The sequence below is a fragment of the Hydrogenophaga sp. genome, assembly GCF_030373225.1.
Taxonomy (GTDB): Bacteria; Pseudomonadota; Gammaproteobacteria; order Burkholderiales; family Burkholderiaceae_C; genus Hydrogenophaga.
The window spans coordinates 112,485-165,555 of the sequence record NZ_JAUCZG010000005.1; the positions used below are offsets into that span (position 1 = coordinate 112,485).

60 protein-coding genes (2 of these 60 only partly in view) are annotated in these 53,071 nt (G+C 67.9%); 38 read left to right on the forward strand and 22 right to left on the reverse strand.

Annotated features, from left to right (window positions below):
- Together QUV35_RS04680 and QUV35_RS04685 are read left to right on the forward strand one after the other, a co-directional pair.
- Positions 1 to 299 carry the end of an alpha/beta hydrolase gene (locus QUV35_RS04680; protein WP_300871223.1) on the forward strand. 556 nt of this gene lie to the left of the window's left edge, so 299 of the gene's 855 nt are visible here — the last part of the coding sequence; its start codon lies beyond the left edge, outside the window; the stop codon is at positions 297 to 299.
- A gap of 152 nt (positions 300 to 451) precedes the next feature.
- Positions 452 to 2,323, forward strand: coding sequence for a PAS domain S-box protein (locus tag QUV35_RS04685; RefSeq protein WP_300871225.1), 1,872 nt, complete (start codon positions 452 to 454; stop codon positions 2,321 to 2,323).
- A gap of 36 nt (positions 2,324 to 2,359) precedes the next feature.
- On the opposite strand, the gene QUV35_RS04690 is transcribed toward QUV35_RS04685, so the two are convergent.
- From QUV35_RS04690 to QUV35_RS04705, 4 genes are all read right to left on the reverse strand, one after another.
- Positions 2,360 to 3,190 carry an undecaprenyl-diphosphate phosphatase gene (locus QUV35_RS04690; protein WP_300871226.1) on the reverse strand — a complete coding sequence of 277 codons (831 nt, stop codon included), beginning with the start codon at positions 3,188 to 3,190 and terminating at the stop codon, positions 2,360 to 2,362.
- A 107-nt stretch (positions 3,191 to 3,297) separates the two neighbouring features.
- Positions 3,298 to 4,530 (reverse strand): ABC transporter permease, encoded by a 1,233-nt coding sequence (locus QUV35_RS04695; protein WP_300871227.1) that lies wholly within the window; start codon positions 4,528 to 4,530, stop codon positions 3,298 to 3,300.
- Positions 4,527 to 5,267, reverse strand: coding sequence for an ABC transporter ATP-binding protein (locus QUV35_RS04700; protein WP_300871229.1), 741 nt, complete (start codon positions 5,265 to 5,267; stop codon positions 4,527 to 4,529). Before QUV35_RS04700 ends, QUV35_RS04695 begins: the two co-directional genes overlap by 4 nt.
- Positions 5,268 to 5,269: 2 nt before the next feature.
- Complete coding sequence (locus tag QUV35_RS04705) at positions 5,270 to 6,616, reverse strand: efflux RND transporter periplasmic adaptor subunit (protein WP_300871230.1); 1,347 nt, start codon at positions 6,614 to 6,616, stop codon at positions 5,270 to 5,272.
- A gap of 201 nt (positions 6,617 to 6,817) precedes the next feature.
- On the opposite strand from QUV35_RS04705, the gene QUV35_RS04710 reads away from it, so the two are divergent.
- The 4 genes from QUV35_RS04710 to QUV35_RS04725 are packed head-to-tail and all read left to right on the forward strand — an operon-like array spanning position 6,818 to position 9,463.
- The gene (locus QUV35_RS04710) at positions 6,818 to 7,249 is read left to right on the forward strand and encodes a DUF2306 domain-containing protein (RefSeq protein WP_300871231.1); all 432 of its coding nucleotides are present in this window, start codon (positions 6,818 to 6,820) and stop codon (positions 7,247 to 7,249) included.
- A gap of 53 nt (positions 7,250 to 7,302) precedes the next feature.
- Positions 7,303 to 7,605 carry a 2TM domain-containing protein gene (locus QUV35_RS04715; protein WP_300871232.1) on the forward strand — a complete coding sequence of 101 codons (303 nt, stop codon included), beginning with the start codon at positions 7,303 to 7,305 and terminating at the stop codon, positions 7,603 to 7,605.
- Positions 7,606 to 7,637: 32 nt separating this feature from the next.
- Positions 7,638 to 8,672: a histidine kinase gene (locus tag QUV35_RS04720; RefSeq protein ID WP_300871233.1), complete on the forward strand. Its 1,035-nt coding sequence runs from the start codon at positions 7,638 to 7,640 to the stop codon at positions 8,670 to 8,672.
- Positions 8,669 to 9,463, forward strand: a complete 795-nt coding sequence (locus QUV35_RS04725) for a LytTR family DNA-binding domain-containing protein (protein ID WP_300871234.1) — start codon at positions 8,669 to 8,671, stop codon at positions 9,461 to 9,463. Before QUV35_RS04720 ends, QUV35_RS04725 begins: the two co-directional genes overlap by 4 nt.
- Before the next feature lie 6 nt (positions 9,464 to 9,469).
- Here QUV35_RS04725 and QUV35_RS04730 read toward each other — a convergent pair whose 3' ends face one another.
- Positions 9,470 to 9,931 carry a hypothetical protein gene (locus tag QUV35_RS04730; RefSeq protein WP_300871235.1) on the reverse strand — a complete coding sequence of 154 codons (462 nt, stop codon included), beginning with the start codon at positions 9,929 to 9,931 and terminating at the stop codon, positions 9,470 to 9,472.
- A gap of 128 nt (positions 9,932 to 10,059) precedes the next feature.
- Here QUV35_RS04730 and QUV35_RS04735 point away from each other — a divergent pair, with 128 nt between their 5' ends.
- Complete coding sequence (locus tag QUV35_RS04735) at positions 10,060 to 10,677, forward strand: DUF924 family protein (RefSeq protein WP_300871237.1); 618 nt, start codon at positions 10,060 to 10,062, stop codon at positions 10,675 to 10,677.
- Between the two features lie 113 nt (positions 10,678 to 10,790).
- Complete coding sequence (locus QUV35_RS04740) at positions 10,791 to 12,662, forward strand: choice-of-anchor I family protein (RefSeq protein WP_300871240.1); 1,872 nt, start codon at positions 10,791 to 10,793, stop codon at positions 12,660 to 12,662.
- A gap of 3 nt (positions 12,663 to 12,665) precedes the next feature.
- Here QUV35_RS04740 and QUV35_RS04745 read toward each other — a convergent pair whose 3' ends face one another.
- On the reverse strand, positions 12,666 to 13,898 hold the full coding sequence (locus tag QUV35_RS04745) for a DUF2157 domain-containing protein (RefSeq protein ID WP_300871243.1): 1,233 nt from the start codon (positions 13,896 to 13,898) through the stop codon (positions 12,666 to 12,668).
- 309 nt (positions 13,899 to 14,207) lie between these two features.
- On the opposite strand from QUV35_RS04745, the gene QUV35_RS04750 reads away from it, so the two are divergent.
- Together QUV35_RS04750 and QUV35_RS04755 are read left to right on the forward strand one after the other, a co-directional pair.
- Complete coding sequence (locus tag QUV35_RS04750) at positions 14,208 to 16,052, forward strand: glutamine--tRNA ligase/YqeY domain fusion protein (RefSeq protein WP_300871244.1); 1,845 nt, start codon at positions 14,208 to 14,210, stop codon at positions 16,050 to 16,052.
- Between the two features lie 170 nt (positions 16,053 to 16,222).
- Positions 16,223 to 16,630, forward strand: coding sequence for a phage holin family protein (locus tag QUV35_RS04755; protein ID WP_300871245.1), 408 nt, complete (start codon positions 16,223 to 16,225; stop codon positions 16,628 to 16,630).
- 216 nt (positions 16,631 to 16,846) lie between these two features.
- Here QUV35_RS04755 and QUV35_RS04760 read toward each other — a convergent pair whose 3' ends face one another.
- Complete coding sequence (locus tag QUV35_RS04760; protein ID WP_300871246.1) at positions 16,847 to 17,275, reverse strand: hypothetical protein; 429 nt, start codon at positions 17,273 to 17,275, stop codon at positions 16,847 to 16,849.
- A gap of 150 nt (positions 17,276 to 17,425) precedes the next feature.
- Between QUV35_RS04760 and QUV35_RS04765 the strand changes: the two genes are divergently transcribed.
- Genes QUV35_RS04765 through QUV35_RS04775 form a run of 3 tightly spaced genes read left to right on the forward strand, consistent with a single transcriptional unit; the run spans position 17,426 to position 18,568 of the window.
- Positions 17,426 to 17,905 (forward strand): HugZ family protein, encoded by a 480-nt coding sequence (locus QUV35_RS04765; RefSeq protein WP_300871247.1) that lies wholly within the window; start codon positions 17,426 to 17,428, stop codon positions 17,903 to 17,905.
- A gap of 27 nt (positions 17,906 to 17,932) precedes the next feature.
- Positions 17,933 to 18,241, forward strand: coding sequence for a hypothetical protein (locus QUV35_RS04770; protein ID WP_300871248.1), 309 nt, complete (start codon positions 17,933 to 17,935; stop codon positions 18,239 to 18,241).
- Positions 18,242 to 18,568: a hypothetical protein gene (locus QUV35_RS04775; protein WP_300871249.1), complete on the forward strand. Its 327-nt coding sequence runs from the start codon at positions 18,242 to 18,244 to the stop codon at positions 18,566 to 18,568.
- On the opposite strand, the gene pcp is transcribed toward QUV35_RS04775, so the two are convergent.
- From pcp to QUV35_RS04795, 4 genes are all read right to left on the reverse strand, one after another.
- Positions 18,569 to 19,210: a pyroglutamyl-peptidase I gene (gene pcp / locus QUV35_RS04780; RefSeq protein ID WP_300871250.1), complete on the reverse strand. Its 642-nt coding sequence runs from the start codon at positions 19,208 to 19,210 to the stop codon at positions 18,569 to 18,571.
- A gap of 18 nt (positions 19,211 to 19,228) precedes the next feature.
- The gene (locus tag QUV35_RS04785) at positions 19,229 to 19,777 is read right to left on the reverse strand and encodes a pseudouridine synthase (RefSeq protein WP_300871251.1); all 549 of its coding nucleotides are present in this window, start codon (positions 19,775 to 19,777) and stop codon (positions 19,229 to 19,231) included.
- Between the two features lie 10 nt (positions 19,778 to 19,787).
- Positions 19,788 to 20,702: a DUF3014 domain-containing protein gene (locus tag QUV35_RS04790; RefSeq protein ID WP_300871252.1), complete on the reverse strand. Its 915-nt coding sequence runs from the start codon at positions 20,700 to 20,702 to the stop codon at positions 19,788 to 19,790.
- Between the two features lie 63 nt (positions 20,703 to 20,765).
- On the reverse strand, positions 20,766 to 21,539 hold the full coding sequence (locus tag QUV35_RS04795; RefSeq protein WP_300871253.1) for a tRNA-uridine aminocarboxypropyltransferase: 774 nt from the start codon (positions 21,537 to 21,539) through the stop codon (positions 20,766 to 20,768).
- A 94-nt stretch (positions 21,540 to 21,633) separates the two neighbouring features.
- Between QUV35_RS04795 and QUV35_RS04800 the strand changes: the two genes are divergently transcribed.
- Together QUV35_RS04800 and QUV35_RS04805 are read left to right on the forward strand one after the other, a co-directional pair.
- Complete coding sequence (locus QUV35_RS04800) at positions 21,634 to 22,854, forward strand: hypothetical protein (RefSeq protein ID WP_300871254.1); 1,221 nt, start codon at positions 21,634 to 21,636, stop codon at positions 22,852 to 22,854.
- A gap of 164 nt (positions 22,855 to 23,018) precedes the next feature.
- Entirely contained in the window at positions 23,019 to 23,411 is a 393-nt protein-coding gene (locus tag QUV35_RS04805) for a hypothetical protein (protein ID WP_300871255.1), read from the forward strand.
- Positions 23,412 to 23,444: 33 nt separating this feature from the next.
- On the opposite strand, the gene QUV35_RS04810 is transcribed toward QUV35_RS04805, so the two are convergent.
- Positions 23,445 to 24,122, reverse strand: coding sequence for an SOS response-associated peptidase family protein (locus tag QUV35_RS04810; RefSeq protein WP_300871257.1), 678 nt, complete (start codon positions 24,120 to 24,122; stop codon positions 23,445 to 23,447).
- Positions 24,123 to 24,126: 4 nt separating this feature from the next.
- The gene (locus QUV35_RS04815; protein ID WP_300871259.1) at positions 24,127 to 25,185 is read right to left on the reverse strand and encodes a Stealth CR1 domain-containing protein; all 1,059 of its coding nucleotides are present in this window, start codon (positions 25,183 to 25,185) and stop codon (positions 24,127 to 24,129) included.
- Positions 25,186 to 25,326: 141 nt separating this feature from the next.
- On the opposite strand from QUV35_RS04815, the gene QUV35_RS04820 reads away from it, so the two are divergent.
- From QUV35_RS04820 to QUV35_RS04855, 8 genes are all read left to right on the forward strand, one after another.
- Positions 25,327 to 25,971 carry a DUF938 domain-containing protein gene (locus QUV35_RS04820; protein WP_300871261.1) on the forward strand — a complete coding sequence of 215 codons (645 nt, stop codon included), beginning with the start codon at positions 25,327 to 25,329 and terminating at the stop codon, positions 25,969 to 25,971.
- Positions 25,972 to 26,011: 40 nt separating this feature from the next.
- The gene (locus QUV35_RS04825) at positions 26,012 to 26,488 is read left to right on the forward strand and encodes a TerB family tellurite resistance protein (RefSeq protein WP_300871262.1); all 477 of its coding nucleotides are present in this window, start codon (positions 26,012 to 26,014) and stop codon (positions 26,486 to 26,488) included.
- A gap of 119 nt (positions 26,489 to 26,607) precedes the next feature.
- A complete protein-coding gene (locus QUV35_RS04830) occupies positions 26,608 to 27,090 on the forward strand; it encodes an RcnB family protein (RefSeq protein WP_300871263.1) in 483 nt (160 codons plus the stop codon).
- Positions 27,091 to 27,212: 122 nt separating this feature from the next.
- A complete protein-coding gene (locus tag QUV35_RS04835; protein ID WP_300871265.1) occupies positions 27,213 to 27,815 on the forward strand; it encodes a thioredoxin fold domain-containing protein in 603 nt (200 codons plus the stop codon).
- A 66-nt stretch (positions 27,816 to 27,881) separates the two neighbouring features.
- The gene (locus QUV35_RS04840; protein WP_300871267.1) at positions 27,882 to 28,022 is read left to right on the forward strand and encodes a hypothetical protein; all 141 of its coding nucleotides are present in this window, start codon (positions 27,882 to 27,884) and stop codon (positions 28,020 to 28,022) included.
- Between the two features lie 7 nt (positions 28,023 to 28,029).
- Positions 28,030 to 28,311, forward strand: coding sequence for a DUF427 domain-containing protein (locus QUV35_RS04845; RefSeq protein ID WP_300871269.1), 282 nt, complete (start codon positions 28,030 to 28,032; stop codon positions 28,309 to 28,311).
- Positions 28,312 to 28,423: 112 nt separating this feature from the next.
- Positions 28,424 to 28,981: a DUF4399 domain-containing protein gene (locus QUV35_RS04850; RefSeq protein ID WP_300871270.1), complete on the forward strand. Its 558-nt coding sequence runs from the start codon at positions 28,424 to 28,426 to the stop codon at positions 28,979 to 28,981.
- A 12-nt stretch (positions 28,982 to 28,993) separates the two neighbouring features.
- Positions 28,994 to 29,899 (forward strand): VCBS repeat-containing protein, encoded by a 906-nt coding sequence (locus QUV35_RS04855; protein WP_300871271.1) that lies wholly within the window; start codon positions 28,994 to 28,996, stop codon positions 29,897 to 29,899.
- 17 nt (positions 29,900 to 29,916) lie between these two features.
- On the opposite strand, the gene QUV35_RS04860 is transcribed toward QUV35_RS04855, so the two are convergent.
- Positions 29,917 to 30,510: an NAD(P)H-dependent oxidoreductase gene (locus QUV35_RS04860; RefSeq protein WP_300871272.1), complete on the reverse strand. Its 594-nt coding sequence runs from the start codon at positions 30,508 to 30,510 to the stop codon at positions 29,917 to 29,919.
- An 88-nt stretch (positions 30,511 to 30,598) separates the two neighbouring features.
- Positions 30,599 to 31,540: a ribosome biogenesis GTPase YlqF gene (ylqF, locus tag QUV35_RS04865; RefSeq protein ID WP_300871273.1), complete on the reverse strand. Its 942-nt coding sequence runs from the start codon at positions 31,538 to 31,540 to the stop codon at positions 30,599 to 30,601.
- A 134-nt stretch (positions 31,541 to 31,674) separates the two neighbouring features.
- On the opposite strand from ylqF, the gene QUV35_RS04870 reads away from it, so the two are divergent.
- Positions 31,675 to 32,145, forward strand: a complete 471-nt coding sequence (locus tag QUV35_RS04870; protein ID WP_300871274.1) for an SRPBCC family protein — start codon at positions 31,675 to 31,677, stop codon at positions 32,143 to 32,145.
- A 19-nt stretch (positions 32,146 to 32,164) separates the two neighbouring features.
- Here the strand turns inward: QUV35_RS04870 and gshA are convergent, their stop codons facing one another.
- On the reverse strand, positions 32,165 to 33,724 hold the full coding sequence (gene gshA / locus QUV35_RS04875; protein ID WP_300871275.1) for a glutamate--cysteine ligase: 1,560 nt from the start codon (positions 33,722 to 33,724) through the stop codon (positions 32,165 to 32,167).
- Between the two features lie 33 nt (positions 33,725 to 33,757).
- Entirely contained in the window at positions 33,758 to 34,759 is a 1,002-nt protein-coding gene (locus QUV35_RS04880; RefSeq protein WP_300871276.1) for a tRNA-dihydrouridine synthase, read from the reverse strand.
- Between the two features lie 204 nt (positions 34,760 to 34,963).
- On the opposite strand from QUV35_RS04880, the gene QUV35_RS04885 reads away from it, so the two are divergent.
- The 6 genes from QUV35_RS04885 (at position 34,964) to QUV35_RS04910 (ending at position 41,255) form a co-directional block, all read left to right on the forward strand.
- Positions 34,964 to 35,611: an RluA family pseudouridine synthase gene (locus QUV35_RS04885; protein WP_300871277.1), complete on the forward strand. Its 648-nt coding sequence runs from the start codon at positions 34,964 to 34,966 to the stop codon at positions 35,609 to 35,611.
- Positions 35,612 to 35,618: 7 nt separating this feature from the next.
- On the forward strand, positions 35,619 to 36,392 hold the full coding sequence (locus QUV35_RS04890) for an SDR family NAD(P)-dependent oxidoreductase (protein WP_300871278.1): 774 nt from the start codon (positions 35,619 to 35,621) through the stop codon (positions 36,390 to 36,392).
- Positions 36,393 to 36,407: 15 nt separating this feature from the next.
- Entirely contained in the window at positions 36,408 to 37,004 is a 597-nt protein-coding gene (locus QUV35_RS04895; protein WP_300871280.1) for a histidine phosphatase family protein, read from the forward strand.
- Positions 37,005 to 37,071: 67 nt separating this feature from the next.
- The gene (gene bktB, locus QUV35_RS04900; RefSeq protein ID WP_300871282.1) at positions 37,072 to 38,256 is read left to right on the forward strand and encodes a beta-ketothiolase BktB; all 1,185 of its coding nucleotides are present in this window, start codon (positions 37,072 to 37,074) and stop codon (positions 38,254 to 38,256) included.
- A 24-nt stretch (positions 38,257 to 38,280) separates the two neighbouring features.
- A complete protein-coding gene (locus QUV35_RS04905; RefSeq protein ID WP_300871284.1) occupies positions 38,281 to 39,669 on the forward strand; it encodes an AAA family ATPase in 1,389 nt (462 codons plus the stop codon).
- A gap of 203 nt (positions 39,670 to 39,872) precedes the next feature.
- Positions 39,873 to 41,255, forward strand: a complete 1,383-nt coding sequence (locus QUV35_RS04910) for a VWA domain-containing protein (protein WP_300871286.1) — start codon at positions 39,873 to 39,875, stop codon at positions 41,253 to 41,255.
- 16 nt (positions 41,256 to 41,271) lie between these two features.
- Here the strand turns inward: QUV35_RS04910 and QUV35_RS04915 are convergent, their stop codons facing one another.
- Positions 41,272 to 42,012, reverse strand: coding sequence for a 2OG-Fe dioxygenase family protein (locus QUV35_RS04915; protein ID WP_300871287.1), 741 nt, complete (start codon positions 42,010 to 42,012; stop codon positions 41,272 to 41,274).
- Between the two features lie 123 nt (positions 42,013 to 42,135).
- Between QUV35_RS04915 and QUV35_RS04920 the strand changes: the two genes are divergently transcribed.
- Positions 42,136 to 42,543 (forward strand): bacteriohemerythrin, encoded by a 408-nt coding sequence (locus tag QUV35_RS04920; protein WP_300871289.1) that lies wholly within the window; start codon positions 42,136 to 42,138, stop codon positions 42,541 to 42,543.
- A gap of 45 nt (positions 42,544 to 42,588) precedes the next feature.
- A complete protein-coding gene (locus QUV35_RS04925; protein ID WP_300871291.1) occupies positions 42,589 to 43,389 on the forward strand; it encodes a DUF2189 domain-containing protein in 801 nt (266 codons plus the stop codon).
- Between the two features lie 6 nt (positions 43,390 to 43,395).
- On the opposite strand, the gene QUV35_RS04930 is transcribed toward QUV35_RS04925, so the two are convergent.
- From QUV35_RS04930 to QUV35_RS04945, 4 genes are all read right to left on the reverse strand, one after another.
- Positions 43,396 to 43,761 carry a hypothetical protein gene (locus QUV35_RS04930; protein WP_300871293.1) on the reverse strand — a complete coding sequence of 122 codons (366 nt, stop codon included), beginning with the start codon at positions 43,759 to 43,761 and terminating at the stop codon, positions 43,396 to 43,398.
- A 109-nt stretch (positions 43,762 to 43,870) separates the two neighbouring features.
- Positions 43,871 to 44,869, reverse strand: coding sequence for an MDR family oxidoreductase (locus QUV35_RS04935; protein ID WP_300871295.1), 999 nt, complete (start codon positions 44,867 to 44,869; stop codon positions 43,871 to 43,873).
- Between the two features lie 8 nt (positions 44,870 to 44,877).
- Positions 44,878 to 45,129 carry a hypothetical protein gene (locus QUV35_RS04940; protein ID WP_300871297.1) on the reverse strand — a complete coding sequence of 84 codons (252 nt, stop codon included), beginning with the start codon at positions 45,127 to 45,129 and terminating at the stop codon, positions 44,878 to 44,880.
- 4 nt (positions 45,130 to 45,133) lie between these two features.
- Positions 45,134 to 46,864 carry a long-chain fatty acid--CoA ligase gene (locus QUV35_RS04945; protein ID WP_300871299.1) on the reverse strand — a complete coding sequence of 577 codons (1,731 nt, stop codon included), beginning with the start codon at positions 46,862 to 46,864 and terminating at the stop codon, positions 45,134 to 45,136.
- 311 nt (positions 46,865 to 47,175) lie between these two features.
- On the opposite strand from QUV35_RS04945, the gene QUV35_RS04950 reads away from it, so the two are divergent.
- The 6 genes from QUV35_RS04950 to QUV35_RS04975 all read left to right on the forward strand — a co-directional run.
- Complete coding sequence (locus QUV35_RS04950) at positions 47,176 to 48,204, forward strand: amino acid ABC transporter substrate-binding protein (RefSeq protein ID WP_300871301.1); 1,029 nt, start codon at positions 47,176 to 47,178, stop codon at positions 48,202 to 48,204.
- Positions 48,205 to 48,299: 95 nt separating this feature from the next.
- A complete protein-coding gene (locus tag QUV35_RS04955) occupies positions 48,300 to 49,478 on the forward strand; it encodes an amino acid ABC transporter permease (protein ID WP_300871303.1) in 1,179 nt (392 codons plus the stop codon).
- 3 nt (positions 49,479 to 49,481) lie between these two features.
- A complete protein-coding gene (locus tag QUV35_RS04960; RefSeq protein WP_300871305.1) occupies positions 49,482 to 50,585 on the forward strand; it encodes an amino acid ABC transporter permease in 1,104 nt (367 codons plus the stop codon).
- A gap of 9 nt (positions 50,586 to 50,594) precedes the next feature.
- Positions 50,595 to 51,338: an amino acid ABC transporter ATP-binding protein gene (locus QUV35_RS04965; RefSeq protein WP_300871307.1), complete on the forward strand. Its 744-nt coding sequence runs from the start codon at positions 50,595 to 50,597 to the stop codon at positions 51,336 to 51,338.
- 55 nt (positions 51,339 to 51,393) lie between these two features.
- Positions 51,394 to 52,476, forward strand: a complete 1,083-nt coding sequence (locus QUV35_RS04970; RefSeq protein WP_300871309.1) for a glycerophosphodiester phosphodiesterase — start codon at positions 51,394 to 51,396, stop codon at positions 52,474 to 52,476.
- A gap of 78 nt (positions 52,477 to 52,554) precedes the next feature.
- A protein-coding gene (locus QUV35_RS04975; RefSeq protein WP_300871311.1) for a thioredoxin family protein crosses the window boundary here: on the forward strand, positions 52,555 to 53,071 show its 5' portion. It continues 212 nt past the right edge of the window; the window shows 517 of its 729 coding nt (coding positions 1-517); it begins with the start codon at positions 52,555 to 52,557; its stop codon lies off the right edge, out of view.

The following is a 53,071-nucleotide window of genomic DNA, read 5'->3' on the forward strand; positions in this document are numbered from 1 at the left end:
GCACGCTGGACTTCGACCGCGACGTGGAAACGGCGATCTACAACACCTTGCCGCACAACCTGGACCGCCTGCTGCGCCGCCATCCCCTGCCCTGCCCGGTTGCCTTCATCGGCGGCACGCGATCACTCGAAATGCAGCAAGTCGGCACGGCCATGACGCACCGGCTGGTGGGCGCCAGGCATCCCGAGCGCATGGCGATGATCGAGGGAAGTCACCTGTTTCCCATGGAGAAGCCGCTGGAAACCGCCGCCGCCATCGACGCCATGCTTGCCACGCTGGCGGCGTCACACCACCCATAAGGGAAAACCCTCAGGGCAGACCCTGAGGTGAGGGGGGCAGCGGCTCCGGTATAACCGCAGGGCACACTCCACCCCCCACAAGAGGCCCTGCTGCCGTGCCCTTGACACCCCCGACACCCACTGACCCGCTGACCCAGCGGCTCTGGTCGCACTTGAAACTCTGGCAGCCCTCGCGGCACAGCATGGCCAGGCGCCTGGTGGTGGCTTTCGTGATCACCGTGCTGGCCGCCTGGATGCGCGTGGCGCTCGCACCCGCCGAATCGGGCGGGCGATTCATCACCTTGTCCCTGGCCGCGGCTGTGGCGGCGCTCTACGGCGGCTTTCGGGTCGGCATGTTCAGCACCCTGGTGGGCATGCTGATCGTCAACTTCCTGCTGGTCAAACCCTATTTCAGCCTGGCGTTCGCCGACCCGGTGGAGGCGCTCTGGCTCAACAGCTGGCACCTGCTCACGCAGGTGGTGGTGGTGGGTGCCATTGCCCTGATGCAGCGGCAGAACCAGCGCTTGCGGGAGGCCACGGCCGACATCCAGCGCGGCGCCAAGCAGCTCGAGGACACCTTCGAACACAGCTCCACCGGCATGGCGCACAGCCACATCGACGGGCGCTGGATCCGGGTGAACCAGACCTACTGCGACCTGATCGGCTACTCCCGTTCCGAGGTCATGGCGCTGAGCTTTCGGGACTTCACCCACCCTGACGACCTCAAGCTCGACGAGGAGCTGTTGCAGCGCGCGCTCAAGGGCGAGATCGCCAACTACAGCATCGAGAAGCGCTACATCCACCAGCGCGGCCATGTGGTCTGGGTGCACCTGACCCTCTCGCTGGTGCGCAAGGACAGCGGCGAGCCCGATTACCTGATCGCGGTGGTGCAGGACATCACGGCACGCAAGGCGACCGAAGAGGCGCTGCGCACCAGCGAACAGCTGCTGCGCCAGGCCCACCAGATCGCGGGGCTGGCCAGCTGGCACGCCGATGTCGCCACCCGCCGCTTCGTGACGCTCTGGGGCTCGCACGAGGTGCTGGACCTGCCGACCGCTGAATTCAGCGACGACGAACTGCTGGCCATGACGCACCCCGACGACCGCCCCGGTGTGCTGCAGCACTGGGCATTGGCGGTCAAGGGGCTGGTGGACTACGACATCGAATACCGCCTCAACATCCGCGGCGAGGACCGCTGGTTCTCGGTGCGCGCCGAGTTCGACCGCGATGTCCAGGGCCGCGCGGTGCGGGCGGTGGGCGTCACGCAGGACGTGACCGAGCGCAGGCGCCACGCCATGCAGATCCAGCAGCTCAACGCCTCGCTGGAGCACCGCATCGACGAGCGCACGCGCGCCCTGAAGGCGGCTTACGACGAGCTGGAGAGTTATTCCTACGCCGTGGCGCACGACCTGCGCTCGCCGCTGCGCATCATCAACGGATTCGCGCAGGCGCTGCAAGAAGACAACCCCGAACTCGACGGCGCGAGCCTGGCGCATCTGGAGCGCATCATGGGCGCGAGCAAGAAGATGGGCGAGCTGATCGACGGCCTGCTCACGCTCTCGCAGTTCTCACGCGGCGACCTGCAGCGCAAGCCGGTGAGCATCAGCTCCATGGCCAGTCGCCTGCTCGACGAATTCTCTGCCGCCGACCCGCAACGCGACGTGCGCTGGGTGGTCGAGCCCGGCCTCAACGCCATGGCCGATCCGCCGCTGATCGAGGCGCTCATGCAGAACCTGCTGAACAACGCCTGGAAGTACACCGCCCAGACGCAGAAGGCCGAGATCCGGGTGTATGCACAGGAGGTCCACGGGCAGACGCGCTTCTGCGTGAGCGACAACGGAGCCGGTTTCGACATGGCCCGCGCGGGCAAGCTGTTCCAGCCGTTCCAGCGCCTGCACATGCCCAACGAATTCGCCGGTCTGGGCATCGGTCTGGCCACCTCGCTGCGCATCGTGCAGCGCCACGGCGGCAGCATGGCCGCCAACGGCGAGCCCGGCAAAGGCGCGACCTTCTGCTTCAACCTCTACGCGCCTCTGGCGGCGTAGATCCGGGTCACGCGCCTCTGGCGGCGCAGATCCGGTTCAAGCCGTCCAGTCGACCCACCCCAGTGCCGCGCTCACCAGAATGAGCGCCCCGAACGCGATGCGGTACCAGGCAAACGGCACAAAGGTGTGCGTGCCGACAAACCGCAGCAACCAGCGCACACAGACCCAGGCCGACAGCCAGGAAAAGAACAGGCCGACCGCAAACAGCGGAATGTCGGCGGTGCTCAGCAGCTCGCGGTTCTTGTAGATGTCGTAGGCGGCGGCGCCGAACAGCATGGGAATGGCGAGGAAGAAGCTGAACTCGGTGGCGGCCTTGCGGTTGAAGCCGAGCAGCATGGCACCAATGATGGTTGCGCCCGATCGGCTCACGCCGGGCACCAGGGCGGTGCACTGCACCAGCCCCACCTTGAGCGCATCGGTCCAGCGCACCTGGTCCACCGATTCAATGTGCACCCGGGCGCCTCGTTTCTGCAGCCATTCGGCCCACAGGATCACGAAGCCGCCCACGATGAAACCCAGCGCCACCACCACCGGCTGGAACAGCACGCCCTTGATGAAGTCGATGAAGAGAAACCCTGCCAGCGCCGCCGGAAAAAACCCGATCAGCACGTTGGCGGTGAAGCGCTGTGCCACCGCTTCGCGCGGCAGGCCGACCAGGGTGTCCCAGAGCTTGCCGGCGTACAGAGAGACGATCGCGAGGATGGCACCGGTCTGGATCACCACCTCGAACAGCTTGATCTTCTCGCCAGGCATGTCCAGCAGCGTCGCCGCCAGAATCAGGTGGCCGGTGGAGGACACCGGCAAGAACTCGGTGAGCCCCTCCACCACGCCCATGATGGCGGCCTTGATCAACAACACGAAATCCATGGAACGGGCACGCCGCCGGGGCGCTTCTCAGGTGGACCGCGGACCCGACACGGGCCCGACCGGCAGGCCGGTATCGTACCTGCAGCCCGAGGCGGTCCGGGGCATGTTCACTCGTGGCGCAGCGCCTGGATCGGCAGCAGCCGGGACGCCCGGCGCGCCGGGTAGAAGCCGAAGAACACGCCCACCAGCGCCGAGAAACCGGCCGCCAGCACGATGGAGTTGAGCGTCATGCTGACCTGCCAGCCCGCGAACTGGCCAACCGCCCAGGTGGCGATGGCACCCAGCACCACGCCGATGGCGCCGCCGATCAGGCTCAGCGTGACGGCCTCGATCAGAAACTGCGTGAGGATGTCGCGCCCGCGCGCACCCACCGCCATGCGCAGACCGATCTCGCGGGTGCGCTCGGTGACGCTCACCAGCATGATGTTCATGATGCCGATGCCGCCCACGATCAGGCTCACGCCGGCCACGGCCGACAGCAGCAAGGTCATGATCCGGCTCGATGCCTCCTGCGCCTGCAGGATCTCGGTGAGGTTGCGCACGGTGAAAGGGTCGTCGGCACCCGGCTGCACCCGCTTGCGCTGGCGCAGCAGCTCCTTGATGCTCTCTTCGGCCACCTTCATGCTCTGGCCCTCGGTCACCTTGACGCTGATCGACCCCACGCGCTTGAGCCGCCCGCCGCCACCGCCCTGGATGCGGTTGCGGAAGGTGGAGATCGGCACGAGGACCGTGTCGTCCTGGTCCTGGCCCATCGAGTTCTGACCCTTGCGATCGAGCAGGCCCACCACGGTCACCGGCACGTTGCGCACGCGCATGACCTGGTCCACCGGATCGAGATCGCCGAACAGTTCACGCGCCACCGTCTGGCCGATGATCGCCACCTTGGCCGAGCCCTGCACCTCGGCGTCTTCAAACGGCCGCCCGCTGGCCAGGGGCCAGTCGCGGGCTTCCAGGTAGTCGTTGGTGGTGCCGTAGACCGTGCTGGCCCAGTTCGTGTTGCCCGCCACCAGCTGTGCCGAGGTGCGCGAAGTCGGTGCAGCCACCTGCACCTCGGGCACCTCCAGTGCGATGGCCAGCGCGTCCTCTTCGGTCAGGCCCTGGCTGGCCTGCGCACCGAGCCGGACACCGCCACTGGTCACGCTGCCGGGAATCACCAGCATGATGTTGGAGCCCAGGCCCTTCATCTGTTCCTGCACCCGCTCGGTGGCGCCCGCACCCACCGCGATCATGGTGATCACCGCGGCCACGCCGATGATGATGCCCAGCATGGTGAGCATGGAGCGCAAGGCGTTCGACGCCAGTGCGCGCCAGGCGCTGCGCAGCGCGGCCATGAAGTTCATGGTGCCGCCTCCGCGATCGATGGACGCACCGGCGTCTGCCGCACGTCTTCCACGATCAGCCCGTCGCGAAACACCAGCCGGCGCCGCGCCCAGGCGGCGATGTCGCTCTCATGCGTGACCAGCACCACGGTGATGCCCTGATCGTTGAGCTCGGTGAGCAGCCGCATGATGTCTTCGCTGGTGTGGGTGTCGAGCGCGCCGGTCGGCTCGTCGGCCAGGATCAGCTGGGGCTGGTTGACCAGCGCGCGCGCAATCGCCACGCGCTGCTGCTGGCCGCCCGAGAGCTCGGCCGGGGTGTGGCCGCTGCGCTCCCCCAGCCCCACGCGCTGCAGCGCGGCCCGGGCACGCTGCTGGCGCTCGGCGGTGGGCACGCCGGCGTAAACCATCGGCAGCTCCACGTTTTCCTGCGCGCTGGTGCGCGGCAGCAGGTTGAACTGCTGGAACACGAAACCGATGCGCCGGTTGCGCACGCTGGCCAGTTCGTCGGGCGAGAGACGCTCCACCGCCTCTCCCGCCAGGCTGTAATGGCCGCTGGTGGGTCGGTCCAGGCAGCCCAGGATGTTCATCAGGGTGGACTTGCCCGAACCCGAGGCGCCCATGATGGCCACGAACTCGCCGGCCTCGATGGTGAGCGTCACACCCGCGAGCGCGTGCACCGTCTGATCGCCCATGGTGTAGGTCTTGACCAGGTCGCTCGCCTCGATGAGGGTTGCGCCGGGGGCGCGGGAAGCGGTCATGGTCAGAACGGCATGCGCGGGCCGCTCGCACGGGCTGGCGTCGCCGCCGCGGCCCCGGAGACGCCGGTGACCACGGTGGCGCCTTCGACCAGTGCGTCCGCGTTCGGGGAGTCGGGCCGCAGCATCAACTCGGTGGCGGTGCCGTCGCTCACGCCCAAGCGCACGTCGAAGGCTTCGGGCTGCCCCTTGTCGTTCAGCAGGAAGATGCGGCCGCGCTGCGCCGATCCCCGTCCCGCAGCGCCCGCGCGCGGCGCGGCGGCAGCGGCAGGCGCATCGGCCGGGCCCGCCGGCACGGCTGCTGGCTCCACGCCGGCGATGCGCACCCGCAGGGCGGCGTTGGGCACTTTCAGCACCGCCTGGCGCGATTCGGTCACCACACGCACATTGGCCGTCATGCCGGGCAACAGGCGCCCCGTGGTGTTGGAGAAGCCCACCACCGCCACGTAGGTCACCACATTGGACACGTTGGTGGCGGCCTTGCGCACCTGGCGCACCTCGCCTTCGAAGGTCTGGCCCGGGAAGGCATCGACCGTGAAGCTGGCCTTCTGACCCGCCTGGATGCGGCCCACGTCGGCCTCGTCGATGCTGGCATCCACCTGCATGTCGGAGAGGTTCTGCGCGATCACGAACAGCTCGGGCGCCTGCAGGCTGGCGGCCACGGTCTGGCCTTTCTCGACCGTGCGCTTGATCACGATGCCGTCCACCGGCGAGGTGATGCGGGTGCGCGAGAGGTCGACGCGGGCCTGCGCCAGCGCGGCTTCGCGCTGGGCCACGTTGGCCTGCGCGCTCTGGATCTGCGCCTGGCTCACGGCCACCAGCGCCTGCACCGCCTTGAGCGATTCGGCAGCCGAGCTCACGGCAGCCGCGGTGCGGTCGGCCTCGCTCTGGGCGATGAAGCCCTGCGCCACCAGGCTCAGGTTGCGCTCGTGGATGCGCCGGGCCTCGATCAGCTCGGTCTGGGCGCGCGACACGTTGGCCCGGCTTGACGCCGCATTGGCCAACGCGATCTGCACCGCAGCGCGCGCCGCGTCCACATCGGCCTGCGAGGAGCGCACGCGGTATTCGAAGGTCTGGGGGTCGATCTCGGCAATCAGCTGGCCGGCCTTGACCTCGGTGTTGAAGTCCACGTGCACCGCTCGCACCTGGCCCGAGACCTGCGTGCCCACCGACACCTGCGTCACCGGGTTGACCGTGCCGCTGGCCGACACACTGGCCTGCAGCGAGCCGCGTTCGATCACGGCGGTGCGGTACTGCACGGCCGATTTCTCGCTGAGCTGGTTCCACCACCAGGCGCCGCCGCCCATGAGCGCCAGCACCACCGCACTCGAAATCCACGTCGCTTTGTTCATGCAGCCATTGTAGGAACGGGGTGGGCGCCAGCGCCGCTGCGGGGTATCGGCGCGGTAAGCCGCGGGTAAAGACGCTCGGGGCGCTGCATTTCACGCCGCCCGCCGGGGGTTTCGCGACAGCGAGAGGCGCTTCGTCGCAAACCGCTGGGCCCGCCGCTGGCGCGTGGGCACAGTGCGTGCACCCACCCACCGGAGAGCGCCATGCAACTCACGCCCCTCATCGCCGTGCACCTCACCGCCGCACTGGCCGCCATCGCCATCGGGCCCATCGCCCTGTGGGCGCGGCGCGGTCACGCGAACCGCCAGAGCCTGAACCAGCGCCCCCGCCTGCACCGCGCCGCGGGCTACGCCTGGGTCACGCTGATGCTCATCACCGCCTTGTCAGCCGTCTTCATCCGCGACTTCAACCTGCCCAACATCGCCGGCTACACACCCATCCACCTGCTGGTGCCCGTGGTGCTGGCGAGCCTGTTCCTGGCGTTTCGCCAGCTGCTGAGCGGCAACGTGGGTGGGCACCGCAAGACCATGGTCACGCTCTACGTCGGCGCCTGCCTGATCGCAGGCGCCTTCACCCTGCTGCCCGGGCGCTTTCTGGGCCAGCTGCTGTGGGACCAATGGCTTGGCCTGGTCTGACCCCTTTTTTTCCTGTCGTCCTTTTTCTTTCCCTTTTCACTGAAAGCCTGACCATGAACATGCACCCACAACACCCTGCCTCTGAATCCGAACTCGACCGCATCGCCCGCCGCCGCGTGGGCGCCCGCATGGGCTGGTATGTCCACGCGCTGGTCTATCTCGCCGTCAACACCGCGCTCATGGGCATCTCCCTGGCCAGCGGGCGCCATTGGGCCATCTACCCGGCGCTGGGCTGGGGCCTGGGCCTGCTCATGCACGGCGTGGGGGTGTGGGTGGCGCTCGGCGGCGGTGGCCTGCAGGCTCGGCTGGTGGCGCAGGAACGCGAGCGCCTGGACCGGGAGCGCCAGGGCCTGTGAGCCAGGCCCCGGCCTTGCGGGATACTGCGTCCATGCCGCCGATCAACGCCGCCACCATCGCTCGCCGGGCCCTGGCCGCCGTGGTGTTCAACACGGTCATCGCACTGGCCATCACGGCGGTCAGCGGCGAGGCCTTTGCGGTGAACATGCTCTATTCCCAGTTCATCGGCCTGTTCATCTGGGCACTGATCGACGGCGGGCGCTTCGTGCTGCACCCCGGCGGCGGACCCGGCGCGCCGGCCATGGCCGCACTGGTCGTGGGCTCGGTGCTGCTGGCCTATCCGCTGGGCAGCGCCTGCGCCAACCTGCTGCTGGGTCGCCCGTTGCTGATCGGCCTGAACAACTTTCCGCGCGCCACCCTGGGCTTCGTGCTCATGTCCTTGTCGGCCGGCGGCTTCGGCGCCTATTACTTCACCAGCCGCGAAACGCTGGCCCGCGCCCGGCTCGCTGGCGAAGAAGCCCAGCGCCAGGCCAGCGAGGCGCGCCTGAAGTTGCTCGAATCGCAGCTGGAGCCGCACATGCTGTTCAACACACTGGCCAACCTGCGCGCGCTGATCACCACCGACCCCGAACGTGCCGTGGCGATGCTCGATCGCCTCAACGACTTTCTGCGCGCCACGCTCACGGCCTCGCGCACCGAGGCCGCCGCCGGCCGTCACACCCTGGCCGATGAATTTGCACGCTTGCGCGACTACCTCGAACTCATGGCCGTGCGCATGGGTCCGCGCCTGCGCTACACGCTGGACCTGCCCGATGCCCTGAGCCGCCAGGTCGTTCCACCCCTGCTGCTGCAGCCGCTGGTGGAAAACTGCATCCGCCACGGGCTCGAGCCCAGCCGCGAAGGCGGCGAGATTCGTGTGGCAGCGCGCCAGGGCAGCGCAGGCCTGGAGCTGGAGGTGAGCGACACCGGCGTGGGTTGCGAGGCCGAGCCGAAGGCCGGTTTCGGCCTGAGCCAGGTGCGCGAACGCCTGGCCACCGCCTACCCCGGCCGTGCTGGCATCGAATGGCACAGCGCACCGGGCGCCGGCACCCGCACCCTGCTCACCCTGCCCCTGCAAACGCCATGAACGCCACCGCCCTGATTGCCGAAGACGAACCCCTGCTGGCCCGTGCCCTGCAAGCCGAACTGGCGCACGCCTGGCCCGGGCTGAACGTGGTGGCGGTGGTCGGCGACGGCGAGGCCGCCGTGGCGCAGGCGCTGGCCCTCAGACCCGATGTGCTGTGGCTCGACATCCGCATGCCCGGCCAGAGCGGGCTCGAAGCCGCCGCCGAACTCGCCGAAGAATGGCCCGACGACCAGCCGTTTCCGGCGCTGGTGTTCGTCACCGCCTTTGATGCATACGCCGTGCAGGCCTTCGAAGCCCAGGCGGTCGACTACCTGCTCAAGCCGGTGCAGCCCGGGCGGCTGCGCCTCACGGTGCAGCGCGTGCAGGCGGTGCTGGAGCAACGGCGGCCCGCCAGCGGAGTGCTCGACGCCACGCTGGCACAACTGCGCAGCCTCCTGCAGGATCCCGGCGCACAGCCGGGCTCGGAGCGCCTTCAGGTGATCCCGGCCAGCGTGGGACAAAACGTTCGCATGGTGCCGGTGGCCGAGGTGCTGGCGTTCGAAGCGGCCGACAAATACGTGCGCGTGTTGTTGGCCCAGGACGAGGTGCTGATACGCACACCCTTGAAAGAACTGATGCCCCGGCTGGACCCCGCCGTTTTCTGGCAGGTCCACCGGGGCACCGTGGTGCGGGCCGACGCCATCGAGAGCGTCTCGCGCACCGAAGCCGGGCGCATGAACCTGCGACTGCGCGGCCGGCCCGAGGCCTTCGCCGTCAGCCGGCTTCACGCAGAGCGGTTTCGGGCCATGTGAGACCGGTCAGCGGTGGCCGCGCCGGCCATCGTCGTCCCGGTCACGGCCACCGCGGAGGCCATGGTGGCGCTTGTGGTGGCCATGGCGGCGGTCATCCCAGCGCGGGCCATGGCCCCAGCCGGCGCGGTAGTAGGGGCGCGGCTGCACATAGATGGGCTGCGGATACACCACCACCGGGCGCGGCTGCACCACGATGGGCCGCTGGTAGACCGGGCGGCGTTCTCGGTAGACCGGGTAGCGCTCTTCGTACACCGGGTACTGGTTCACATACACCGGCGGTGCGTTGGACACCCCCACGGCGACACCGGGTGAGTTGACACCGATCGACCAGTACACGTCGCCGCGCGCATGGGCTTGCGTGGCCACGGTGGACATCGCCCAGGCGCTGGCGGCCAGCGCGGCCAGCGTGAGGCCACGGGCCAAGGCCGAGGTGCGGGCCCATTGGGCTTTGAGAGACAAGGTTTTCATGGCGGGCTCCTGAATTCACGAAGGGCTGTTGGCAGGGTTTTGTGGTTACCCTGTGGCTGCATTACAGAGAATCGCCGCCGGCCCTGTACCGCATGGCCCGTCAAAGTCGTTGCCAGACGTAACCCACCATGAAACAGCCCACACTCCCTGCCGCCCTGGACGTCCTCGATGTCTGGTTTGGCGACGGTCTTCAGCTCGACTGGCCCTCGCAGGAACGCAAGGACCTCTGGTTCGGCGGCAGCCCGGCGCAGGACGAGGCCATCCGGCAACGCTTCGGGCCGCTGGTGAACGAGGCGCTGGGTGGCGGCCTCACCGACTGGGAAACCGAGCCCGGAACGCGGCTGGCGCTCATCGTGCTGCTCGACCAGCTCTCCCGCAACGTGCACCGCGGCCAGCGCCGTGCCTTCGACGGCGACGCGCGCGCGCAGCGCCTGACCCAGCGCTCGCTCGACGAAGGCATGGACACCACGCTCACCCCGGCCGGCCGTGTGTTCCTCTACATGCCGCTGATGCACGCCGAACAACTGCCTTTGCAGGAGGAGTGTGTGGCGCGCTTCCAGCGGCTGGTGGACAGCAGCCCCGAAGCGCTGCGCGACACGCTCGCGGGCAACCTGCGCTTTGCCGTGGTGCACCGGGACATCGTGGCCCGGTTCGGCCGCTTTCCGCACCGCAACGCCGTGCTCGGACGCACCACCACCCCGGATGAAGCCGCGTTTCTGAAAGACGGCCCGCGCTTCGGACAGTAGTGTCCGCCGCTGTGCGGGCGGAGCGTCACACCAACGTCATCCAGACGTCACGGTCGTTTCACCGTCGGTCCCTACAACCGTGGTTTTCAACCCTGAACAACCACAAGACCATCATGCGACTCCCAGCCCGCCGCTCCCGCGCCACCCTGTTCGCCACCACCCTCGTCGCAACGGCCGTGATCACCGCCTGCGGTGGCGGCAGCGACACCCCCGTGACGCCAGCGCCTGTGGTCGAAGCCACGCCCGCCAGCCTGACGCTGGAGAAGATCGGCGCCTACAGCACCGGCCAGTTCGAGGTGAGCGCGGCGGAGATTCCCGCCTACGACGCCGCCAGCCGGCGCCTCTTCGTGGTCAACGCCCAGCTGGGCGCGGTGGACGTGCTCAACCTCGCCGACCCGGCCAACCCGGTGAAGATCGGCACGCTCGACGCCACCGCCGTGCTGGCCGGCGCCGAGATCAACAGCGTGGCGGTGTTCAACGGCACCGTGGCCGTGGCCATCCAGGCACCGGTGAAGACCGACAACGGTCGCATGGCGCTGTATCGCGCATCCGATCTGAGCCTGATCAGTTCGGTGGAAATCGGAGCCCAACCCGACATGATCACCTTCACGCCCGACGGCACCCGCGTGCTCGTGGCCAACGAAGGTGAGCCGAGCGACAACTACCAGACCGACCCCGAAGGCAGCATCAGCATCATCGACGTGCGCAACCTGGCGGCCCCCGTGGTGCGCAACGCCGGCTTCACCAGCTTCAATGGCCAGGCCGCCGCGTTGCGTGCCGCCGGCGTGCGCATCTACGGCCCGGGCGCCACCGTGGCGCAAGACCTCGAGCCCGAGTACATCGCCGTCTCTGCCGACGGCACCACCGCCTGGGTGACGCTGCAAGAGAACAACGCGCTGGCCAAGGTCGACATCGCCAGCGCGACCGTCACCAACGTGCTGCCGTTGGGCTACAAGGACTACGGCCTGGCGGGCAACGAAATCGACGCATCCGACCGGGACAACGCGATCATCATCAAGACCTGGCCCGGTGTGCACGGCATGTACCTGCCCGACAGCATGGTGTCGTACAGCGCGGGCGGTCAGACCTACCTGGTCACGGCCAACGAAGGCGACGCCCGGGCCTGGGGCGAAGACAACCCCGACTACCTCGGCACGCAGAACCCGGCCCTGGGCTTCATCGAAGAGCTGCGCGTGTCGGCGCTCACACGGGCTGCCGGATGGCAAACCGTGCCGCCGCAACTGCGCACCGTCGCCACACCACCCGTGGCAGGCGCCCTGCTCGACCCCGCCGTGTTCGGCTACTGCGGTGCCACCGGCATCGGTCCGGGCACCTGCAACGCAGCCGCCGAGCTGGGCAGGCTCAACATCAGCTGGGTGCAGGGCTACAAGACGGACGCCATGGGCGCGCCCCTTCGCTTCAGCGCCACGACCGGTCTTGAGGACCCCGCCGGCGACCGCCTGATGTACGACAAGCTCTACAGCTACGGCGCCCGCTCGTTCAGCATCTGGGACGGCAACGGCACCCTGGTCTGGGATTCGGGCGCAGCGATCGAACAGTTCCTCGCCGGCCCCGACTGCAGGCTTGGAAAAGACCGCACCATTCCTTGCGCAACCTACTTCAACTCCGGTCACAACGAGGGCGATGCCCTCGACAGCCGCAGCGACGCCAAGGGCCCCGAGCCCGAGGGCCTGGCGGTGGGCAAGATCGGCAACAAGACCTTCGCCTTCATCGGCCTGGAGCGCATGGGCGGCGTGCTGGTGTACGACATCACCAACCCGGCGGCGCCGACGCGCGTGGACTACCTGAACACCCGCGACGAGTGGGTGACCGACCCACCGAACCTCGCCACCGTGGGCGATCTCGGCCCCGAAGGCCTGGTGTTCATTCCCGCAGCCCAGTCGCCCAACGGCAAACCGCTGCTGGTGGTGGGCAATGAAGTGAGCGGCACCACGGCCGTGCTGCAGCTCAACCTGACGTACTGAACGTCAACCGGACGCCAGCGGCTTCAAGGCCGCTGGCAGCCAGCCGGCCAGCTTCGCGTGAATGGTGGCCTCGCGCCGCTGCCACCAGATGCCCAGTGCCACCACGGCCAGGCCGAGCAGCGTGAGCGCAAACGGAAACAGCAGGCTGTCGGCAAACACGCGGTGCGAGAGATAACCAAGGTAGCTCGCCACGCCGATGGCGCCGAGCACGGTGAACACGCGACGGCCGATCGCGGCACCCAGAAACACCAGGCCCACGTTGATCAGTGCATAGAGGAACTTGTTGAGCTCCGAATCGCTGTCCCGCAGGCTCAGCCCGCACCAGAACATGATGGCGCCGAAGAGGTAGAGCCAGAAGGCAAAGTCCTGCCGGTTCAGCGGATGGCTGGCGCGGCGGCTGCGCAGGTCAACCCACACGGCCATGGCGCAGGTGGCCAGGCCGAACACCAGCGACACGTCGCGCGTGAACTGCCAGTCGAAACCGTCCTTCTGCATGATCATGTGGGCCACATCCATGCTGAGGTACCAGAGGGTCACCGCCACCGGCATCACCATGAACGGCAGCCGCAAGCTGCGCAGCAAAACCACCGCAGCGGCGAGCGTGGCCAGTTCCAGCGTGAGCCAGCGCCAGTCGATGAAGCGGTGGTAGTCGCGGTAGCTGTCGTTCGTGCCCTCGGGCCAGAAGCCCAGGGCGCTCTGCAGCGCCCAGGTGGCCAGCGGCACCAGACACACCGCCAGCGTGGCCAGCACGCCGGCCGGCGTTCGCATGCGCTGCGCCATGAGGTTGCGCGCCACCAGCAAGGCGCCCACGAGGTAGGCCACCGCCAGGGCAAACACCCCCCAGGCGCCAAACAGCTCCCAGCCCAGCGTCATGAACAGCGTCATGGCGCCAATGGCCAGCATGCCGCCGAAGTAATACAGCGTGTTGGAGAACGAAAAGGCCGGGCCCGGCGCCACGCGCGGCATGGGCGACATGGGCACGCCGGCGGGCACAGGCTGGACGGCCGGCGGGGCCAGCTCGGCCGCGCTCACGCGCTGGTCGCTGCCGGGTGATGCCCAGGACGCCCAGAGCGCGTGCGCCTCGCTCGGCACGATGGCGCCGCGCTCCACCGCAGCCTCGATGTCGGCCCAGCCCAGGCGCACCCGCACCGAAGGCAAAAACACGTCTTCGGCCTGCGTGACCTCCCACGGGGTGGGCTCTTCGTTCGGAATGGTTTCAGGGTTCTCGTTGTGCATGTGGTGTGCGCCCCGGCGTGGTTGCTCGACTTCGCAGCAACGATAACGGAAAGCCCCCGCCCGCAAGTCGCGCTCCCCGACCACTCAGCCCGCGCCACAGACCGTTGGAACCGAGGCACCACCGTTCGGGCTGCGCCACCGCCGTTCAGGCTGAGCCGCCTCCGTTCGGGCTGCGCCACCGCCGTTCGGGCTGAGCCTGTCGAAGCCCTCGCCGGCACCTGGGTGAACCCTTCGACCAGCACAGGGTGAACGGGTGGCGAGGCTGGGACAAAAGCCAAACCGAGTGGGTGAGATCAATAGAATGCCCGGATGAGCTCCAACACCCCCACCAGCAAGCCATCCAGCCCCAACGGCAACGCCCCCGCAGAGGGCGAACACAAGGTCAGCAACTTCCTGCGCCAGATCATCGAGAACGATCTCGACAAAGGCACCTACGCCAGCCGCCGCTGGGCCGGCACCCCGGGCGACGCCGCGCACCACGCCGCCGGCCCGCTGGACCCGGCCAGAATCCGCACCCGCTTTCCGCCCGAGCCCAACGGGTACCTGCACGTGGGCCACGCCAAGAGCATCTGCCTCAACTTCGGCCTGGCGCGCGACTACGGCGGCGTGTGCCACATGCGCTTTGACGACACCAACCCCGAGAAGGAGGACACCGAGTACGTCAACAGCATCCTCGACTCGGTGACATGGCTGGGTTTCAACTGGGAAGCCAACGGCCAGAGCCACCTGTTTCAGGCGAGCGACTACTTCGACTTCATGTACCGCGCGGCCGAGTACCTGATTGAAGCCGGCCACGCGTATGTGGACGAACAGACCGCCGAGCAGATGCGCGCCGCGCGCGGCGACTTCGGCAAACCCGGTGTGGACAGCCCGTTTCGCAGCCGCACACCCGCCGACAACCTGGCGCGCTTTCGCGAAATGCGCGACGGCCGGCACGAAGACGGCAGCATGGTGCTGCGCGCGAAGATCGACATGGCCTCGCCCAACATCAACCTGCGCGACCCCGCCATCTACCGCATTCGCCGCGCCACGCACCACAACACCGGCGACACCTGGTGCATCTACCCCATGTACACCTTTGCGCACCCGATCGAGGACGCACTGGAGCAGATCACCCACAGCATCTGCACGCTGGAGTTTGAAGACCAGCGCCCGTTCTACGACTGGCTGATGGACCGCCTGTGCGAAGGCGGCCTGCTGGCCCACCCCGCGCCGCACCAGTACGAGTTTGCGCGGCTCAACCTCACCTATGTGATCACCAGCAAACGCAAGCTCGCGCAGCTGGTGTACGACCACAAGGTCAGCGGCTGGGACGACCCGCGCATGCCAACCATCGTCGGCCTGCGCCGGCGCGGCTACACGCCCGAAAGCATCCAGCTGTTTGCCGAGCGCATCGGCGTGACCAAGAGCGACAGCTGGATCGACTACAGCACGCTCGAAGGCTGCCTGCGCGAAGACCTTGAGAACAAGGCCCACCGCGGCATGGCCGTGCTCGACCCCGTCAAGCTGGTGCTCACCAACTGGGCGGAGGCCTTTGGAAGCGACGATCACACCGAAGACTGCACCCAGCCCGCCCTGCCCCACCACGCCGTGCCCGAGGGCCAGACCCCGCCGCCCGAGCGTGTGTTCAAGATCGGCGGCCAGGTGTGGATCGAACGCGAAGACTTTGAAGAAGTGCCGCCCAAGGGCTACAAGCGTTTGTTCCCTGGCAACGTGGTGCGCCTCAAAGGCGGCTACGTGATCGAGTGCACCGGCTGCGAAAAAGACGCGGGCGGCACCGTGACCGCCGTGCACGCCAGGGTGATCCCCGGCACCAAGAGCGGCACCCCCGGCGCCGACAGCGTGAAAGCCAAAGCCGCCATCACCTGGGTGAGCGTGGCCGACGGCGTGAGCGCCGAAGTGCGCCTGTACGACCGCCTGTTCAGCGACCCCCAGCCCGACGCCGGCGGCAAGGACTTCATCGAAGCGCTGAACCCGAACAGCTTGAAGGTGGTGACGGCGTATGTGGAGCCGTCACTGGCTGCGGCGAAACCGGATGAGAAATTCCAGTTCGAGCGGTTTGGGTACTTTGTGGCGGATCGGGTGGATCACTTGGCTGGAGTGAAGCCCGTGTTCAACCGGGTGACGGGGTTGAAGGACAGTTGGGGCAAGTGACTCTTCCACTTTTCAAACATCAACGAAGTCCGGTCTTGCAATCAAATGACCTGGCCGGGACCTGACCGTGCGGGGCCAATTCCCGCGGCCATGCATTGAAGAACAGCGGTCAACCCGCCCCACCGACACGGTTCACCCGCTGTGTTGGTCCCCTACCTGAGATCCGTCACATGCTCGCCAACCTGACCCCCTTCCTCCTCCACTGGGCCATCACCGCCCTCGCCCTGTGGGTGGCGAGCCACTTGTTCAAGGGCATCCGGTTCGGCAGCACCTCGGCGCTGGTGGTCTCGGCCTTGCTGCTGGGGTTGGCCAATGCGGTGGTGAGGCCGCTGCTGGTGGTGCTCACGCTGCCCTTGACGCTGCTGAGCTTTGGCTTCTTCCTGCTGGTCATCAACGCGCTGATGCTGTTGCTGGTGTCCAAGCTGGTGAGCGGCTTCAAGGTCGACGGGTTCTGGACGGCGTTCTGGGCCAGCCTGTTCATCTCGGTGCTGAGCCTGGTGCTCGGCGCCTTCGTGCTGGGCGGGACGCCCGACTTCACCATCGAGACCAGCCCGGCCCCGGGATCGGTGTGGCTGTGAGGCTTTGAGGCTTTGAGGCTTTGAGGCGCACCAGCCTGACAGACACGGCCGCTGCTCAGCGAGGCGGCTGGTATCTGGCAGAAGACTTTGCATCTGTGCCGGGCACGGCGCTTGTGACCTGCACGCCGGCCATGGTCATGACACGACGCAAAGAAGTGCTCTCGAAACGCTTCGCGCCATGTGCGGGGTGTTGAAACCCCGCACCTCGCGTCGCGCTCAGTGCAGCGTCTTCGACATGATCTGGTGCATCTCCTGCTCCAGACCACTCGACGGTATGACCACCATCTGTTTGCCGCCGATTTCAGCCGAGTAGCGCGGTGATTCGCTGGCGTGCTGGTAGGCCTGCCCCAGCCGGGCAACCAGTTCACCGACTTCAACCTGCGAGAGGTGGTGCTCCTTGGCAATGTCCTTGAGGCTCGCCACCTTGCCGTCATGAATCCAGGCCAGGCCGAAGCTCTCGGGTGGCCTGCCTAGGAAGACGAAGGCCTCATGTTCTGCCGGCACCACTTGCAGGTGGTCGGAGACCTTGTGCGCCAGCTCTTCGAGCGGTGCCTTGAGCTCATCGAGTTTGCCCATCGCATCGCTGCCCGCCGGCAGCGGCGGATACTTGGGTTTGGATCCAAAAAACTTGTCGAGCAGTCCCATGTTGTTCTCCTTTCAGAAGAAAAATAAGAGAGCCTGACAACGGCCCATCCGCTGGCAGAGACCGGGCGACCGGGTCGCCAGGCCACTTGACCTTAGACCATCACGGCCTTGAGTTCAAATCGGATCGATGAACAGCGCCTGCAAGATCACATGAACGAATCGGAATCCACTGCCTTGATGTCGCTGCTGCGCACGCAGCCCGTGGCCTCGCTGGCCACGCTGCACAAGGGCGCGCCGGCCGTGTCGATGGTGCCCTTTGCCCTGCTGCCCGAGGGTGCGGGCTTCGCCATTCACGTGAGCCGTCTGGCCACGCACACGCAAGACATGCTGGCGAACCCGGCCGTGGCGCTGCTGGTGACCGCGCCGCTGGCGGCCGCAGACTCACCCCTGGCCCTGCCCCGCGCCAGCGTGCAAGGCCGGGCGCGGCAATGCGCGACCGACTCGCCCGGCTACGAGCAGGCGCGCCAGGCCTACCTGGCCAGGTTGCCCGACGCAGAGCCTCTGTTTTCGTTCGGCGACTTCTCGCTGTTCGTCATCGAGCCCGAATCGCTGCGCCACGTGGCGGGCTTCGGGCGGGCGATGTCGCTGGCGGGTGAGCAGATGCGGGCCGTGTTGCGGCAAGCGGACTGAGCCGGCGCGACCAGATGCACACAAGCCATGCTGACTTTCAAGAAGCCCACTCCCCACATCCAGGTTTCGCCTGAACCCGTCTCGGTGGAAAACATGAGGTCGGGTGCCTCCGTTACCGAAGTACCCGGCATCGCCAACGGCCTTGGCAACAAGCAGACGGCTCTGGCGGTCGGCAGCCAGGCGCAGCTGGCGACTGCAACTCAAGGCGCCCGAGTGGTCCTGTGCCACCACAAGCGCAAGCTCGGCGAATACGAGGGCTTGATGGACGTGGACGAGCGCCTCGTGACCGATTCGATCACGGCGACGGACCGGGTTGCACAGGCCTTGAGTGCATAGATGGCCCGCCGCCCCCACCACCACGTCTACGTGATCGAGCTGCACAAAGACGTGCTGCTCGAGCCCCGGTTTCGCAAGAACAACCCGGGCTACGTGGAGGGCAAGCCGTGTGTGTACGTGGGCATGACCGGGCTCGACCCGGACGTGCGGTTCGACAAGCACAAGGCGGGCATCCAGTCGAACGCGTATGTGATGAAGTACGGACTGCGCCTGCTGCCGGACCTGTACGAAGGCTTCAACCCGATGAAGTATGCGAATGCGGTGGACAAGGAGATCGAGGTCGGCATCGACCTGCGCTCGGCCGGCTTCGGTGTGTGGCAGGCCTGATCAGTGGGTGGCCCCGCCACCGAGCACGGTGTCGCGCTGCACCTGCAGCGCGCAGCGCACGGCCAGCCGCAGGCCGCGCACGATCTCGTCCAGCGGCATGTCCGGCGTGCCCTGCTCCGGCAACCAGGGCACATGGATGAAGCCACCGCGGGTGTGCTGCAACGCCCGCCGCGTGGCCAGCGCGTGCATCAACCCGAAGAACACGTGGTTGCAGACGAAGGTGCCGGCGGTCTGCGAGACCTCGGCGGCAATGCCTTCGGCCTGCAACGCGGCCCGCATGGCCTTGATGGGCAGGCGCGTGAAGTAGGCGGCGGGTGCGCCCGGCATCACCGGCGTGTCCACCGGCTGGTCACCCGCGTTGTCGGCCAGGGGCGCGTCGTTCACGTTGATGGCCACGCGCTCGAGCGACAAGGCGCTGCGACCACCGGCCTGGCCCACGCACACCACCAGCGCGGGCCGGTGCTGCTTGAGCAGCGCGTTGAGCGTTTGCAGCGATGCATCGAACACGGTGGGCAGCTGCGCGGCCACCACTGTGTGGCCGAGGATCTGACGGCCGTGAAGCGACTTCACGGCCAGCCAGCTGGGGTTGAGGGTGGCGCCGCCGAAGGCGTCAAAACCGGTGAGCAGGATCTTGTGGGGCATGGGTGGAGACGAATGCGTTCAGCCGCGCAGCGCACCGGGCGCCAGGCCCTGCAGCGTGTGCGGCCCGATGGCCGCACGGATCAGGCGCAGCGTGGGGTGGCCCACGGCGGCGGTCATGCGGCGCACCTGGCGGTTGCGCCCTTCGGTGATCACCAGCTCCAGCCAGTGGGTGGGAATGGACTGGCGAACGCGCACCGGCGGGTCGCGCTCCCACAGGTCGGCGGGCGACGGCATCAGGCGGGCGCGCGCCTCCCGCGTGGGGCCGTCGTTGAGCGCAACGCCCTGGCGAAGCGCCGAGAGCGCGGCTTCATCAGGCACGCCCTCCACCTGCACCCAGTAGGTCTTTTCCATCTTGTGGCGCGGGTCGCTGATGCGGGCCTGCAGCTGGCCGTCGTTGGTCAGCAGCAGCAGGCCCTCGCTGTCGGCGTCCAGCCGGCCGGCCACGTACACGCCCGGAATGTCGATGAAGTCCTTGAGTCCGCGCCAGCGGCCTTCGGGCGTGAACTGGCTCAGCACGCCATAGGGCTTGTTGAAGCAGATCAGGCGGGCAACAGGTGCAGCGGGCATGGGCAAGACGTCAGCGGCGTTGGGGTCGGGCGATGCGCTGGCGGATGTCGCGCAGCTTGGCCTGCAGGCGCTGCTGGTTCGCCGGTCCGGTGCGCAGCAGCATCTTGCGCCCGGCCGAGAGGGACTCCAGCGCAGGGTCGGCAAACTCGTAACGCACCCAGGGCCGGGTGGACGGAACCTCGCCTTTGACCTCCACCAGGGTCACGGACGGTGGCGCGCCAGGCACCGGCGTGGCGATCAGGTGGTCGAGCACCTGCACCAGCCGGTCGTTGAAGTAGCGACCTGGAAAGCCGAGCTCTTCATAGGCCTGCTGAAACAGCGGGTAGAGCCGGCGGTACAGCGCAACAGCCTGTGCGGTGTCGACCGCGTCGATCATTTCCACCAGCGGCGTGTAGCGGCGCTGGTTGTCGGGGTGGATGGTCTGCACCCCGTCGCTGCCGCGCAGCACGGTGAAGCGCTCGGGCGTGGGGTTGACGGGCCAGACGCGCGAGGGCGCCTGCTCCCGCGCCAGGTTGTCCACCGTGGCCACCGCACGGCGCACGAAACCGTCGAGCTGCAGGAAGGTCAGCACGTTGCTGCGCGTGAGCAGGTCGTTCAGCAGTTCGCCCACCAGCCGATCGGCCTCGTCCAGCGCGGGCAAGGCCGCCACGGTTCCAGCAGCGTCGTCCGGCGGCGGTTCGATGGGGTGCTCGATGGCGGGCGGCGTGGGCGCCAGCGGAACCGCCGGCACCAGCGGCGCCGACGCCACCGGTTCGGTCGCGGGCTCGGGGGCCGGCACCGGTTTGAACCGTTGCCAGCCGACATAGCCTGCCGCCAGCACCGCCACCAGCACGATCACCGTGATGATGAGCGCAGGCACGCGCGAGGTGCGGGGGCCGCGAGGCGCCAGGGGCGTGTGGGGATTGCTGGAGGGAGTGTCGGTCATGCCTCGTCACCTGGGTTGGTTTTGGAGGCTTCCCATGCTACACCGCTGCGTTTTTTCATCCCCTCAAGCCTCCTGAGCGGCGAGGGTGAGCAGCCGCAGGTGCGCCTCGCTGTCGAGGTCGAGCCGCACGCTGCGTTTGGCGCTGAGGTAGTGCTCGGTGAACACGTCGAGCCAGGCGGCCAGGCTTTGTGCGGCGTGGGTTTCTCCGGCCAGGGCCAGGCACAGCGCCGCCACCTCCGAGGTGCAGAAATGGCTCTCGCGCGCAGAGCGGCGCAGCCGGTAGTTGGACACCACATCGGGGTGCAGGCTGAGCACAGGCAGCGCATCGAGCCAGGGGCTCTTGCGAAACATCTTTCGGGCTTCGGACCAGGTGCCATCGAGCAGCACAAACAAGGGCTTGCGTCCGGGTGCGCTCCCCGGCGCGTCCGGGGGCAGGTCGGTCACCACCCGCCCGGGCGGCACGAACTCACCCGGGAACACCAGCCAGGGCTGCCATGACGGGTCGGCCAGCAAGGTCAGCAGGCCGGCATCGACCGCGGTGCGGGACCAGCCAAACGCCCAGGTGTCGGTGACCACGTCGGCCACCAGCCAGCCGGTGTTGCTGGGTTTGAGCGCTTCGATGTCGCCCATGATCAGGCACACCCCGGCGCGCGTGGACAGCTGGGGGCGCAAGGCGCAGACGCAGTGGCTGGCCACCAGGCGGCACCCCGCGCAGCGACCTGTGCCGGAGCCCCGCGCAAGAAACGGCTTGGCGCTGGCCGCCAGGCGCGTCAGGCGCAGGCGCGCGACGGCGTGCAGAAGGCCCGCCGCTGGCGGTGGCGTTTTTTCAAGAGGCATGGGGTGGACTGTAGGTGCATCGTGCCGGCCGCGCGGGTGGCAGGCGTGACAAATGTCGCGGGGCTCCGGCCGCACTGCCGCCACAATGCGCCGCATGCCCGTCGCTGAAACAGCAGTCTGGTCGGCCATGCTGGGAGGCGTGCTGACCTTGTTGGCCGTCGCCATCGGCGACGCGCTGGCCAGCCGCTCCATGGCCTCGGTGCGCAACGCCCTTTTCCTGCTGATCGCCGGTGGCAGCTGCGTGCTGATGTCGGGCCTGCCGGAGGTCTTCTTTCCCGACCTGCCCGAGCGGCTGGTGATGGTGCTCAAGGCGGGCCTGGGGCCGCTGGCGGGTGCGATGGGCCTGTATTACCTGGGCAACTGGCTGGGCGGCGTGCGCGAGGACTCGCAGGTGCACCAGTTCACGGTGATCGGTGGCACGGTGCTGCTGATGGCGGCACTCGCCCTGGCGGCGCTGGCCACCCAGGTGGAGCGGGCCGACTTTCGCGCCCTGCTCGCCCTGGCGGCGGCGGTGAACATGGTGCCGGTGCTGCTGGCCCTGTTGGCGGTTCGCCGTGCCATCCAGCTCGGCGACCCGCTGGCCCGCTGGATGTCGTTGGGCATCGTCTGCCTGGCGGCCAGCACCGCAGGACTGTATGCGCGCGGCCTCAACGTCGCCGGGCCGGGGCTGGGCACCTGGCTGGCCACCGCCGCCTGCGTGGTGTCCTATTTCCTCATCGCCTCGGTGCTGGGTTTGCTGCGCAACCGCCACAACCGCGAGCTCGCGCGCCTGTCCCGCCTGGACCAGGGCACCGAACCGGCCACCGGCCTGCCCACGGGCGCCGCGCTGCTGACCGAGGTGGAACACGCTTTCTGGCGCACGGCGCGCCGTGGCGGCGTCTGCACGGTGGTGTGCCTGCATGTGGGCAACCTGTACGAACTCAGCGACACACCCGCGCAGGGCTCGGAGCACCAGATCCTCAGCACGCTGGCGGCGCGCGTGCGCCGCGCGGCGGGCTTTCGATGCGTGGTCGGCCTCTACCACCCGCGCTGTTTCGTGGTGGTGATGTCCAGCGACAAGCTCACCGAAGCCACCCTGGAAGTCATCACCCGCCTGCGATCGACCGTGCCCCTGCCACTGTCGGTGATGGACGCGCAGCAGGTCTGTCAGCCCTTCACGCCCGAGGTGGGCGTGGGGGTGGTCACGCTCGAGCCCGACAGCGCCACGCCGATGGAGGTGATCAACCAGGCCGAGCGCCGCGCGCTGGGGGCGGTTGGTGAACAGCATCGGGTGTCCGAACACGACATCGTCACCACGCCCGCCGCACTCAACTGAGTGCTGGCGCACAGACGCCTTTCACCCATAAGTCATCATGCGCGCAGGCCGGTTAAACCTAACCGCCTCGTCAGCGCACCGGGCCCGCACGGCCAGCCGCCCAGTCGTCGGTTTCGTCGGTCTGCAACACCGCCAGTCCTTCCTTCAAGGCACCATACGCAGGCATGTCAAAAGAACAGGATTCCCTGCGCAAGGCAAAACGCCCTTCGCGCAAACCCGGTCGCCGCCGACACGATCCGTTGCTCATCAACGGAGTGAGCGCCTTGCTGGCGGGTGGCGGGTTGTGGGTGCTGTCGCTGGTGCTCGACCACCAGGCCATGTTCAAGGTGGCGGCCCGGGCGCTGCTCGCGCCGGCCTGGATGGCGCTGGCGGTGGGTGCGGCGCTGCTGTTGCTGCACCTGATCATCAAGCGGCGCACGCGGTACGAAGCCGCCATGTTGCTGCGCGAACACTCCACCTTTCACGAGCCGATGCCGCCCTTGGTGGTCACGCCCAAGCGTGATGCGCGCCAGGCCGCCGCGTCAAGCAAGCGCCGACAGACCGTCAGCGCCGACTGAGCGGCCCCCGCGGGGCGCTTCGCGTCCCTCGCTTCACTTCTGCACCGGGTTCGCTGTGAGCAGGGCGGCCGAGAAGGCGCGCATGAACTCGCGTGCCTTCTCCGGGTGGGGCGCGGTCAACCAGGCGCTGTAGGCGCCCTCGTTGAGGATCACCGGCATGCGCTTTTCGCTGCCGGGCTGACCGTAGCGGTGCATGAGCGCATGGCTGTTGGCGTTCACCGTGAGCAGGCAGAAGCTCACGATCGTCTCGTCGCCAGCGCCTTTCCAGCATTCCCACAAACCCGCCACACCCATGGGTTTTCCGTCCACCCGGGTGATGCGCGTGGGCACGGCCTTGCCGCTGCGAAAGTCGTCCTCCTGGAACGACATCATGGGCACGATGCAGCGGCGCGCGCCGAGCCAGCTGTCGCGAAAGTTGTTCGAGGTGGTCACGATCTCGCAGCGCGCATTGACCAGTTTGGTCGAGCGCAACTTGGCGTCCGATGCCGACTTGACCCAGGTGGGCACAAGGCCGAACTGGCCCGTGGCGAGCTCGACAGCCGGCGCGTCGGCAACGGCACCTTCGGCAACCGGCCCGCTGGCCTCCAGGCGGACGAACACGCCAGGCTTGCGCGGCCAGACATCGCGCCCGGCTGGTGTGGGGGGCGCGGCCACATGAAACGCATCGGGGTAGTGGCTGGCGAGCTGGAGGCTCTCGTATTGGGTACTCATCGGCTCATGCTAGCTGATGGGCCGCGCGAAGCCGGCCAGGGTGGCGGTGGGGCGCGTGCGCTGCGGCCGGTGGCAGGCCGGTGGCGTCGTTCTCGAAACGCGATGCGAGCGGAAACAGCGTCTGCAGCGCAGCACGCACCTTGGCCAGCCGCGGGTCCTGGCCATGCGCGTCGTCGGTGGTGTCGTTGATGCAGAAAAAGTCCAGCTGGCCAGCCGCCTCGATCAAGGCGTCGAGCTGCTGCGCCTGGTCATCGCAGCCGGTGGTCACGTGCAGGTGCGGACACTCGCGCATGCGCAACTCCCCCGAGGCCAGCGCCCGGCGCAGCACGAAGTCGGACACCAGCGTGGGACTCGCCCAGGTGCGGAAGGTGGTGGACCGAACACGCTCGAACAGCTCGGGCGCTTCCTGCTCTGCCGCCAGCAGCATCGAGCGCAGCAGGGGTCGTGGCGAGTGGGCAAAGGTGCGCGGCGTGTGCCGGTAGCCAGGCCGTCGGCTGAGCCACCGCGCCGAGAGCCGGCTGGCGTTCTCCAGCGCGTTCTCGTCGGCGCGCAGCGCGGTGCCCTGCACGACGGGGTCGTCGGACCAGGTCGCGTACACCCCGCCGGGCCAGAACCACCGATCCAGCTGGACCGGCGCACCAAAGAACACGTCGTCGTTGAAATAGAAAAAACGCTCGGACAGGCCAGGGATGCGGTGCACATACGACTCGATGTGTGCGGAGTCGAAGGTGGGCAGCTGGCGCGCCGGGATCAGCTCGCGGTGGTCCACCAGCGTGAGGTGCGGCGACGGACGCAGCCACGAAGGGGTTTGCCCGTCGGTGACGACATGCACATGACCGTGCTCGGGAAAGTGGCGCTCCAGCGCCCGCAGGCTGTAGCGCAACTCGTCGTTGTCCCGAAAGCGCCCTTCCACATTGGCGTAGAGCGCCATGGCGCTGTGTTCGATCGCACCGTGCGCCTGTGCGGCGCGGTGGCGTCGGGCACGCCACGAAGGGTCGTTGCCGTCGACCCAGAGGTAAACGATGTCGATGCGGGGATCGGGGGCGGCGAAGGCTGCTGGCATGAAAGACGGGGTGCGTGAATGAGACGCACGGAGAAGCCCACGCGAAAATGAGGCCGGACTCTAGCACGCACCCCATGCATCGCGGGCAGGCCCGGGCGATGGCCGCAAAGCCCCCACGAGCGGCTGCTCCACAATGCACCCATGACCGCCCTGCCCACCAGTCCCGCCGCCGACCGCAACAAACAGGCCATCCTGGAAACCCTGCAGCGGGTCTTGCCCGAGCGCGGCATGGCGCTCGAGATCGCATCGGGCACCGGCCAGCACGCCACCTGGTTCGCCCGCGGACTGCCCGGCTGGCAGTGGCAGCCCACCGACCTGCAGGCCAGCGCCATGGCCACGATCGCTGCCTGGACCGAACAGTCGGGCGTTCGCAACGTGCTGCCCCCGATGCGACTGGACGTCACATCCGGTCAATGGCCCGAAGAAGCCGACCTGTTCGGTGAGGCCTTTGGCGAGACCTTCGACGCGGTGTACTGCGCCAACCTGCTGCACATCGCGCCCTGGGCCGCCTGCACCGGCCTCATGCAGGGTGCAGCGCGGGTGCTCGCCCCGCGCGGCGTGCTCATCACCTACGGCCCCTATCTCGAGCACGATGTGCCCACGTCCCCGGGCAACCTCGCCTTCGACGAAAGCCTGCGCAACACCCACCCCGAGTGGGGCATCCGGGCGTTGCCGGCGGTGATCGCCGAGGGGCAACGAGCCGGACTGCACCTGCGCGAACGCCACGCCATGCCGGCGAACAACCTGTTGCTGGTGTGGGCCCGGGAACCATCACAGCCGGGCTGAGCTCCATCCCGACCTCTCCACTTTTCCCGACGAACCATCCATGCTCAGAAGCCTCAAAGACCTCTTCGACAACCTGGCAGCCAGCCTCAACGCCCCGGCCGGTGCCCAGCTGCCCCATGAACAGGAACACACCCTGCAGCTGTCCACCGCGGTGCTGCTGGTGGAGGTGATGCGGGCCGAGCCCGACATGAGCGATGTCGAGCGCGAGGCGGTCATCAGTGCCTTGCGGCGCAAGTTCGACTTGAGCGACGACGAGATCGACCGGTTGATGGAACTCGCCCACGAGACCGCTCGCACCGCCTATGACTACCAGCGCTTCACCGGCCTGATGAACGAACGTTTCACACAGCCACAGAAGATCGCGGTGATCGAGGCGATGTGGGACGTGGCCTTTGCCGACAACCAGCTCGACGCGAACGAGCACCACGTCATCAGCAAGGTGGCCGGCCTGCTGCACGTGACCCATGGCGAGTACATCGCCGCCAAGCTGCACGCCCAGGCCGCGGCCGGGGGCTGAGGCCGGCACACAGCACACATGCGGCTACCGGACTTTGCCTGCGCGTCGGGGCGCGTTCACCGGGCAGATACATGGGGGGCACACGATGGAGGCTCACCAACCCCCAAGGAGTCCACTCCATGAAACCCCGACATCTTGTTGCGATCGCGATCGCCGCTTCCACGCTGGGCATCAGTTCCCTGTCTTTCGCCCAGGGCAACAGCCACGGCCACGGCCAGCGCTTCGACGCCCCCTCCATGCACCGGGTGGACGACCGCCGCGATGACCGTCGTGATTTCCGCGCCGAGCGCCGGGACGATCGCCGCGACTTCCGCCAGGAGCGTCGCGAAGACCGCCGCGACTACCGCCACGACCGTCGCGCCGACCGCCATGAATACCGCCACGGACCGCAGGTGCGCCACTACCAGGCCCGCGGCCCGCAGTTCCAGCGCGGACGCTACATCCCCAGCGAATACCGCAGCCGCCAGTACGTGGTGGTGAACCACCAGCAGCACCGCCTGTATGCGCCGCCACGCGGCCAGCAGTGGGTGCAGGTGGGCAGCGACTACGTGCTGGTGGCCATCGCCACCGGCCTGATCATCAACCTGATGTTGAGCAACTGACCTCCTGCCGGCAGGCCGCCAACCAAGGCGCAGCGCACCCCTTGAAGCCGGGCGCTGCGCCTTTTCGTTGGCCCGGACCGTCTGCGATGATCCGGGCCTTGGCACCACCCTCGACGACCACCATGAACCTTCGACACTTCGCCCTGCCCCTGCTCGCATCGCTGTCCCTGCTGGCGGCCTGCTCGAAGCAGGAGACCGCTGCGCCAACGACCAGCGTCGCCGCTGCCGACACCGCCCCGATCGCCGCCAGCCAGGCGCTGGACGTGCTGGCCAGCCAGGCCAGGGGTTTTGCCGCCGGCAAGATCCTCAGCACGAATGCCGTCTATGTGCTGTTCGACCCGCAATGCCCGCACTGCGCCCGCCTCTGGGAAGCCTCGGTGCCGCTGCACGACCGCGCGAAGTTCGTCTGGCTGCCGGTGGCGATCATGAACGCCAAAAGTGCTCCCCAGGGTGCGGCCATCATGACCGCCGCCAACCCGGTGCAGGCCATGGCCGACCACGAAAAGTCGCTGCTGGCCGGCACCGGCGGCACCTCGGCGTCGGCCGATGTTGCGCCCGACGTGCTGGCCGCCATCAAGAGCAACACCGTTCTGCTGGAGCGGCTGGGGGCCACCTCGGTGCCCTACATCGTCGCGCGCCACCAGGGCAGCAACCAGGTCGTCATGCAGGCCGGTGCCAACGACACCCGGGCACTCGCCGCTTTCCTCGGCATCGGGCAGCCTTGAAGCGCTGTTTTGTGGCTTACCATCGCGCAGTCAAGCCGCCTTCGCGGCTGTTCAACGGAGGCCCCCATGGGCAAAGAGCAACGCAACGAAAAACTCTCCAAGAAGCCGAAGAAGGACACCTCGGCGCCCAAGGGCCCGGTCACGTCCGACCGCCCCATGCCACCGGTGACCTCGGTGCTCCCGCGCGGCAAGGAAAAGAACAAGTGAGCCTGGCATGAAGGCCACCTGGAACGGCGCCGTGATCGCGCAGAGCGACGACACCGTGGTGCTGGAAGGCAACCACTACTTTCCCGAGAGCTCGCTCAACCGCGATTTCGTCACCTTCAGCAACCACCGCACCAGCTGCCCCTGGAAGGGCCAGGCGAGCTACTACTCGCTGCTGGTCGACGGTGAGCTCAATACCGATGCGGCCTGGTACTACCCGGACCCCAAGCCCGAAGCCGAAGAGATCCGCGGGCGCGTCGCCTTCTGGAAAGGCGTGAAGGTCGCGCCCTGATCCCGCCGGCGCGACGGGGTCGCAATGACCCCGGCAGGCGCCGGGCAAAGCCCTCCATCCAGCGCCTGCGGGCGTATCCTGAGCGGCACAACAACCCCTCCAGGAGACAGCCATGACCATTTCCCTGCGCGCTGCGCAACTCGGTCTCGTTGCCGCCGCCATGCTCGTGCTCACCGGCTGCGCCCGCCACAACCATGCGGCCATGCACGCGATGCACCATGGCGGCATGCACCACGGTGCCATGATGGCCAAGGCAGCACCCACCGCCCCGGTCAGCATCACCGCGAGCACGCCCACGCTGGCATCGGGCTACCAGAAAGTGGCTGCAGCGCCCGAGGCCCGGGTCTACTTTGCCAACCTGCGCAACGGCGCCACCGTCACCAGCCCGGTGAAGGTGGTGTTCGGGCTCGCCGGCATGGGTGTTGCACCTGCGGGCGTGGAGAAAGCCGGCACCGGTCACCACCACCTGCTGATCGACGTGGCCGCCGTGGATGCCAATGCGCCGCTGCCCGCCAACGACCAGTTCCGCCACTTCGGCCTGGGCCAGACCGAAACCAGCGTCGAGCTCAAGCCCGGCACCCACACGCTGCAGCTCATCGTGGCCGACCAGAACCACATCCCGCACCACCCGGTGGTGATCAGCGAACGCATCACCATCACGGTGAAGTGACCGGGCCGACCAGTGCGTGCCTGGATCGGGCTGCTGAGCAGCCTTTGTTCCGGCTGGGCCGTGGCCATGGGGCTGTCGGTCGAGCCCGCCGACGGCGCCTGCGCACCCCCTGCGGCCCGGACACCGGCACCGGACGTGGCAGCCGGTCGCCTGCCCGACAGCCAGGCGGTGGAAGGATCCAGGGACATCGCATGGGTCTGGCTGGGCTCTCCCACCCGCCGCTATCCCCACGGTGCCCTGGGTTCGCCGGTGCATGCGGGCAGCGTCCATGTGTGGCCCCGGTCAACGGCAGGCCCCCAGGTGGTGAGCCTGAGCCTGCCGGTTCACCGCGTGTTCGAGGACCGCGTGCCCCGGCTGGTGGACCTGGACGGCGACGGTCGCGACGAGATCGTGCTGGTTGAAGCCGATGCCCTTCGGGGTGCTGCGCTGGTGGTGCTGGGTCTGGAACAGCGCAACGGACAGACCACCCTGGTGGAGCGCGCCCGCGGGCCTCACGCCGGTTCCACCTTTCGCTGGCTGAACCCGGTGGGCTTTGCCGACTTCGATGGCGACGGCCGCCTGGATGTGGCCAGCGTGACCACGCCCCACATCGGCGGCGTGCTCACGCTGCACCACTTGCAACCACCGGCACTCGTGCCGTTCGCCCGCGCACTCGATGTGTCGAACCACCGCATGGGTGCGCTCGAGCAGCAGTTGGCGGTGATCGTGCAAACCCCGGGCGTGCGGCCCACCATCGTCGTTCCCGACATGGCGCGCCAGGCGCTGCACGCGCTGCGCTGGGAGGCGCCGGGCCAGTGGCACGAACTCGCCGATCTCAAACCCCTGCCGGGAACCGTCGAGCGGCTCGCGCCCGCACCGAACGGCGCGTGCGCCTGGCTGGCCGACGGCCGCGTGCTGCGCATCACCCTGCTGCCCTGACGCGGGCCTGGGCCCCCTCAGGCGGCCTGTTCGCCGAGCGTGTGCATTTTCTTGCGCCAGCGCCCCACCCCGGCGGTCCCGAGACCGTCCACCGAACCGATCAGCGTTTCGTGGATGGGCGCAAAGCCCACGAACCCCAGGATGTTGCGCTCCAGCGCCTTGACGCTGTGCGCGCGGAAGTACCAGCGGTAGGCCAGTGCCGGCATGCCCATGGTGACCACCACGCGGGCCGAGCGTCCGCTCAACGGCTTTCGACCGAAGGGCTTCGGGCCTTCCGGACCAACGGCAAAACCGGGGCGTGCCACCTGTTCAAGAAACGCCTTGAGCAGCGCCGGCATGTCGCCCAGCCACAGCGGGAAAAAGATCACCACATGCTCGGCCCAGGCCATGCCGTCCTGCGCCACCTGCAGGCCCGGCGGCAGCGCGCCGTGGTGCCAGGCCTCGGCGGTCCTGAGCACGGGGAAGTCCAGCGTGCCCACGGCGATGCGACGCACCTCGTGGCCCGCAGCGGCCGCACCGGCGGCATAGGCCTCGACCAGGGCGTGGTTGAGGCGCTCGGCCCCGGGGTCGGGATGGCCTTCGATCAGCAGGATGCGACGCGTGTCGTTCATGGCGAACTCCTTCGAATGCGGGGAATGCCATGGTGGTGTGCCTGCGCAGGGCCCACCTTGACGCGGATCAATGCCGCGGGCCGCAACGTCAGCGCCGGTCGGTTTTCCGGGGCTTGTTGGCGCGCTCTTTCTTCTTGCTCTGGCGCTCTGCATCGGCCTGCTGGCCGGCCGCGAGCCACTGCAGGAACTGCCCGGGTGTCTCCAGCGTGATGCGCCCGAGCACGCCGCTGCGGAAGTCGGCGATCAACAGCTCGGCCGCCTTCTGCCAGTTGATGCTGCCGCCCGCACCGATGGCGCCGCGCTTGCGGGCAATGGCCGCCATCAGGTCTTCGTCGGGCAGGCTGGCCACGGTGTCCAGCGGCAGGCCAAGCTTGTACCGCGCCTCGAGCTGCGCGCCGTAGCTGGCCTTCAGTTTGGCGAGCAGTTCCAGTGCGACTTCCTGGTCGTCGTAGGCGTTGCGGCCCACGGCGCCGCTGGCCGCGAGGTTGTAGCCGCTCTCGGGCACCACGATGCGTGGCCACAGCATGCCGGGCGTGTCGAACAGGTAGAAATCGTCGGCCAGCGCGATGCGCTGTTCGGTCCGGGTGATGCCGGCCTCGTCACCGGTCTTGGCCGCGCGCTTGCCCATGAAGGTGTTGATCAGCGTGCTCTTGCCGACGTTGGGAATGCCGCAGATCAGCACCCGCATGGGCTTGACCATGCCACCGCGCAAGGGAGCGAGCTCGAAACACGAGGCGATGATGGCGCGCGCAGGCGCGGTGACGCTGGCGTCCAGCGCAATGGCACGGGTGTTCGGCTGGGCGTTGTAGTGCGCCAGCCAGAGCGCGGTGCGTTCGGGGTCGGCCATGTCCTGTTTGTTGACCACCTTGAGTGCAGGCCGCCCGGCCGTGAGTTCGGCCAGCAGCGGGTTGGCGCTCGACCCCGGCAGGCGCGCATCGAGCATCTCGATCACGACGTCGATGTCCTTCACCCGTTCGGTGATGGCCTTGCGCGTGAGGTGCATGTGCCCGGGGAACCACTGGATGCTCATGGGAGAAAGGACCGGAAAAGGGGGCCGAAAGAAGAAGGGGAACCGGGGATTGTGCCCGGGGTATTTCCCGGGGTGCGCGCCCGGGGGCCCTGCCTACAATGATTCGCCAACACAACCACCGCCCGAGGAGCCCCATGGCCATCACCGTGAAAATCGATCTGGGATACGAATTCGACGTCAAGGCCAAGGCGGCCGAGGTGTTCGATGTGCTCTCCAACGTGCCCGAATCGGTCAGCCATTTCCCCAAGGTCGACAAGCTCACCGACCTGGGCGGCGGCGTTTACCAGTGGGAAATGGCGAAGGTCGGCACGGCGCAGGTGAACATCCAGACCGTCTACGCCAGCAAATACACCAGCGACAAGGCGAAGGGCACGGTGAAATGGACACCGGTCAAGGGCATCGGCAACGCGCAGGTGGGCGGAAACTGGAAGATCGTGGACAACAAGAAGTCCACCAACGTGACGCTGGGGATTCAGGGCGAGATCGAGGTGCCGCTGCCCGGCCTCATGAAGATGGTGGTGGCGCCGGTGGTCGAGGGCGAGTTCGAGAAACTCGTCGAAAAATACATCGACAACCTGGTCAAGCGCTTCGGCGGCGAGGCCTGAAGATCGCCTGCGAGCGCGCTCAGGCCGCGACCGCCGTCGACTGCAGCTGCGGGCGGCCGAGCCGGGCCGGCGACACATATTCCTGCCGGTAGATCTCGAACGGCATCGTGTCGGCCGCCTCGATGGCGCGCTGGTCTTCGATCGATTTCGCCGCCATGGCCTCAAAACGGGCCTGCTGCTTGCTGCTCCAGTCCAGCGAGAGCAGATGCTGGTGCGTGACCATTGACTGGGCCCGCGCAAAACCCACAAACGAATCGCCATGGTGGTCGTGCATGGCCTGCAGCACGCGTGCCGATGGCAGCAAGCCGGGCAACTTGAGCTGGGCCGTGGCCTGCTGCACCGCGCTGGTGTGCTCGGTGCCGCCCTGCGCCTCGTCGAGCGATGCGGCGATCGGCAGCAGTTCGGCCAGTATCTCGTCGGCCCATTGCACCAGCGGCACGGCCTGACCGCCGCGCATGAGGTTCAGGCCCGGCTCGCGGCCGCGAGCGGCCGTGAGGTGCTGGTTGTGGGCGAGTTCGCGGATCTCGGCCGGCGTGTCGGGCGGGCTGTCTGAGAGCAGGCAATGCAACAGGAACACATCGAGAAAACGCAGCGTGGCCGCGCCGATGCCGATGGGCTCGAACGGGTTGAGGTCGAGCAGGCGCACCTCGATGTACTCCACGCCGCGCTCGCGCAGCGCGTGCAGCGGGCGCTCGCCGGGGTAGATCACGCGCTTGGGCCGGATGGTGCCGTAGAACTCGTTCTCGATCTGCAGCAGCGTGGTGGCGAGCTGGTTGTAGTCACCGCCCGGATTGCGGATGCCCAGGGCCTCGTAGGCCGGCCACGGCCGGGTCAGCGCGTCGTGCAGCGAGGCGGCGTAGCCCTCCAGGCCGTTGTAGCTCACGGCGAGCGTGGCCTGGGCCTCGCTCTGGTAACCCAGGCGCCCCATGCGCAGCGAGGTGCCGTGCGGCATGTACAGCGTGCCGGTGCTGCCCAGCTTCTGCAGTTCGTGTTCGCGGCCTTCGACGAAGGTCGAGCACACCGCCGGCGACGCACCGAACAGCGTGAGCAGCAGGAAGGCGTGGCGGCGGAAGTTGCGGATGGTGGCGAAGTACTCGTCGCTGGTCACGCCCGGCAGCGACCAGTTGTAGTGGATGCCCGAGATGGTCTGCATGCGACGGCCGTAGCGGTGACCCAGGCCCATGCGGTAGACGCTCTTGGCGCGACCGACATTGGACGAGCCGTAGCGGCCCAGCGGAATGGTCTCGTCGGTGGGCAGGCCGCACGGCATGCTCGAGGCCCACATCATTTCGTTGCCCAGGGCGCGCAGGCTGCGCACCGTGTACTGGTGCACCTCGGTCAGCTCGGCCAGGCAGGACTCCACCGATGGGTGCACGCCGGTGATGAGCTCGAGCTGCGACTCGCTGTAGTCGGTGGTGATGTTCGGATGGGTCAGCGCACTGCCCAGGGCGGCGGGGTGCGGCGTGAGGGCCAGCTTGCCATCGGGCTGGGAGCGCAGGCTCTCTTTTTCAAGGCCGCGGCGCATGCCGCGCATGCGCTCACCCGAAAGAGCGTCCAGCCGGTGATTGAGAGAGGTCATACAGGGGTCGTGTTGCAGGTCCGGGGGCGGAAGTTAACACGCCTGCGTCATTTCTGCTGGCGCCACCGGGTTGGGCTCTGTGGTAGGCGGGCACGGGCCTTGCGCCCGGCGCAGCCAGGCGTCGATGTGCGCAGGCTCGTTGAACACACGCAGCTCGTCGCAGGCCTGCTGCGCCTCGGGATACCGTTTTCGCAGGTAATTGAGCCACTGCTTGAGCCGTCCCGCGCGGTGGCGCCGCTCCACCCGCGCGCTGACCTGTTGCCAGAACAGCTGCAGCAGCGGCGGCAATGCCGCCCACGGCACGTCACCCAGCCCCTTGATGGCCAGCGCCAGGCCGGGGTCGGTCACCATGCCGCGACCGATCATGAGGTGTTCGCAGCCGGTCACCTCGCGGCAGCGCCGCGCATCGGCCACGGTCCAGATCTCGCCATTGGCAATCACCGGCAGGCGCAGGTGTGCTGGCAGCGACTGGCGCACCTCGGCGAGCCGGTCCCAGTAGGCCGGGGGCCGGTAGCCGTGGGCCTTGGTGCGGGCGTGGATCACCAGTTCGTCGGCACCGGCTTCTGCGATCGCATGGGCGCAGTCTTCGGCGCGCGCGTCGTCGTTGAAGCCCAGGCGCATCTTGGCCGACACGGGCACGTGCGCCGGCACGGCGCGGCGCACCGCCGCCACGATGCGGCCGATGAGTTCGGGCTCGTCGAGCAGCACGGCGCCGCCGCGGCTCTGGTTGACGGTTTTGGCGGGACAGCCGAAGTTCAGGTCGATGCCGTGCGGGCCCAGCCCGGCCAGGCGCGCGGCATTCTCGGCCAGGCAGCCCGGGTCGGAGCCGAGCAGCTGGGCACGCACCGGCACACCCGCGCGGGTGCGACCGCCGTTGAGCAGTTCAGGCACCACGCGCACAAACACACGCTCGGGCAGCAGCATGTCGGTGACGCGGATGAACTCGCTCACGCAGCGGTCGATGCCACCGGTGCGGGTAAGCACATCACGCAGGGTGGCATCGAGCAGACCTTCCATGGGGGCGAGCAACAGCATGGGGGTATTGTCCTTTGCCTGGACAATCGGTTTCATGGCTTGCTTGCTTTCTCCGGCTGGTCCGGTCATCGGCGACCGGGCGGAACGCCTCCGCGAATGTCCCCCGGGTCGGCTGCGCCGCTCCTCCTCCTTTATTTCGCTGCGGCGTTCCACCCGATCACCGATGACCTCGTTGGCGTGCGTCCGCGAGCCCGCGAGGTCGGCGTGAGCAATGTCTCCCTCATCCACGAGGACGAACAACTCATCGTCCTCAACAAACCTGAAGGCTTGCTGGCGGTACCCGGCAAAGGCCCCGACAAACAGGATTGCCTGAGCGCCAGGGTTCAGGCCAGATGGCCCGACGCCCTCGTGGTGCACCGGCTCGACATGGCCACCTCCGGCCTTGTGGTCATGGCACGCGGCCTCGAAGCGCAACGCGCGCTGAGCCTGGCGTTCGAAGAGCGCCGCGTGCACAAGCGCTACACCGCCGTGGTGGCCGGTCAACTGACCAACCCCCAGGCCGACAACGGCTGGAACAGCATCGACCTGCCGCTCATGGCCGACTGGCCCAGGCGACCCCTGCAAAAAGTGGATCGTGTGCAAGGCAAGCCCAGCCTCACCCGCTGGCGCATCTCGGCCCAACCATCGACCGCCGGCACCACCCGCCTCGAGCTCGAACCGGTGACGGGCCGCACCCACCAGTTGCGCGTGCACCTGCAAGCCCTTGGGCACCCGGTGGTGGGCGATGCGTTGTACGCTGCGCCCGACACACCGGCCACGGCTGCCCGCCTGCTGCTGCACGCGCACTGGCTCTTGTTTCCCCATCCGCTCCATGGCCAGGCCATGGAATTCCACAGCCCCTGCCCGTTCTGAAACCACCATGACGCAACAACACCTCACCATCCTCACCGGCGCCTCGCGGGGCATGGGCCTGGCCATGGCGCGCCAGCTGCTCGGTCCTGATCGGCACCTGCTGTGCATCTCGCGCCAGGTGAACGGCGAACTGACCACCGAAGCGCAAGCGCTCGGGGCCCCGCTCACGCAGTGGTCGCAAGACCTCGCCGACAGCACCGGTGCGGCGAACCGGCTGCAGGCCTTTCTGCAGAGCCAGCCCGCCAGCCACTGGAGCGGCGCCACGCTGATCAACAACGCCGGCGTGATCCCGCGCATCGGACCGCTGGACCAGTGCCCGCCCGAGGACCTGGCGAACGCCCTTCGCGTGGGTCTGGAAGCCCCCATGCAGCTCACCGCCGCCTTCCTGCGCGCCACCAACGGCTGGGTGCAAGCGGGCTGGCGCGGGCCGCGCAAGGTGCTGAACATCTCTTCGGGCCTGGGCCGCAGCGCCATGGCGGCGCAGGCACCGTATTGCGCCGCCAAAGCCGGCATGGACCATTTCACCCGCTGCAGCGCGCTCGACGAAGCGCAACGCGAGCACGGCGCGCGCCTGGTCTCGCTGGCGCCCGGCGTGATCGACACCGACATGCAGGTGCAGTTGCGCGCGGGTGATCCGGCCGCGTTTCCCGACCGGGGCCGCTTCGTGGAACTCCAGCGCCAGGGTCAGCTCACACCGCCTGGCGAGGCCGCAGCCCGTGTGCTCGCCTGGCTTGAACGCGCCGATTTCGGCGACCAACCCGTGGCCGACGTGCGCGGCTGAAACCCCTTGAACGCCATGCAGAAACCCTTCTGGAACCGACGCGAATTCACCATCGCCGGCGCTGCGGCCATCGGCACCGCCGCCCTGCCCGCGCGCGCCCAGGCCCCGGGCTTCTGGACCCTGCTGCGCGAAGGCGGCTGTGTGGTGCTGATGCGCCATGCGCTGACCGAGCCCGGCATCGGCGATCCGCCGAACTTCAAGCTGGGTGAATGCGGCACACAGCGCAACCTGAGCGAGGCCGGACGCCAACAGGCACGGCGCGTGGGTGCTGCATTCACGCGAGAGCGCGTGAAGCTCGACGAGGTGCGCTCCAGCGCCTGGTGCCGTTGTGTCGACACCGCCATGCTCGCCTTTGGCCAGAACACCGTGTGGACGCCACTCAACTCCTTTTTCGGCAGCAGCGGTGGGCCTGACCAGAGCAACGATGTGCTGCGCAGCGTGCAGGGCTGGATGGCACCGCGCAACCTGATGCTGGTGACCCACCAGGTGAACGTGACCGCGCTGACCGGCGAGTACCTGAGCATGGGCGAGATCCTCGTCACGCGTGCGGCGCCTGCGTCCGGCGGCAGCGTTCCGGCCCGCCTGCGCGTGCTTTCCCGCCAGACCTTCTGACGCAGATCAAGTTGGGTGTGGGTGCCGGGGCTACGATATCGGCTGCCCAAAACACCAGGAGACCCCCATGAGCAGAGAAGTCGTCATCGTCAGCGCCGTGCGCACCGCCATTGGCACCTTCGGCGGAAGCCTGAAGGATCAGCCACCGATCGAACTCGGCGCACTGGTCGTGCGCGAATCCCTCGCCCGCGCCGGCGTGGACGGCAAGGATGTGGGTCATGTGGTGTTCGGCCACGTGGTGAACACCGAACCCAAAGACATGTACCTCTCGCGGGTGGCTGCCATCAACGGCGGCTGCGCCGAGGGCACGCCCGCCTTCAACGTCAACCGCCTGTGCGGCTCGGGCCTGCAGGCCATCGTCTCGGCCTCGCAGAGCATCCTGCTGGGCGACACCGACGTGGCCATCGGCGGCGGCGCGGAGAACATGAGCCGTGCCCCGTTTGCCAGCCTGAACATGCGCTGGGGCGCCCGCATGGGTGACACCAAGATGGTCGACATGATGGTCGGCGCGCTGCACGACCCCTTCCACACCATCCACATGGGCGTGACGGCGGAGAACATCGCCGCCAAGTGGGGCATCAGCCGCGACGACCAGGACCGGCTCGCGGTGGAAAGCCACAACCGCGCACAGCGCGCCACCGAAGAAGGCCGCTTCAAGGACCAGATCGTGCCGGTGGTGCTCAAGAGCCGCAAGGGCGACGTGTCGTGGGCGACCGATGAACACTTCCGCCCCGACTGCACGCTGGAAGACCTCGCCAAACTCAAGCCGGTGTTCCTGAAAGAAAACGGGACCGTGACCGCCGGCAACGCCTCGGGCCTCAACGATGCCGCCGCGGCCGTGGTCCTGATGGAAGCGGGTGCAGCGAAGGCGCGTGGCGCAAAGCCGCTGGCGCGCCTGGTGGCCTACGCACATGCCGGCGTGGACCCGAAATACATGGGCATCGGCCCGGTGCCGGCCACGAAGATCGCGCTGGAGAAAGCCGGACTGACGGTGAACGACCTCGACGTGATCGAGGCCAACGAGGCCTTCGCTGCCCAGGCCTGCGCCGTCACGCGCGACCTCGGCCTGGACCCGGCCAAGGTCAACCCCAACGGTTCGGGCATCTCGCTGGGCCACCCCATCGGCGCCACCGGCGCACTGATCACGGTGAAAGCCATTCACGAACTGCACCGGGTTCAGGGTCGCTACGCGCTGGTGACGATGTGCATTGGTGGTGGCCAGGGGATTGCCGCGATCTTCGAGCGGATCTGAAGACCGGGCGGCAGAATGACTGCCATGCCCGAACACGCCCCTGCTCGACACAGCCCTTGGGCGCCCGCCCTCGCCGAGCTCGAACGCGGCCTGCTGCAGCGCGACGTGGCCGCACGCGCCCTGTTGCTGGCCGCGCTGGCCGGTGAACACGTGCTGCTGCTCGGCCCGCCGGGCACGGCCAAGAGCGAGCTGGCGCGCCGGCTGCAGCGGCTGCTGCCCGGCGCGCACTACTTCGAGCGCCTGCTCACGCGCTTCACCGTGCCCGAGGAACTGTTCGGCCCGCTCTCGCTGCGCGCCCTCGAAGACGACCGCTACGAGCGTCTGACCGAAGGCTACCTGCCCGGCGCCGAAGTGGCTTTTCTCGACGAGGTGTTCAAGGCCAACTCGGCCATCCTCAACACCTTGCTCGGTCTGCTGCACGAGCGCCAGTTCGACAACGGCAGCCAGCGCCTGCCGGTGCCGCTGGTGTGCCTGGTGGGTGCCAGCAACGAACAGCCGCAGGACGACAGCCTGCTCGCCTTTCACGACCGCTTCCTGCTGCGCGTGCCGGTGCAGCCCGTCGACGACGCCCACTTTGCGGCGCTGCTGCAAACCAGCGTGACAGCCCCCGCCGCCGCACCGCCCGAGGCGCTGATCGATCGCGCGCGGCTTGATGCACTGCGCGCCCAGGCGCCCCGCACCGTGGTCGGCGAGACCGTGCTGGCGCTGCTGCTGCAGGCGCGCCAGCACGCCCGGCAAACCGGGCAGACCGTGTCCGACCGGCGCTGGCGCCAGTGGGTGGCCTTGCTGCAACTGCAGGCCGCCAGCCGGGGCGCCTGCGAGGTGGACGGGTGGGACCTGTGGTTGCTCCCCTTTGTGCTCGCCAGCGACACGTCGCACGTGACGGGCTGGACCGACTTCTTCTTGCACCGTGTCGCGCTCACCGGACCGCTGCCCCTGGACGGCCTGGAGCGCGCGGTGACGGCGTTCGAGCAGCAGCTCGACATCGAGCGGCGAGCGCCGGCCGACGCGCAGGACGACAGCGCGGGCAAGGTCGCGCTGGCCCGGTCGATCGCCGGACCCGGTGCCGGTGAGAGCGAGATGGTGCGCATCACCAGCGAGCGCGCGCAGCGGCGCTACAGCCCGGTGCACATCGAGGCCCGCGTGGCGCAGACCGACGAATTGCTCGCGCGCCTGGTCGAACTTCACAACGAACTGACCACCACCGCGGCGAGCGTGTTGGGCGCCGCACGCGCACACGACTGGCTGCCTGCGTCGTGGCTGGCACAGATCGAGGCGGTGCACCTGGGCCGCTGCGCCGGTGTCGCGTCGCTGCTGACACAGCTCCAGACCACGCGCAACGGCTTTGCATGCCTGCCGGTGGATGCAACGAAGGTGGATCGCCCTGCGCCGGTGTCGTGGGAAACCCCGTGAGGGCTTCGACAGGCTCAGCCCGAACGGGGGTGGGCTCAGCCCGGGCGGTTGGATCGGTCGATCGCACGACAACAAACCCCGTTCAACCTGAGCCTGTCGAAGGGCCTCATTCCGATCACCCTGAGCTTGTCGAAGGGCCCGGCCAGCCGGCCACGCCCTACCACCACCTCGACGCCCTGCCCCGCGAGCTTTGGCGATGGGCGGTGGTGTGCAGCAGTGGCCAGCCTGCCGAGCGCCTGCCCCACCTGACGCGCTGGATGGAAGCCCTCCTGGCCGGCGCCCTGCCCGACGCCGCCCACGACTTTGGCGACGCCGCCGCCACGCAGGCGCTGCGCCCGCTGCTGGTCGAGCTTGAACTGCTGACCCTCACGCAAGGCAGCGCACCCCTCACGCGGCAGGTGATGCAGAGCCTGCTGTGGCACCTCGACAGCCTCATCGACCGCCCGGGCGGCGAGCCGCGCGAGCAGGCCATCGCGCGCATGCGCAGCGACTTCCGCGACAGCTGGGACCTGCAGCGCCAGGGCTGGGACGAGGTGCTCTCGCTGCTGCAGTCGCTGGGCGATCTGGCGCACCTGCGCTGGGACGATCTGCAGGGTCACCTGAACCGGCGCGAATGGGGTGAAGCGCGTCGCATCGGCGAACTGCTGCAGCGCCTGCCACAGCTCGCACGCTTCATCGACGGTGTGGGCCGGCGTGAGCAGGCGCCCCACCCACCTGCGCTCACCACCCGACCCGATGCCCGCGAACCGATGCCCGCGGTGCGCCATCCGGCCGATGAAGAAGAACGGCGGCCCGAACCCACCGCCGTGGATGGTGTGCGCCGCTCGCGCACCCTCGCCCGCATGACCGGCGGCGAAAGCCTCCACCTCACCCACCCGGTGCTGCGCCGCCTGTGGCGCGCGCGTTTTGCCGAAGCACAGCTGCTCACCTACGACGACCGGGCCCGCGAGCAGTCGCAGCGCCCGCTGCCGCAACCCGAACCCCAGCCCCGGCGACGCAGCCCCGGCCATGCTGGACGCGGCCCGCTCATCGTGTGCCTGGACACCTCGGGATCGATGCGTGGCGCGCCGGAAAACGTGGCCAAGGCCTGCGTGCTGCAGGCCCTGCGCAGCGCGCATGCGCTGCGCAGGGCCTGCCGGCTGCTGGCCTTTGGCGGCCCCGACGAGCTGCTGGAGCGCGACCTGGCGCTGGACGCCGAGGGCCTGTCGCACCTGCTCGATCTCATGGGCCAGAGTTTCGATGGCGGCACCGACGTGCAGACGCCCATGGAGCGTGCCATCGAACTGGTGCAGACCACCGACTGGCACGACGCCGACCTGCTGATCGTGAGCGATGGCGAGTTCGGCGTGACGCACCACACCCTGGCGCAGCTGCGCGATGCCCGGCAACGGCTGGCGCTGCGGGTGCACGGCATCCTGATCGGCGACCGGGAGACCGTCGGTCTGGCCGAGGTGTGCGACCAGCTGCACTGGGTGCGCGAATGGCGCCGCTACGGCAGCGGAACCACGGTGGTCGCCGACGGTTTTTCGCCGGTGCACAGCCGCAGCCTCACCGCGATGTACTTCCCCAACGCGATCCGTCGCTGAGCCCGGCGGCCCCGGTTCAGTCGCCCTGAAAACCGCCCGCCCGGCAGGTCACCACCAGCGTGTCGCGCCAGCCCAGCGCGTCGCCTTCCAGCGGCTGGATGGGTGTGCTCTCGTGGATCACGCGCGCATCGTCGAGCAGCAGCAGCGACCACGGCTCGCGCAGCGTGAAGCGCTGCCCGCCCGGCCCGTTGGCCTCGAACACGCGGCTCTCGCCGCCCTTGATGCCCTGGCGACCCACCATGAACACGGCCACCAGATCCACGCCGTCGCGGTGCGCGCCCTCGGGTGTGGGCCGCCCGATGCCGTCGGTGGTGTCGATGCGAAACGGGTGGGCTTCCACAAACCAGGGCTGCTCACCGCGCAACGCGCTGGCCGCTTCGCCCAGACGGGTCAGCAGCCGGCCCCAGACCGGCAAGGCCACGACGGCGGGCTCCATGGGTTCGAACCAGCGCTGCATGCCGCCGTGCAGCGCGTTGTATTCGAGCGGCTGCCAATGCGCCCGGTGGGGCGCCTGCTGCACGCGCCCGCCCTGCACCACAAAGCAGCTGTGGCGCCGGCTGCGGTAGCGCCCGCCGTCCTTCAGGTAGGCATCGGCCGGCAGGTGGTCCCAGCCCCCGTGCAGCGAGCGCAGTTCGTCGGCGCTGGCGTCCAGCCAGGCGGCCACGCTGGCGGCGCCGAGCAGGGCGAACCCGGTGGACTTGAGGCTTGCATCGAGCTGCTGCAGGGGAACGTAGGGGGGCTGGAATTCGCTGGTCATGGTGGGGCAGTTTACTGGCCGCCTCCGGGTCATCTGAACCGCTTTCATGCGCTGGATCAAAACACCGGCGCCAGCCCGCAGGCATGCTGCGCACAGGCCAGGTGGATGGCCGCAGGAGCAAACATGCAGGTATTGAAATGGACGCCGGCCTTGTGGCTGGGCTTTGAGCCCATGGACGAGATGAACCGCGAGTTCATGGAACTGCTGGGACGCGCCCAGGCGGCGCCAGACGACCAGGTGGTGCCGGCCTGGCAGGAACTGGTGCAGCACGCCGCAGCGCATTTCGGCACCGAAGACGACTGGATGCGCCGCGAGGCGTTCGCCACGGCCGGGCAGCACACCATGGAACACCGCGTGGTGCTCAACCTCCTGCGCGAAGGCCTGGGCCAGGCGCAGCGCGGTGACCTCGCACCGGTGCGCCAGATGGCGTCCGAGCTCGGGGCCTGGTTCAGCCGGCACACGCAGACGCTGGACGCGGCGCTGGCGCTGCACATGCGCCGGGTCGGCACGCCTGAAGCGGCCGCGGCCTGAGGCCACCGGTTGGTGGTTCAATCGGTGGGCAAAGAGGAGACAGACATGAACGAAGCCACACCCGCGACCGACCAGCCCGGCGAACCCCCGCGCCCGCCCTCGGTGTTCGACCTGCGCATCACCGAGCTGAACGCGGGCGACCCGCTGCGCTGGCTGCGAATGGGATGGGCCGACTTCCTGCGCTGTCCGCGCACAGGACTCTTCTACGGCCTGTGTTTTTTCCTCATGGGACATGCGCTGCTGGCGGTGTTTCGCGCCGCGCCGGCATATGTGCTGGCACTGAGCGCGGGCTTTCTGCTGATGGGCCCCTTCCTCTGCCTGGGCCTGTACGACACCAGCCGTGCCTTGCAGAACGGGCAGCAGCCTTCGCTGCGCGCCTCGCTGCTGGCGTGGCGCCCCACCCAGGGCACGATGGCCATCTTTGCCGGCGTGTTGCTGATCCTGGAGATGCTGTGGGGCCGGGCATCGCTGGTGGTGTTTGCCGTCACCTTCAACACCATGCCATCCACCGCGAACCTGCTGGCCCAGCTGTTCAATCCCGACAACCTGTCGTTCCTGATCACCTACACCGTGGTCGGCGGCGTGTTCGCGGGCCTGATCTTCGTCACCAGCGTGATCTCGATCCCGATGATCCTGGACCGCCGGGTCGATGCGATTTCAGCCGGTCTCACCAGCATGCGGGCCTGCGTGCAGAACCCCGGCGTCATGCTGCAGTGGGGTGCACTGATCACGCTGCTCATGATTCTTGCGATGCTGCCGCTGTTTCTGGGCTTGCTGGTGCTGGGGCCGGTGGTGGGTCACGCCACCTGGCACGCCTACCAGGGCACGGTCAGCGACCCGGCCTGAGGCGCTTCAGCGGGCGCGGGGTGCGTCACCGCGGCGGGTACTGCCGCGGCGGCCCGGGCGCTTGCCCAGCAAGGCCGGCTCGATGCTGTCCTCGAACAGCGGCCACAGGGCCTGCACGCTCTCGAGCGCGGCCTCTTCACCCATGGAGCGGCACAGACGCTGGTGCAGCTCCACCCGCAGGAACCACAGGCTTTTCGGGTCCACCGCCACCAGCAACCGGTGCCGCAGCCGCTCGTCTTCCCAGCCGGCGTCGGGTGGCAGCAGGTCGACCATGGCACGGCGGATGCGGGAGAGGGTGGCGGGATCGTGACGGGCGGGAGTGCTCGTCAGGCGTTGTGTGACGGTGTCCAGAATGGTGGTGAAGATGCTCACTGGTCAGCGATCTGTTTTGTTGTTTGGGCCATGAACCAACACAACGCATTCAAGGGATGCGTATTCCCACCTCTGCCCCCGCGTTTGTAACACGCCGTGCGGGAGCCCTTCAACGATTCACATCCACCACCAGCCGCCCGCGCACCCTGCCGGCCAGCAATTCGGTGGCTGCGGCGATGGCCTCGGCCAGACCGATCTCCTGTGTGATGGCCGCGAGTTGCCCGCGGTTCAGGGTGCTGGCCAGGGCGTCCCAGGCGGCCACGCGCCGGGCCATCGGCGCCATCACGCTGTCGATGCCGTGCAGCGTGATGCCGCGCAGGATGAAGGGCGCCACGCTGGCCGGCAGGTCCATGCCCTGGGCCAGGCCGCAGGCGGCCACGGCGCCCCCGTAACGCGTGCTGGCGCAGGCGTTGGCCAGGGTGTGGCTGCCCACCGAATCGACCACACCGATCCAGCGTTCCTTCTGCAGGGGCTTGCCGGGCGCGCCCAGCGTGTTGCGGTCGATCACTGCCGAAGCGCCGAGCGACTTCAGGTGCTCCGCGTCCTGCAGACGGCCGGTGGATGCGACCACCGTGTGGCCCAGACCCGCCAGCAAGGAAACGGCCACGCTGCCCACCCCGCCGTTGGCACCGGTCACCAGCACCTCGCCGCTGCCGGGCGCAACACCCGCCTCCATCCAGTGCCGCTGCAGCGCCATCACGCACAGCATGGCGGTGTAGCCCGCGGTGCCGATGGCCATGGCGTCGCGCGCGCTCAGGCCCTGCGGCAGGGCCACCAGCCAGTCGCCCTTGACGCGGGCCAGCTGGGCCAGCCCGCCCCAGTGGTTCTCGCCCACGCCGAAGCCGTTGAGCAGCACGCGGTCGCCGCTCTTCCAGGCCGGGTGGTCGCTGTGCGTGACCGTGCCGGCCAGATCGATGCCCGGCACCATGGGAAAACTGCGCACCACCGGCGACTTGCCGGTGATGGCCAGGCCATCCTTGTAATTGAGGGTGGACCAGTCCACGCGCACCGTCACATCGCCGGCGGCGGGCAACTGCGCTTCGTCGAGGCGGGTCAGGTCACAGCGGTAGCCGCTCTCGGGCTGGGTGATCACGAGTGCGTTGAACATGGCGTCTCCTAAGGGGAAGTGGATGGGTCTGCGGGCCGGTCCGGATCGGTCTCGCGCCACAGGCGCACCGTCAGCCACCAGCCGATCAGGGAATTGGTGAGCGCGAACACGCTGACCACCAGGCGGATGCCCATGGGCGGATCGGTCAACTGCAGGAAGCCGATCATGAAACTGGACAGCGCATTGAAGCCCAGCATGAGCCAGAACAGGCTGCGCCGGGGCTGCCAGAGGCGGTGAAAGATGTGCTCGATCGAAGGCATGCCGTCATTGTGCCGGCGCGGCGCGCGCGGCTTCCTGCTCCTGAAGCAGCCGCCACATGACCTTGCCGCTGCCACTCTTGGGCAAGGCACTGACGAACTCGACGCTGCGGGGACACTTGTAGATCGCCATGTGCTCGCGGCACCAGTCCAGGATCTCCTGTTCGGTGGTGCTGCCCCGGTGCGACTCGCGCAGCACCACCACCGCCTTCACGCTCTCGCCACGGTAGGCGTCGGTGGTGGCGATGACGCAGGCCTCGGCGATGGCGGGGTGTTTGAACATCAGCAGCTCGACCTCGGCCGGCCAGACCTTGAATCCGCTGGCGTTGATCATGCGTTTGAGCCGGTCGGTGATGAAGTAGTAACCATCCTCGTCCACCCGGCCCAGGTCGCCCGAGCGGAAGAAGCGCTTGCCCTCGAAGCTGATGAAGGCGGCCTCGGTGGCCTCGGGCCGTTTCCAGTAGCCGTCGAACACCTCGGGTCCGTGGATGATGATCTCGCCGGCTTCGCCTTGCGGCATCTCCTGCAGGGTGAGCGGGTCCACCACCCGGGCCTCGGTGCTCAGGAACGGCACGCCCAGGCACTGCTGCTTGGGCGCATCGGGCGGGTTGCTGTGCGAGGGTGCGGCGGTTTCGGTCAGGCCATAACCTTCCGCGTACCGCAGCCCGAAGAGCTCGAGCAGTCGCTGTGCCACCGCCTGCGGCATGGCCGCACCGCCACCGCCGATGTAGACCAGGCTGGAGAGGTCGTACTCCTCGAAGCTCGGGCTGGCGAGCAGGTCGATCACCATGGTGGGTATGTTGGTCCAGTGGGTCACACGCCAGCGCGAGATGAGCCGCCCGGCGAGTTCACGGTCCCAGCGCGGCATCATGACGATGGTGGCGCCGGTGTACACCCCGGCGTGCATGCCGGTGACCATGCCGGTGATGTGGAACAGCGGCACCACCAGCAGCATCACGTTCTCGGCGGCGCCGTTGCCCCACACGCTGCAGGCCACCGCGTTGTGCATGAGCGTGCTGTGCGGGTGCATGCAGCCCTTGGGCAGACCGGTGGTGCCGCTGGTGTAGGGCAGAACGGCCAGATCCGTCGGCACGCGGTTGTGCTCGGGCGCCGGCGCCGTGCAGGCCAGTGCGCCGGCCCAGTCGCACACCGAGCCACCGGGCAGATCGGGCGTGGCATGGTGCGTGCCCAGCCAGTCGCGCCACGCGGCAGGCACATCGGCCTGGGGACCGATGGCTTCGCTGTAGTGGGACACCACCAGGTGGCGCAGGCGCCCGGCCGCCGGCACGGCCGCGTTCGCCTTGAGCAGCTCACCGGCGAGGTCGGCGGCGACCACCGCCACGCGCGCATCGGGGTCGGTGATGTAGTGCTGAAGTTCGTCCGACCGGTTCATCGGATTGACCGGCACCACCACCGCATTGGCGCGCAGGATCGCGAAGTGGGCCACGACCCACTGCGGGCAGTTCTGCATCAGCAGGATCACGCGGTCGCCGTCCTCCACACCCTGCGAGCGCAGGTGGGCCGCGAGCCGTTGCGCCTGGTCGAACAGCTGGCGGTAGGTGATCACCTGGTCAAAAAAGACCAGCGCGGGCTTGTCGGGGTAGCGCAAGGCGCTCACCGCCAGGTTGTGCCACAGCGAGGTGGCTGGCGGGGAGAGCCGCAGCGGCAGCCGCCTGGGCCAGAACCGGTGGTGCGCCTGGGCCGAAGGCCTTTCGCCCTCAGGGGTGATTCGGGTCATGTGCCTGTCTCCATGTTTTTGGTCTGCCACCGAAGGATACGGGTCGACCCGCCGATGTGAAAACCGGCCTGTCGCGACTGGGACCTCGGCGTTGCCGGTGTTTGGCACGGAAGCTGCATGCCGACACCGGTAGGGGTACCACCGTGGGTGGCTCGACGTGTCGGCATGTGTTTTTTGCATGGCTTTCCCACGTAAACCCCGATCCAGGGTCCAAAAGGCCAGGGATACATTCGGTTGCGGTCGTCTGGTGCACCCAACAGGTGCGCCGGTAACGCCGACAGACATCCTTTCAAACACAACGGAGAGACCCGATGAAGACAACGACCCTGAAACTCGCGGCCCTGGGCCTGGGCGCAGCCGCCACCCTGGCCAGCCTGCCGGCACATGCAGGCAAGGACCTGGATGCCATCAAGAAACGCGGTGAGCTGATCTGCGGCGTCAGCACCGGCCTGGCCGGCTTCTCTGCCGCTGACAGCCAGGGCAAGTGGAGTGGTCTGGACGTGGACGTGTGCCGCTCTGTCGCCGCGGCCGTGCTCAACGACCCCAACAAGGTGCGCTACGTGCCCTTGAATGCAGCGCAGCGTTTCACGGCCCTGCAGTCCGGCGAAGTCGACCTGCTGCCGCGCAACACCACCTGGACGCTCACCCGCGACGCATCGCTGGGTCTGCACTTCACCGGCGTCAATTTTTACGACGGTCAGGGCTTCATGGTTCCCAAGGCCCTGAATGTGAAGAGCGCCAAAGACCTCAAGGGCGCCACCGTTTGCGTGCAGTCCGGCACCACCACCGAGCTCAACCTGAGCGACTACTCGCGCGCCAACAACCTCAACCTGCGCCCCATCGTGTTCGCCGAACTGGCCGCCACCAACGCCGCCTACTTCGCCGGCCGTTGCCAGGCCTACACCACCGACGCTTCGGGCCTGGCCTCGATCCGCTCGAAGGAAGCCGCCAAGCCCGACGACCACATGATCCTGCCCGAGCTGATCTCCAAGGAACCCCTCGGCCCGGCCGTTCGCCGTGGTGACGACGAGTTCTTTGCGATCGTGAAATGGGTCGGCTACGCGCTGCTGGAAGCCGAAGAACTCGGCATCACCGCTGCCAACGTGGACGCCATGAAGCGCGACAGCAAAAACCCGAACGTGCTGCGCCTGCTGGGCGGCGGCACCGAAGACACGGGCAAGCTGCTGGGTCTGGACAAGGACTGGGCCGTGCGCGCCGTCAAGGCCGTGGGCAACTACGGTGAAGCCTACGAACGCAACATCACCCCGATCGGCCTGCCGCGCGGCGTCAACGCGCTGTGGAACAAGGGCGGCCTGATGTACCCCATGCCCGTTCGCTGATCGCGCGATCCGGGTTGACAACGCCGGCCTGGTTTTCCTGCCGGCGTTGTCGCATCTGGGGCCTGCGGGCACCCATCCTCCACCAGGAGATTCTCTTGACTTCCGTCACCAAACCCCCGAGACCGGCCTGGTCCTGGCGCAGCCGCGCCGCGCGCGGCCTGATCTACCAGGCGATTGCCCTGGTGCTGATTGGCCTGGGCGTGTGGTTCCTTGCGTACAACACGCAGGAGAACATGCGCATCCGCGGCATTCAGAGCGGCTTTGATTTTCTGGGCGCCTCCGCCGGCTTCGACATCGGCGAGACGCTCATCAACTATGACCCGAGCGAGACCTATGGCAAGGCCATCTGGGTCGGTGTGCTCAACACGCTGCGCGTGGCCGTGATCGGCATCGTGCTCACCACCATCCTCGGTGTGCTGCTTGGCGTGGGGCGCTTCTCGCGCAACGGCCTGGTGCGCGGCATCTGCTACGGCTACGTGGAGCTGTTCCGCAATGTGCCCATCCTGCTGCAGATGCTGATGTGGTACCTGTTCTTCGTGGAGGTGCTTCCCCCACCGGGCGAGGCCTGGAACCTGGGCGACCTGTTCTACCTCAGCAAGGACGGCTTCGCCTTTCCCCGCCCCATGCAGGGCGAGGGCTGGCTGCTCGTGCTGGCCGGCCTGGTCGCCGGCGTCCTGCTGTCCTGGGTGTGGCGGCGCTGGGCGCTGCGCGAGTTCGAGAAGACCGGCCGGCTTCGCAAGCCCCTGTGGCCCACGCTGGCCATCGTCGTCGCCGGCACCATCGCAGGCTGGCTGGCCGGTGGCATGCCCACCCAGTGGGCGGTGCCCGAAGCGGGTCGCTTCATGATCGAAGGCGGTGGCAGCGTCTCGCCCGAATTCATGGCCGTGCTCATCAGCCTGACCTTCTACACCTCGGCGTTCGTGGCCGAGGTCGTGCGAGGCGGCATCCAGTCGGTGAGCCTGGGGCAGAAGGAAGCCGCTGCTGCGCTGGGCCTGGCACCCAGGCAGACCATGAACCTGGTGGTGCTGCCGCAGGCCATGCGCGTGATCATTCCACCGCTCACCAACCAGTACCTGAACCTCACCAAGAACTCGTCGCTGGCAGTGGCCGTGGGTTATCCCGACGTGGTCTCGATCGCCAACACCACGCTCAACCAGTCGGGTCGGGCGGTGGAGTGCATCGCCATCATCATGCTGGTCTACCTGACCACCTCCCTGTCCACCTCGTTGTTCATGAATTGGTACAACGACCGCATGGCCATCAAGGAGAGGTAACCCATGCCAGACACCTACGTTCCGATTGCCGCGCGCCCGTCCCCGGTGCGCACCAGCGGCCTGGCCCCCTGGGTTCGCACCAACATGTTCGGCGACGTGCGCAGCAGCATCACCTCGCTGTTCCTGCTGGCGCTGGTCGTCTACCTCCTGCCCAAGCTCTACAGCTGGGGTCTGGGCAACGCTGTCTTCAGCGCCAACGCGGAGGCCTGCCAGAGCGTGCGCGGCATCGGCGCCTGCTGGGGCGTGGTGACCGAAAAGTACCGGCTGATCCTGCTCGGCCGGTTCCCCTTCGACGAGCACTGGCGCCCGGTGCTGGCCACCAGCCTCATGCTGGCAGCGCTGGTGGTGAGCTGCATCCGCGTGTTCTGGAAACCCTGGCTGGCGCTGATGTGGGTGGCGGTGATGGCCATCTTCTTCATCCTCATGGGTGGTGGCGTGTTCGGCCTGTCCGACGTGCGCACCGACCTGTGGGGCGGCCTGCCGCTGACGGTGCTGCTGGCCACGGTGTCCATCTTCCTGGCGTTCCCGCTGTCGATCGCAGTGGCCCTGGGGCGGCGCAGCCACTTGCCGGCCATCCGGTCGGCCTGCATCGTCTACATCGAACTCATCCGCGGCGTTCCGCTGATCTCGGTGCTGTTCATGGCCTCGTTCATGTTCCCGCTGTTCATGCCGCAAGGTGTGACCATCGATGTGCTGGTGCGTGTGGTGGTGGGCATCACCCTGTTCGCCGCAGCCTACATGGCCGAGATCATTCGCGGGGGCTTGCAGGCCATCCCCAAGGGGCAGCTGGAAGCGGCCGACACGCTGGGTCTGAGCTACTGGCAGACGCAACGCAAGATCGTGCTGCCGCAGGCGCTGGCCATGGTGGTGCCCAGCATCATGAACAACTTCATCTCGATCTTCAAGGACACCTCGCTGGTGACCATCGTCTCGATGTACGAACTCACCGGCGCGCTGTCGCTGGCACTGAACTCCGACGTGAACTGGCGCCCGTTCAAGATCGAGGCCTACCTGTTCATCACGCTCGTCTATTTCATCTTCTGTTTCGCCATGTCCCGCTACAGCCTGTGGGTCGAGAAGCAACTCTCCGCCAGCAAGGCGCGCTGAAAGAACAACATGACTGAATCCATCATCCGTTTCGACAAGGTCAACAAGTGGTACGGCAACGACTTCCACGTGCTGCGCGACATCGACCTCGACGTGGCCAAGGGCGAGCGCATCGTGGTGTGCGGGCCGTCCGGCTCCGGCAAGTCCACCCTGATCCGCTGCATCAACCGTCTCGAAGAGCACCAGCAGGGCCATCTCACCGTTGACGGCATCGAGCTCACCGACGACATCAAGGCCATCGACCAGGTGCGCAAGAACGTCGGCATGGTGTTCCAGCAGTTCAACCTGTTCCCGCACCTCACCGTGCTGGAGAACCTCACGCTCTCACCCATGTGGGTGGGCAAGATGCCCAAAAAGGAGGCCGAGGAAAAGGCCATGATCCAGCTGCAGCGTGTGCGGATCGCCGAGCAGGCCGGCAAATACCCGTTGCAACTCTCGGGTGGCCAGCAGCAGCGCGTGGCGATCGCGCGCGCGTTGTGCCTCACGCCCAAGATCATGTTGTTCGACGAGCCCACCTCCGCGCTCGACCCGGAGATGATCAAGGAGGTGCTCGACGTGATGGTGGAGCTGGCCAACCTGGGCATCACCATGATCTGCGTGACGCACGAGATGGGCTTTGCCAAGGCCGTGGCCGACCGCGTGATCTTCATGGACCAGGGCCAGATCGTCGAACAGAACACGCCCGAGGAATTCTTCAACAACCCGCAGAACGAACGCAGCCGCGACTTCCTCTCGAAGATCCTGGGGCATTGACTTGTCACTGCCTTGATGCACTGGGACAATCCCCCGGTTTTCAAGGAGGCAAATCATGAACTGCAACCCACCGCTTCCACCGCAACGGCTCACCTGGTTGCGATGGGGCTGCACCACGGCTCTGGGCCTGTCGATGTGGTGCGCTGGCGCGGCCCTCGCATTTGATGTGCAAGGTCATCGAGGCGCACGCGGGCTGGCGCCGGAGAACACATTGGCCGGCATCGAACGGGCGCTGACCATCGGAGTCTCCACGATCGAGATCGACATCCTGCTGAGCGCCGACGGCGTGCCGGTGGTCTACCACGACACCACGCTCAACCCCGACCTCACGCGCGACTCCAGCGGGCGCTGGTTGCAGGCGCGCGGGCCGGCCCTCAACACCCTCACGGCGGCCCAACTGGCCGGGTTCGACGTGGGGCGCATCAACCCGGCCAGCCAGCTCGCGCGCGATTTCGCCTTGCAGCAGGCCAGCGATGGCGAGCGCATTCCGACGCTGGCCGCGGTGTTTGAACACGTGAAGCGTCTCAAAGCCGATCACGTGCGGTTCAACATTGAACTCAAGCGCAACCCCTCGCGACCACAAGAGTCCACCGAGCCCGAAGCATTCGTGCGCGCCGTGCTGGACGTGGTCAACGCGCACGGCATGGCGCGGCGCTCGAACCTGCAGAGTTTTGACTGGAGCCTGAATGCGGCCACCCGACGGCAAGCGCCCGACATGGCACTGGCATTTCTCACCATCCAGCGACCCCGCTCGAACAACCTGGAAAGTGGCGAATGGACCGCTGGCCTGCGCATCTCCCAGCACAGGGACGCGCCCGCCATGGTGGCGGCTGCCGGTGGCAAGGTCTGGTCACCCAACTTCAACGACTTGAGCCAGACCGTGGTGCAACGAGCCCGCGAAGAGAGCCTGCGCGTGATTCCCTGGACCGTCAACGAAACGCCCGACATGGCCCGCCTGATCGACTGGGGCGTGGACGGCATCATCACAGACTACCCCGACCGTCTGCGCGCGGTCATGCAGGAGCGTGGCATGGCCCTGCCACCTGCGTTGGCCGCGGCACCGGCCAAGGCGCGCCTGACCCAGCCGGCGCCCACAGCGGAGCCGGTGCGCTTCGGCGTGGCACCCGACGTTCGCTGAAGCCACCGCCGATCGGCCCGGCTGTAAGCCCGGGACCCCGAGGCCGACTCACAGCCATTCCCACCCACGGAGATGGCCATGCCGAACACGTTGCCCCGCCTTGTTGCCCTCACCAGCGTGTTTCTGGCGGCCGGCTCGCTTGCCGCCCCAACTTGCGAGGTGCGCTCTGGCCCTCATCCGCCGGCCGTGGTGGAGCTCTACACCTCGGAGGGCTGCAGTTCGTGCCCTCCCGCTGATCGCTGGCTGTCCACCCTGAAGACCGCCGACAACGTGCTGGCGCTCTCGTTCCACGTGAACTACTGGAATCACCTGGGCTGGCGCGATCCGTTCGCCACCACCGAAACGACGGCCCGGCAGTACCGGCTGAAAGAAGCGTTGGGCGGCAAGCACGTCTACACCCCCCAGGTGGTGCTCAACGGGCGCGATCACCGCAACTGGAGCGGCCAGCGCGCCAGCAACCTGGGTGGGCTGCCCCCGGCCTCGGCGCCTGCCCTGCACTTGCGCCGGGACGGCCAGGTGGTCACCGCAACGATCGCAGCTGTCCCCGGCACCGATGCCGCTGGTTACTGGGCAGTGCTGCAGGATGGACTGGTGA

What these genes read in the sequence shown, in the direction of transcription:
- QUV35_RS04690 (WP_300871226.1), bottom strand. Translation starts at nt 3,190, where the DNA reads ATGGATTTCGTGTTGTTGATCAAGGCCGCCATCATGGGCGTGGTGGAG.
- QUV35_RS04695 (WP_300871227.1), bottom strand. Translation starts at nt 4,530, where the DNA reads ATGAACTTCATGGCCGCGCTGCGCAGCGCCTGGCGCGCACTGGCGTCG.
- QUV35_RS04700 (WP_300871229.1), bottom strand. Translation starts at nt 5,267, where the DNA reads ATGACCGCTTCCCGCGCCCCCGGCGCAACCCTCATCGAGGCGAGCGAC.
- QUV35_RS04705 (WP_300871230.1), bottom strand. Translation starts at nt 6,616, where the DNA reads ATGAACAAAGCGACGTGGATTTCGAGTGCGGTGGTGCTGGCGCTCATG.
- QUV35_RS04710 (WP_300871231.1), top strand. Translation starts at nt 6,818, where the DNA reads ATGCAACTCACGCCCCTCATCGCCGTGCACCTCACCGCCGCACTGGCC.
- QUV35_RS04715 (WP_300871232.1), top strand. Translation starts at nt 7,303, where the DNA reads ATGAACATGCACCCACAACACCCTGCCTCTGAATCCGAACTCGACCGC.
- QUV35_RS04720 (WP_300871233.1), top strand. Translation starts at nt 7,638, where the DNA reads ATGCCGCCGATCAACGCCGCCACCATCGCTCGCCGGGCCCTGGCCGCC.
- QUV35_RS04725 (WP_300871234.1), top strand. Translation starts at nt 8,669, where the DNA reads ATGAACGCCACCGCCCTGATTGCCGAAGACGAACCCCTGCTGGCCCGT.
- QUV35_RS04730 (WP_300871235.1), bottom strand. Translation starts at nt 9,931, where the DNA reads ATGAAAACCTTGTCTCTCAAAGCCCAATGGGCCCGCACCTCGGCCTTG.
- QUV35_RS04735 (WP_300871237.1), top strand. Translation starts at nt 10,060, where the DNA reads ATGAAACAGCCCACACTCCCTGCCGCCCTGGACGTCCTCGATGTCTGG.
- QUV35_RS04740 (WP_300871240.1), top strand. Translation starts at nt 10,791, where the DNA reads ATGCGACTCCCAGCCCGCCGCTCCCGCGCCACCCTGTTCGCCACCACC.
- QUV35_RS04745 (WP_300871243.1), bottom strand. Translation starts at nt 13,898, where the DNA reads ATGCACAACGAGAACCCTGAAACCATTCCGAACGAAGAGCCCACCCCG.
- QUV35_RS04750 (WP_300871244.1), top strand. Translation starts at nt 14,208, where the DNA reads ATGAGCTCCAACACCCCCACCAGCAAGCCATCCAGCCCCAACGGCAAC.
- QUV35_RS04755 (WP_300871245.1), top strand. Translation starts at nt 16,223, where the DNA reads ATGCTCGCCAACCTGACCCCCTTCCTCCTCCACTGGGCCATCACCGCC.
- QUV35_RS04760 (WP_300871246.1), bottom strand. Translation starts at nt 17,275, where the DNA reads ATGGGACTGCTCGACAAGTTTTTTGGATCCAAACCCAAGTATCCGCCG.
- QUV35_RS04765 (WP_300871247.1), top strand. Translation starts at nt 17,426, where the DNA reads ATGAACGAATCGGAATCCACTGCCTTGATGTCGCTGCTGCGCACGCAG.
- QUV35_RS04770 (WP_300871248.1), top strand. Translation starts at nt 17,933, where the DNA reads ATGCTGACTTTCAAGAAGCCCACTCCCCACATCCAGGTTTCGCCTGAA.
- QUV35_RS04775 (WP_300871249.1), top strand. Translation starts at nt 18,242, where the DNA reads ATGGCCCGCCGCCCCCACCACCACGTCTACGTGATCGAGCTGCACAAA.
- pcp (WP_300871250.1), bottom strand. Translation starts at nt 19,210, where the DNA reads ATGCCCCACAAGATCCTGCTCACCGGTTTTGACGCCTTCGGCGGCGCC.
- QUV35_RS04785 (WP_300871251.1), bottom strand. Translation starts at nt 19,777, where the DNA reads ATGCCCGCTGCACCTGTTGCCCGCCTGATCTGCTTCAACAAGCCCTAT.
- QUV35_RS04790 (WP_300871252.1), bottom strand. Translation starts at nt 20,702, where the DNA reads ATGACCGACACTCCCTCCAGCAATCCCCACACGCCCCTGGCGCCTCGC.
- QUV35_RS04795 (WP_300871253.1), bottom strand. Translation starts at nt 21,539, where the DNA reads ATGCCTCTTGAAAAAACGCCACCGCCAGCGGCGGGCCTTCTGCACGCC.
- QUV35_RS04800 (WP_300871254.1), top strand. Translation starts at nt 21,634, where the DNA reads ATGCCCGTCGCTGAAACAGCAGTCTGGTCGGCCATGCTGGGAGGCGTG.
- QUV35_RS04805 (WP_300871255.1), top strand. Translation starts at nt 23,019, where the DNA reads ATGTCAAAAGAACAGGATTCCCTGCGCAAGGCAAAACGCCCTTCGCGC.
- QUV35_RS04810 (WP_300871257.1), bottom strand. Translation starts at nt 24,122, where the DNA reads ATGAGTACCCAATACGAGAGCCTCCAGCTCGCCAGCCACTACCCCGAT.
- QUV35_RS04815 (WP_300871259.1), bottom strand. Translation starts at nt 25,185, where the DNA reads ATGCCAGCAGCCTTCGCCGCCCCCGATCCCCGCATCGACATCGTTTAC.
- QUV35_RS04820 (WP_300871261.1), top strand. Translation starts at nt 25,327, where the DNA reads ATGACCGCCCTGCCCACCAGTCCCGCCGCCGACCGCAACAAACAGGCC.
- QUV35_RS04825 (WP_300871262.1), top strand. Translation starts at nt 26,012, where the DNA reads ATGCTCAGAAGCCTCAAAGACCTCTTCGACAACCTGGCAGCCAGCCTC.
- QUV35_RS04830 (WP_300871263.1), top strand. Translation starts at nt 26,608, where the DNA reads ATGAAACCCCGACATCTTGTTGCGATCGCGATCGCCGCTTCCACGCTG.
- QUV35_RS04835 (WP_300871265.1), top strand. Translation starts at nt 27,213, where the DNA reads ATGAACCTTCGACACTTCGCCCTGCCCCTGCTCGCATCGCTGTCCCTG.
- QUV35_RS04840 (WP_300871267.1), top strand. Translation starts at nt 27,882, where the DNA reads ATGGGCAAAGAGCAACGCAACGAAAAACTCTCCAAGAAGCCGAAGAAG.
- QUV35_RS04845 (WP_300871269.1), top strand. Translation starts at nt 28,030, where the DNA reads ATGAAGGCCACCTGGAACGGCGCCGTGATCGCGCAGAGCGACGACACC.
- QUV35_RS04850 (WP_300871270.1), top strand. Translation starts at nt 28,424, where the DNA reads ATGACCATTTCCCTGCGCGCTGCGCAACTCGGTCTCGTTGCCGCCGCC.
- QUV35_RS04860 (WP_300871272.1), bottom strand. Translation starts at nt 30,510, where the DNA reads ATGAACGACACGCGTCGCATCCTGCTGATCGAAGGCCATCCCGACCCC.
- ylqF (WP_300871273.1), bottom strand. Translation starts at nt 31,540, where the DNA reads ATGAGCATCCAGTGGTTCCCCGGGCACATGCACCTCACGCGCAAGGCC.
- QUV35_RS04870 (WP_300871274.1), top strand. Translation starts at nt 31,675, where the DNA reads ATGGCCATCACCGTGAAAATCGATCTGGGATACGAATTCGACGTCAAG.
- gshA (WP_300871275.1), bottom strand. Translation starts at nt 33,724, where the DNA reads ATGACCTCTCTCAATCACCGGCTGGACGCTCTTTCGGGTGAGCGCATG.
- QUV35_RS04880 (WP_300871276.1), bottom strand. Translation starts at nt 34,759, where the DNA reads ATGCTGTTGCTCGCCCCCATGGAAGGTCTGCTCGATGCCACCCTGCGT.
- QUV35_RS04890 (WP_300871278.1), top strand. Translation starts at nt 35,619, where the DNA reads ATGACGCAACAACACCTCACCATCCTCACCGGCGCCTCGCGGGGCATG.
- QUV35_RS04895 (WP_300871280.1), top strand. Translation starts at nt 36,408, where the DNA reads ATGCAGAAACCCTTCTGGAACCGACGCGAATTCACCATCGCCGGCGCT.
- bktB (WP_300871282.1), top strand. Translation starts at nt 37,072, where the DNA reads ATGAGCAGAGAAGTCGTCATCGTCAGCGCCGTGCGCACCGCCATTGGC.
- QUV35_RS04905 (WP_300871284.1), top strand. Translation starts at nt 38,281, where the DNA reads ATGCCCGAACACGCCCCTGCTCGACACAGCCCTTGGGCGCCCGCCCTC.
- QUV35_RS04915 (WP_300871287.1), bottom strand. Translation starts at nt 42,012, where the DNA reads ATGACCAGCGAATTCCAGCCCCCCTACGTTCCCCTGCAGCAGCTCGAT.
- QUV35_RS04920 (WP_300871289.1), top strand. Translation starts at nt 42,136, where the DNA reads ATGCAGGTATTGAAATGGACGCCGGCCTTGTGGCTGGGCTTTGAGCCC.
- QUV35_RS04925 (WP_300871291.1), top strand. Translation starts at nt 42,589, where the DNA reads ATGAACGAAGCCACACCCGCGACCGACCAGCCCGGCGAACCCCCGCGC.
- QUV35_RS04935 (WP_300871295.1), bottom strand. Translation starts at nt 44,869, where the DNA reads ATGTTCAACGCACTCGTGATCACCCAGCCCGAGAGCGGCTACCGCTGT.
- QUV35_RS04940 (WP_300871297.1), bottom strand. Translation starts at nt 45,129, where the DNA reads ATGCCTTCGATCGAGCACATCTTTCACCGCCTCTGGCAGCCCCGGCGC.
- QUV35_RS04945 (WP_300871299.1), bottom strand. Translation starts at nt 46,864, where the DNA reads ATGACCCGAATCACCCCTGAGGGCGAAAGGCCTTCGGCCCAGGCGCAC.
- QUV35_RS04950 (WP_300871301.1), top strand. Translation starts at nt 47,176, where the DNA reads ATGAAGACAACGACCCTGAAACTCGCGGCCCTGGGCCTGGGCGCAGCC.
- QUV35_RS04960 (WP_300871305.1), top strand. Translation starts at nt 49,482, where the DNA reads ATGCCAGACACCTACGTTCCGATTGCCGCGCGCCCGTCCCCGGTGCGC.
- QUV35_RS04965 (WP_300871307.1), top strand. Translation starts at nt 50,595, where the DNA reads ATGACTGAATCCATCATCCGTTTCGACAAGGTCAACAAGTGGTACGGC.
- QUV35_RS04970 (WP_300871309.1), top strand. Translation starts at nt 51,394, where the DNA reads ATGAACTGCAACCCACCGCTTCCACCGCAACGGCTCACCTGGTTGCGA.